Source organism: Candidatus Woesearchaeota archaeon (assembly GCA_003694805.1).
GTDB lineage: Archaea > Nanobdellota > Nanobdellia > Woesearchaeales > J110 > J110.
Genome location: RFJU01000099.1, coordinates 1 through 44,334, shown reverse-complemented (window position 1 = coordinate 44,334; position 44,334 = coordinate 1). Strand labels below are relative to the sequence as shown.

Genomic DNA, 44,334 nt, shown 5'->3' with positions numbered 1-44,334 from the left:
GTTCGATAGCGTTCACCCCAAGGGAATCGAAGTGATCCAGCAGCGTAGCCAGCTCTAAGAAGCCGGCTTCTCGGACTTCGGCTCGTCACAACGTCACGAAAAAAACAAAGAAGGCTTCAAGCAAGAAAACGCAAAGTAAAAAGAAGACTGGAAAGACTGCAAAACAGTCTTCAACGAAGAAGTCATCTACGAAAACATCCAAGAAAAAGCGATCATGGCTTTTTTTTCGCCGCTGAGCCGCAAAGCCCTCGATAAACATAACTGTTCTGCTTTGGGCCGCTCCTACAGTCAATAAGGTTGCTCTCACGAAGCTTTTTGAGCGACATGGTAACAGAACCCAAACTCGCGCCCAGCTGCTCGGCAATCTCTCTTGACGTGAACCACCCGTCAGCCTTGTGCAAGAAGCTAAACACTTCAAATTGGCCGATTGCAACTCACCTCCTTCTCCCCCTGAATCACGGCCGTAAACGCAACCGTGCAACAAGAAGAGAGAGCGAACGAATACTATAAATATTTTATGTCACCCATTCATGGTAGCATCTTCGCATTCTTGAAGATCTCTGTTCTCTGCACCACCCTTCTTGCAAACCTTCGTCACAGGAGGGCAATGCCTATAATCACGAGAACAACACCCACTCCAAGCGCTCCCCACGCTACCTTCTCAGAAAAGAGCAAGGAAGCAAAGTACGCCTTCACCGTATCAAATCCGTTCTGCCACTTCTCCTTGAGCGAAGCGAACAAGACTTGAACATCCATTTTTTTTGTGAACACCCCTCTCTCAATCCATGTTTCTATTACCTAAACCACGAAGACTACTATATAAGTGTTACGCTCGCTGCTACTATCAACCAACGAAGACAACAACGAAGATGAGACGTTCTTCCTTGTTGAAACACTTATCATCGCTACTGGAGATATGCAAGAACGCCGCGAGAACGGTTTAGGAAAGACTTTTTTCAGCAATTTTTCGTTTCAGGCGTTGCAAGAACTCATCAAGATCAACGCCGAATTCAACCTTCCCTTCACGATCTCTCACCGCCAGCTTTTTTTGCTGGACCTCCTTGTCGCCAATGGTTACGATGAAGTTCACCATGTCAAGCCGGGCCTCGCGAACCTTCTTCCCAATAGTCTCGCCCCTCGCGTCAAGCTCAGCACGAATCCCTTCGTTTCTGAGCGCGTCACGAACAGACCTGGCAAAAGACAAAGCACGATCCGTCACTGTCACGATCCGAACAGGCATCGGGCTTAACCACAAAGGAAACTTCCCCCCAAAATGCTCCAGCAAGATGCCGATGAACCGCTCAAGCGAGCCGTAAATTGCTCGGTGAATCATAACCGGTCGGTGCTTCTTTCCATCACTCCCCTCATAGGAAAGATCAAACTTCTCAGGCATGGAAAAGTCCAACTGAATCGTGCCGCACTGCCAACTCCTCCCCATCGCGTCCCTAACGTGAAAGTCAATCTTAGGACCATAAAACGCACCATCCCCTTCGTTGATGGAAAACGGCATGTTCTTGGCTTTCAGCGCGTCCTTCAACGAATTCTCTGCAAGCTCCCAAATCCTAGGATCGCCCATTGCTTTTTCCGGTTTCGTAGAGAGCTCAACAGCGTACTTGAACCCAAACGTCCTGTACACTTTGTCAACAAGCCCGATAAGCTCGATAATCTGCTCTTGAATCTGGTCCTCCGTGCAGAAGATGTGCGCGTCGTCCTGCGTGAAACATCGCACCCGAAACAATCCTGACAACACACCCGACAACTCGTGCCGGTGCACCATGCCGAACTCTCCCTGCTTTATCGGCAAGTCGCGATATGATCGAAGCCGAGTTTTATACATCAAAATATGCCCCGGGCAGTTCATTGGCTTGACAGCGAACTCTTGATTGTCAATCTTCGTGAAATACATGTTCTCGCGGTAATGGTCCCAATGCCCCGAGCGAAGCCACAAAGACTTGTTCAAGATAAGCGGCGTCCTGCTCAGCGTGTAGCCAAGCCGAAACATTTCCTCTTCCATAAATCGCACGAGTGTGTTGTAGAGAAAAATGCCGTTATCGTGGAAGAAGGGCATGCCTGGCGCTTCTTCGTGCATAGAAAAAATTCTCAGCTCCCTCCCCAACCGGCGATGGTCTCTTTGCTCAGCCTCACGCACGCTCTCCTCGTACGCAGCAAGCTCGTCTTTCGATGCAAAACCGACCCAATAGAGCCTGGTAAGCTGCTCATTATTTGCGTTCCCGCGCCAGTACGCGCTTCCAACGTCAACGAGCTTGAACGCCTTCACTTCTCCAACGTCTTTCAAGAAAGGCTGTTTGAGTGTTGGAACAAGGGAAACGCCCAACGCGCTCCAAATGAGAACGTCTTCGCCAGCTCCAAGGTCCTCAATAATCTCTCTTTGCAAAGGGCCAAGCCGTAAACGCTCATCCTGGCCTCTTGATTCTTTTGCTGCACGCCCAGCATGCCCTGACTTCAAAACCGCCGAGGCAGGCGCACGAACAATAGCACCTCCTTTCTTGAGCAAGGCAATGATACGCTTTTCAAGATGGGGAATCTGCTCTTTTTTAATGGTCAACCCTTTCACTTCGAGGAACGCGCGGTCCTGGTGGAGGCCCACCAGTCCGAACTCCGCCTTTGGTTGCATCTCTGCAATCGCCTTAGCAACGGCAAACGCTGCGGAGAGACGGACCTTCTCCTCCTTGCTAACCTTTTTTTCTTCGAGCTTGAACTCTTCACTCCTTGCATGAGCTAGCTTGGTGCTCCCAACAATCTCTCGCGAGAGTTCTGATAAAGGATGGCCTTTGCATTTTAACTCGAACGCTTTGTACCAACCAAACGGCGCCTTCTTCACCGAGAAACCAAGCTCTTTCAAGACCAAAACCGCCTTATTCAACGCTTCTTTGGCAACCTCTGGCCTTGCAAGATCGGAGGAAAGATGAGCATACGGGTAGAGCATGATTCGCTTCGTCTTTACCTGCTCTGCTATCTGCTTCACTTCGGAAGCAAATTTCGAAATAACGCTCTCCAAAACAGCTTCGTCGCGACTCTCTACGGCAATGAATACAACCAAACACTCCTGCTCGTGTATCGCTCCTTTGCCTTCTTGCACCGCATCGGCCAAGGCAACTGCTTTCTTCTTTGGTTCAACCTTCACGTAGTCGGCGTGAATCGCCAGTATTTTCATGCTAAACCACACTCCACGGCAAGAAGCGGTGTAGCTACTCACATAAAAATCTAATGGTTCGGCTTTTTGTGCTTTTTTTCGCAGCCCCCCTTCCTCGCTTCGCCCTCCATGTTCTGATCTTGTCGACCTCTTGTCGACCTTCGCCACCAAGAAGCCCGCCACGAAGGCTCAGTAACAGTACGAGAACAGAACACTCAGCGAATGTGCAACTCCAAAACATCTCCATTCTCTAAGCAGTGGCCCAGCATCACTTTTTGCCCGCCGAACTTGGCAGAGCGCCCCCACACTCTCGCGAATTTGAAATTCTTCACAAAGTCTTTATGAAGCTTTTCACACACGTCGCGAACACTCGCGCCGCGGAACATGATCAATGGCTCCTCCATGTCCGCCGCTTTTCCAGGTTCTTTCAAAAACACGCTGATAAGTCCGAGCTTTTCAAAAATCAACGCTTTCAACTCTTCAACATGTTCATTGTTCTTTGCTGAAATGCAAATATCGGGATGCACTTTCCTCTTCACCGCTTCCAACTCTTTTTTCGAGAGCTCATCAATTTTGTTGAGCACGACCAAACTTGGCATGTACACTCTGTTTCCCTCAATGACGTCGATGAGTTGATCAGCATCAATGTCTTCACGGATGACGACATCAGCGTTGTTTATGCGAAACTCCTTCAAGATTGCCTCAATAGTATCAGGGTCAATTCGCGAAAGCTTCACTGTCGTACCAATGCTAATACCTCCTCTTGTCTTCTTCTTGATTTTCACGTCGGGCCTTGTTTGGTCAAGACGAATGTTCGTCTCAAACACTTCTTTTTTGATGACGGACAAGTGCTCGGGGTGATGCGCGTCAAGCAAGATGAGACAGAGATCTGCACTTCGCATACACGCAAGCACTTCTCTTCCCCTCCCCTTCCCGCTTGCGGCTCCCTTGACGATGCCTGGAACGTCAAGAACCTGAATCTTTGCGTGATTGAAACGAAGAACGCCGGGGACGACGGTGAGCGTCGTGAAAGCATACTCGCCCACCTCGGAGTTGGCACCCGTTAATTGATTGAGAAGCGTGGACTTTCCAACGGAGGGGAAGCCAAGCAAGATAACCGTGCCGTCACCCGTCTTCCTTACTTGGTATCCTTCACCCTTCCCGCTCTTGCCAGACCTCGCTTCCTGCTTCGCCTTTAACTTGGCTAGTTGTGCTTTGTAGAGCCCTATGGCTTTCTGCGTGCGCTTATTGTACTGGCACGTTGCAATAAGATGCTCAAGCTCCTTTATGCGCTCTTCAACACTGCCCACACGAAACAACCTCTCCCAACCAAATGATGCTCAAAACTCTCTTTGAAGACGAAAAGCAAAAAAGCACGCATTTTTTTAAGCTTACCGATAGCGACAGGCCCCCCTCTTAGCCTTCGCCACTGCTCTCACCAGTCAAGAATTTTTTTTAAGCCAACTCTTCTCTTTTCTTCTCTTTTTCCTTGAGCTCACACTCAACTCACAGCCAATCTTTCTGCTTAAAATACGTCCAGAGCACCACCACTGAGGAAATGATTAAGAACCACGCAAACGCATACCCGTACGGCCAGGTAATCTCAGGCATGTACTTGAAATTCATGCCATAAATTCCGGTAATGAGTGTTGGAACAAGGACGAGCGATCCCAAGGCAGTCATGCGCTTCATAACAAGATTCATGTTGTTCGAAGCATTCGTCAAGTAAATATCAATAGCGGAAACCAACACCTCCCTGTACGTCGCAGCGATATCGATGAGCTGGACCGTATCTGCATAGGTGTAGCGGAGGTTTTTCAAATGACGCTCGTTAATCTGCGAGCCAGTCCCCTTCTCTAACTTATTGAGCAACTCTCTGTTGCTTGAAAGTGCACGGTGAAAATAAATCAGCCCTTTCTTGAGCTCAAATATGTGCTTGGTCGTTCCTTCTTTCAAGTTAGAGAGCACCTCATTCTCCACCCTGTCGATCTTGTCCTCTATCAAATCCATCAAATCAAAGTAGCGATGAGTAATTCTTTCCAAGATGATATTGAGTAACGCACTCGAGCCCTTGACAAAAGCGCTCTTCAAATGGTCGTTTCGCTCAGAAAACAAACCTTCAAACAAATCTTTGTCATGCAATCTCAGCGTGATAATCAGATTTGGCGAAGAGATGATGAGCATCGCCTTTGCCCGAAACGAAAAACCCTTGTGAAATGCCTGCTTGAAAAATACACAGCTGAAATGCTCGTACTCATAAACGTCAGAACGAACATCCTTTTGAATGCGCAAAAGATCTTGCAAAGGAATGTTGCAGAGCTTCGCAACTTTTTTGAACTCGTCCATTGATGGCTCAAAAACATCAATCCACTTCACCGCGTGAAAGCGCATCTCCTGGAATGAAACTGGCTTTACCTTGTCTTTTTCAAATTCCAAAACCTGCATCATGACAAGCCATCCCTTGCCCTTGTTCCTTTATAAACTTTCGTCACGAAGAAAGAATGATGAAAAGGATGATGAAAAACACGAGGGGTGGACGGGAACGAATTGAACAAAGACGTAATGACGGTTCGAAGACGAGGACAAGGAATGAGATCGAGCAAAAGACGGTGTTCACTGTTCACGCTTCACGCACGCCAAGGGCACATACAAAAACCAAAGCTTTTAAAAGAGCATTTTTTGAAGAATAAGCATTTTTTGAAGAATACGAAGAAAAAACAGCGAGGCCGCCCGCTCCGACAACGATCAAACCAAAAAACTATGCACGAACAACAACACCTCCAACAAAGCACGCAAGCACGCCAGAATCATCAGCACTATCCCGAGCAAGAAGCGGACCTCAGCATTTTCACCCGCCTCCTCAGCAAGAATTTGTCCTTGCGCAATGAATTCATACTCGTCGTCGGGGACGAGGGAACGCCCACAAGCCAAGCAAGCTTGTTCCTCGCTCGCCGCTTTGCGCAAGCAGCAAAGACACTCGGCAAGAACCACAAACTCATAGTCCTCCGCAAGAGGGACATCGGCGAAGAAGGAGACGAGCTCTTCAGCGAAGAACTCCTCAAACTTCCCCAAGAAAGCATCATCATTCTCACCCTCTCAGGAAAAATAGGGACGCTTCCACAAATAAAGAAGAGCTTTCGTTCATTCTGCGCAGCGCGCCGCCATCGATTCTTGTCAGCCAGCAACCTCCAAAGCCTACCTCCACAAAACCTTCCTGCCTTTATCAAAGCACTTGCAGCGGATTACGACGCGATGGCAAAAGAAGGAGCGTTACTCAAAGAAGCACTAACCCGCGCAAACTCGGTCCAAATAAAAACACCGGCCGGAACCGACCTGACAATGAGTGTTCGCGGCGCGCGAGCAATCCTAGCAAACGCGACCTACCCCGAACCAGGCACAGGCGGAAACATCCCAGGCTCGGAAGTCTACATCGCACCCGTGGAAAACACCGCCAACGGCGTTCTTGTCATTGACGGAAGTCTACGCGTCAGGCGAGGGACCATACTCCCCAAAGCCCCGGTCACGCTCACCATCAAACATGGCAGCGTAACAGCCATCACAGGAGGCAGCGCAGCACAAGAGCTAGAAGAAACACTCCGCTGGGCCGAAAAAAGAGCAAAATACCCAGAGCGAATAAGAAAAGTGGCCGAGCTCGGAATTGGACTCAACCCCCTCGCAAGCATCGTAGGCCTCACTGTCCTCGACGAAAAAGCAAGAAACACCGCACACATCGCCTTCGGGAGCAACAACTGGTTTGGCGGAACTATCAAATCAATTATTCATCTTGACCAAGTCATCAAAAACCCCCGCCTCCTCCTTGACGGAAAACCACTCCCGCGCTTCACAGACTAACAAACCTTACGAACAACCACAACGCAATAACAACTACGACCCAAGCAGCAGCCCGCACCGCGCCGCCAACAAGTTCGTATGTGCCAACTAACAACACCACACACCCGCAGACCTCAACAGTTCTGACCACTCTTAGAACGAACGGCAAGTTATATAAAGAAGGAACGGCAAAAAAAACGCACTATGGGGAAAAAGGGGAGTTACTTCTACGTCATAGACGCATTCATAGCAAGCGCAATCATCATCTTCACCATTTTGTTTATCACTCGCTACGCCCAAACGGATAGTGCAACGCCCCAAAATATCAACGTTGCAGAAGATTTCATGCTCTACCTCCAAGGAACGGACATTCGCGACACGGACAGCGAAACCGTTGCGGACATTCTCAAGAGCTCCGTCGTCAACGAAACGGGGCAAACCCTCCTCACCCTCCTTACGGAACTTCACTACCTCGAAAAGGAAAAAGGGTGCACTCTCTGCGGCGAACAACTCTACAACCTCTCCAAAGAACTCATTGAAGACCTCATCCCTCCTGCCTTCGGCGCCCGTTTTCTCATGAACACCACGCCCTACTACACAAGACAGGGGCAAACCGCATCCGAGAGCATGACGCACTTCACATCCCAGAGGTTGACATTCTACCAAATCAACGATTCAGCGATATTCGGCCCTCTCACTGCACACATCGAGGTTTGGCAATGACTCCGCAAAGAAACCAGCAAGCGCCCACCACGCCACTGCTGAACAAAGGCAAGCGCGGCGTCGTGTTCACCATGATTGCCATAAGCCTCGCGACCCTCCTTCTTGCACTCTTCATCTGGACCTACACGGCAGACGTGCAAAGCGACCTTGACATCATCAACCTTCGTGTCTTCTACCTCAACAACTTCCTCAACGACCTGGATGAATACATCGAATTAGCCCTCACCGTAGGAAGCAGAAACACGCTGGAGGCAATGAGCACCTACATCAAAGACAACGGCTATGTTGCCGATGCACAATTAGCATTCCACACCTGCTTTCTTGAGGGAAACATCACCCCCGGAGGGCCTCCCTGCGGCCTTGCTTATAACAACTCAGCCCAACGATGGCTCGACGAAGTGCAACGTCACGTGGCGGACACGATGAAGATAACGTTCGAATACGAATTTCACAACGTCACCATAACCCAAAAATACCCCTTCCACCTCGATGTAACCCTCAATGCAACAGTCAAGCTCTACGACGTTTTTGCCACTTGGAACTACACCAAAATATACAACATTTCCATGCCTGTTGAAGGCCTCACCGACCCAGGCATCATCAAAGAATTTTCTGAACGACGAATCATCCGGCGCTCCCCCCGAGAAATCACAGGAATATGGGGGGTTCCAGGCCTGACTGAGATGTATCAAAACAAAGAATACCGCTGGTTCGACGAAGCCCCGAGCTTCCTTGAACGCTATGAAGGAAACTTTACCAACTCCTCCTGCTGCGGAATTGAAACGCTCATTAACACATCAACACTCGTCACGAACAAGCACAACCGCTCATTCACGGATTACCAACTCTTCAAAGACCTCAACTTCACCTGCGGAGAAGAAGTATTCTCCATAACCGGGTTTGTCGACCCTTCCTTTCAACTGGACACTGAACACCTCGCAACGTTCCAAATACTTGCCACGAGGTGGAGCAACGCGACCTGCCCGTAACAGCGACGCACACACTTTGCAAGGTTTGCAAGAGGGGCACTCTTCCTCGCCACCCGGTCTCGCGATCAGCCAGCTACCAACCCCCACGTCACCCCTGTTTCCCGTCGAAGCAAGACAAACCCACCACTCCAAAATAATGAACAAAGTTTAAATAACAAGATTTTGCTTTTCATCACGAATGGGAGAGGACACGATAGAGACCGGAGTTGACAAACTGCTCGCACTCTTCAAAGGAAACGAACGCATCTCTGTTTCAGCAGCCGCAAAGCGACTCGGCGTTCCAGAAGACGTGATTCAATCTTGGGTTGACTTCTTAGTCGAAGAAAAGATTCTCGGATTGGAATACAAGTTTACCAAGCCCTATATTTACCTGAACAGAGCATTTGACATCAAGCCGACCGTCGTCAAAGAAGAGCGGCCAACCATCCAAAACTTCAAGGAAGATTTCTTCAACCGGGCAAGAGATCGAAAACTCCCCCAGTCAAAAATCCCGCAGTTCTGGAAAGATCACTTGAGAAGGGAGCTCGAAGCTCAAAAAGACTTCTTCTTCGCAGAAGCCAAAAGAAGAAAGATGAACAACCCAGACATCCTCTGGGAAAAATACGTCAAGCAAACACTCGAAGCCTAAAAAAACTAAGAGGAAAGACACTCCGCAACAAGAATGGAACTCTCAGAATACCTCCATAACGACATCATCGAGTTCTTCGAACGAGAAGAACTGCTCCGCGAATCACAAAGCAGGACAGCGAGCAAGATACGCGCAACGGACGACGAGTTTGGATTGTTCATACAACGCGACTACGCCAGAGAAGTGGATGAAGCACTCTCCCGCAACAACAAAGACCTTGCTAAAAAAATATTCATTGACGCAGAAGAAGCGTTCTCGAAGGCACCAGAAGGGAGCAACGAGCGTGAAGCCCTGCGCAAAATACTAGAAGAGCTCGCTATAAAAATCAGGCTCTATGTTTCCAACGAAAAGTACCAACGAAACCTCAGCGACCTCATCAACGACCTTGAAAAGCGCGGCGTCTTCACCGACGAGTTCTTCCAAGCAACGAAGCAGTACTTGCACCGAAACATCCACCCAGGAACGTTCATGCAGGACCCCTCCCTTCAAGCGCTTCAAGCAATTGTTACAGGCAAGGCTCAAGAGCACCACTACAACCTCCTCGCCAGGCCTGCAAGCGTTTCCTCCAACGATGAGGAGGAAAAGGACGAGAACGAACGAAGGAGGATTCGTGCCATCCTCGAAGCCCAAAAAGAACTTTCTAAGAGCGGCCTCTTTAACCCCAACATCAATGTCTTCGTAGCGCCGCAAACGCCCGCCACCCAAAAAATACAAGCGCCCGCTCCCAGTTCAGCACAGAGCAGCCACGCTGAAAGCGGTGTGCTGTCTGCGAGCAGCACACCTTCTGTGCAAACACCCGAACCGTCTCAAACATCGGCACAAGGGTTGGCACAGGAGGCGGGTCTACGATCAGCTCCCGCTCCAACACCAACGAGTTCCTCGCCGCAACCGTTCCAAACACCCATCTTCGTAGCCCCAACAACTCCTCCCGAAGTCAAGGCAAGCATTGATGTCGACAAACTTAAAGAAGAAGTAAAAAAAGAACTGGAAGAAGAACTAAAAGCGAAGGAAGAAGAAATCAATCGCTTAAAAGAAGAGCGAGACAAACTGGCCCTCTCCAAAGAAGAGCTGCTCGCAGAAGCGAAAAAACAAGCGTTGGCAGCAATGAAGCAAGCAATGCAGGAAGAAGCCAAAAAGAAAAAAGAAAAAGAAGCCAAAGAAAAGAAGGAGCAAGAACGAGCGCAAAAACGCAAAGAAACAATACGGCTCCTCAAGGAAGCGGAAAAGGAACTGCGAAAAAGTCTTGCCGAAGACAAGGTCACGGTAGCAATGAAACAGTACAAAATTCTCAAAAGAGAAGCAAGTGCCCTTGCGGGAACACCACAAGCGCAAGAGTGGCAAGCAACACTCAAACACCTCTACGATGAAATACAAATCAAAAAACAAGAACTCAAACTCAAAGTAGAACAACACAAGCGGGAATTGAAAGAGACCTGCGCAACACTCAGAACCAGCATAAATCGATACCTTGACGACATCAATACGCTCCTCGACAAGCAAAAAGTCCACTCAGCACAAAAAAAATACCGTCGCGTCAAAGAACTCTTCCTCCGCTACCCTCAAGAAGACAGTGACGGCAGAAAGAAACTATTCACCACCATTCTCACTGCATACCACAAAATCAGAACAGCGCAAAGAACACTCTCAACAATGAAATCTCACGCGGACCTCAACCGACAACAGAGGAAGCGTGCGGAGGAACAACCGCGAGCAGCATCTTCTTTCCTAGCAGCAGCGACGGAGCAGTTAGCGCCGCACTCATCAAAAATGTCCTCCGCCACGCAAGAACCATCCTCTGAGCGCTTAGCAAAAGCTGCAACCAATCACAAGGCCAGCGAGGTGCAGTCATGACAAATCCACTAGACAGCATCCCCCACGTTGACTCGCTCAATGAGATCAAACCATTAGACCACGATCAGAAAGAAGAAAAGAAAGAGGACAAAAAAGACAAAGCCGAAGCGAAAACTCATGAAGAAGAAACGCCCCGAGCCGTGCTACCAGCACCAACAAAAGAGCCGACAGAGCTTCAACCACCATCCAGCCCCTCAACCTCAAGCTCTTCAACTCCGCCCTCAAAGGAAGAACCGCAAGAACAAACCACCCACCAAGAAAAGAACGCTGAAAAACAAGAGCCAAACAAAGCCTCTGAACAAGCCACTTCCGAAAGCGGAGCGAAAGGCGACACTCCTTCTGCACAACTCTCCACTCCAGGAGCTCCCCAACGCCCACTCGATGAGCCCCCACAGAAAGAACGAGGCGAACATTCAGCAAAACAACAAACTTCATCCAAACAACAAACAACCCGAACTGGCGCTGACGATCAAGCAACTAATCAACCAACAGACCTTCCCAGCTTCCCCCGCCCAACTAGCGAAACGGAACAAGAAGCTATCGCAAGCCTCAAAAAAATGGAGTCGTCACTCCAAAAACTCAAGACAACACCCACACAGCCCAAACGACACCTTCTTGACCGCTACACACTTGAAATAAATAAAATAATCATTGACATAAAAATCATCTTTGAAGACGAAAAACCGGTCCCTATATACTTCGTCAGCATCAGCAACATCAGCGACACTACAAAAGTTATTCTCGAAAAAATACGCCAAGAATTCGTCTCAAAAATTAACCTGGAAGACATTGAAAACTTCGAGGAGAATGAAGTGGTCAGCATCAGAGACCAGTTCAAAATGGAAATACGCAACCTCATTGAAAAATACTTCCCCCACACCGACTCCGACACGACAAACATGCTTGTCAACTACCTCATCCAAGAAAACCTCGGACTCGGAAAAATAGAAATCCTCCTCAAAGACCCCAACCTCGAAGAAATAGTCATTAACAACCACAAGGAACCTGTCTGGGTGTATCACAGAAAATACGGATGGCTCGAAACAAACATAAAAATCGTGACAGAAGCAAGAATTCGCCACTATGCCACCATGATAGGGCGAGAAGTTGGAAAAGAAATCACGACGCTCAACCCCCTCATGGACGCGCACCTCCATACTGGAGACCGCGTCAACGCGACACTGGCACCCATTAGTTCAGATGGAAACACCATCACTATCAGGAAATTCGCAGCCGACCCGTGGACTATAACCAAATTTCTCAAAGAAGGCACAATATCTTTCGAAGCCGCAGCGCTGATATGGCTCGCCATCCAAAATGAGCTCTCCATACTCATTGCAGGAGGCACCGGCTCGGGAAAAACCTCCATGCTCAACGTCATTAGCAACTTCTTCCCCCCAAACCAACGCATCATCTCAATCGAAGATACACGAGAACTCGTCCTCCCTAAAACACTCCACTGGGTCCCCATGGAAACCCGCCTCCCCAACCCAGAAGGAAAAGGAGGCGTAACCATGCTTGACCTCCTCGTCAACGCCCTGCGTATGCGCCCCGACCGCATCATTGTTGGAGAAATCAGGCGCCAGCGAGAAGCACAAGTCCTTCTTGAGGCAATGCACACCGGCCACTCTGTTTACGGCACCATTCACGCCAACAACGCCGACGAAACCATTACTCGACTCACTAACCCCCCAATTGACATCCCCAAGCCGCTCATCTCAGCAATTAGTATGCTCGTTGTCCAAAACAGAAACCGACGAACAGGCAAGCGCAGAACACTTCAACTTGCAGAAGTCCTCCCCAACGGTGACGTACGCGTTCTCCTCAGACTCAACGTCCAAAAAGACAAAATCGAACAAGTCAACCACAGCACCGTCACGCTCGAGAAGCTCAAACTCTATACTGGCCTTGGCGAAGAAGAAATCTTCAAGGATCTTCAGCAAAAAAAATCAGTCCTTCAATGGATGGTCAACAAAGGCATTGAAGACGTCCACCAAATCGGTATCATAATCTCCAAGTACTACATGGGCAAGCTAAAGTTAGAATGACACCCGCTAAACGACCCTCCAAACTCTTCGAACTACCAGTACGGTTCCTCGCGACAGCAAACCCTGGTCTCAGGAAAAAGCTTCGCATGGCGAGGATAAACAAAAAAGTCGATGAATACCTCGAAGAAAAGATTAAGGCCGCGCTTGTCATGTCGATAGGACTAACGATCATGGCGGCTTTTCTCTACGCACGATTTGAAATCTCGCTCTTTACCTTGCTGCCCACCTTTCTTGTCACGTTTCTCCTCTTCCTCTTCCTCTTCGTCAAGTCAGTAGATGCAGTCATTAGCAGGAGAGCCAAAGAAATAGACAAGGAAGTGCTCTTTGCCGGTCGATTTCTCATCGTCAAACTCAACGCGGGAACGCCCCTTGTCAATTCGCTTGTTGATGCAACCCACTCGTACGGCGTGGCGAACAAATTCTTCAAAGAAATCGTGAGGGACATCGACCTCGGGACACCCGTCGAAGACGCCCTGGAAACTGCTTCTCGCTACACCCCCTCCAAACGATTCAGGGCAATACTCTTCCAAATAACGAATGCCATAAAAATAGGCGTTGACGTCAGCAAATTCTTAGAAGCGACCCTTGACGAAATTGCTAATCAACAGCTCATCGAAATCCAACGCTACGGGAAAAAACTTAACGGCATAACCATGTTCTACATGCTTCTTGCCATTGTCGTTCCCTCTTTAGGCCTCACACTCTTCATCCTCGTCGCCAGTCTCATCAGCCTTGAAGTGAACCTCACCCTGTATTCTCTTCTCATCTTCATCCTCCTCATCATAGAATTTGTTTTTATCAGCATGTTCAAAACAATCCGGCCAAACGTCAACATATAACACCGCCTTTGATCAAAACGCGAACAGAGCAGGGCCTCACCACCAAGAGCCGGAAAAATCAATAAAGAGCACTGCACGGAAGAGAGAAACACCATGGAAGAAACGTTCACCTCAAAACTCCTCAAAAACCTTGTCGACTCATTTGGCAAGGCATTCGTCCCTAAGAAGCTTCGCCCCTACTTGAAAGAATACCTTTTCAAAGCGGGCGTGTACGAAGTCCCCTATCGACTTTTTGGCTCGCTCTTCTGGGTGGCCGTAGCCCTCACGTACTTTGTTTATTTTCTTAAAATTGTAGATTTCGTCCATTGGGAAAACCCGCTCAAAGCGTTCTTAATAGTTTTCTTCTCCTGGCTCTTTCTCATCCCCTTCTTTCTCATCCTTCTCGCTTCAGCGCTATACTTCTACTACAACATGAGAATCTTTCACCGCACGAAGGAGTTAGAGGATAGACTTCCAGACTACCTCACCCTCGTCTCCACCAACCTCAAAGGAGGACTCTCCTTTGAAAAATCACTCTGGGCAGCAATAAAACCCGAATTCGGAGTCCTCGCGAACGAAATAGCGCTCGTGAGCAAGAAAGTCCTCACCGGCAGCGACGTCAACGAAGCAATGATTGAATTCTCCAAAAAATACGATTCTCCCAACCTTCGCCGAGCAATGAACCTCATCGTCAGCGAAGTAGATTCCGGAGGCCGCGTAGTCGATGTCATAGATAAAATCATAGAGAATCTGAAAAAAACAAGGCAGCTCAAAGAAGAAATGGCGGCGAGCACGGTCACCTACATCATCTTCATGGGCGCGCTTGTCATCATCATATGCCCTCTTCTCTTTGCTCTCTCCTACCAACTTGTCAATGTCATGGTCGGATTTGGAAACAAAGTAGCAACATCCATCCCTGCCTCAGGGCAAATACCAATCAGCATATCTTCAAGCGGGATGAAGCCCATCCACTTTCGTATCTTCAGCGTCGCGGCCATATCAGTCATTGCCATCTTTTCAGCAATGATTGTTTCCATTATAGAAACGGGCAACGTCAAAGGCGGGTTGAAATACATTCCCCTCTTCCTCTTCTCCGGCCTTTTCTTCCTCTTTATCTTCAGCGTCCTCTTTGATGTCATTTTTAAGGGACTCATCACCTTCTAAACAGCAACGCATCATAGCAGAGCAGAACCAAACGAGTGTCGCGAATCCCAACAACAACCTTTATAAACTCGCTTGACAAGACCTAACACAATCATCAAAACAACAGCCATCGCGAAGGAACGCCACAGCAACAGCCACTGCGGCGAGACGCAACCACCAATACCATGACCAGGACGCAAGCAACAAAAGAAAAAACCTCCGCCGACGCGCTCACTCTCGCTCAACACAAGACGATCTTCCCAATCATCGTCCTCGTCGTACTCTTTCTCGGCATCGCTCTTGGCTTTCGCATCTCGGCCGTCAGTGAAGAGCCTTCGCTTCTTGCTATACTCAACTTCGGCGTCACCTTTCTCAACACGATTGTCATCATCATCCTCTTCAGCCTCCTTGTTCGAACTCGCGACGACCTCAAAAGCATTCAAGGAAGCCATAACAAGCGAAAGCCGTGACCACAGGCTAGCGAGCGACAAAGTACGAGCTCCGACGGGCCAACGGCGACCCCTGCCAGCACGTGACGCGAAAAAACGAAGGGGGCTGCACCCTTCCTCGCTGAAGAACCGCTCTCCCCGCGAAAGAAATGAAGGAACACGAGAGAAGAATGGAGGAACAAACAATGAAGGAAGACTTGACAAACGCCTCCAAGGTCGTTTTTGATTTTCTCCTCACCTATGGCTGGGCGATTCTCACGCTCCTTCTCATCACAGCAGTCCTCGCCTACGTTGGCATCTTCACCATTCCGCATTTTCCCTTCATGGAATACTGCTCTCTTGAAGCCCCACTCGTATGCCAAGACTTCTCACTCTCCGCCACGAAAGGCCTCTTCCTCCTCCTCAAGAACAGCTACAGCTACCCCATCACGCTCAAACAAGAGCACCTTTTGTTCACACTTGATTCCGGAAGAAAGATTAACTGGGGCAACTGTCGTTTTGACGGCCAGAACAAGCAGGAAGTAGTCGTCAAGCCCGGCAGGTATGTTCAAATAACGTGTGCTGAGCAGCTAGACCTCGAGCCAGGGAGCCGTGCAAAAATACGCGCCAATGTAAAGTACATCAAGCAATCCTACCCAAGACCAGTACAAGGTGTTATCATCGCAAAAGTCGTGCCCTAGAGAACAAGGAACAAGGCCGAAAAAAAGTAAAACCTTAAAAAGACAAGGAGCCAAGAGGTACCAAAGAGCGCAGCTCCCAAAAAAAGCAAATAAAAAATGAAGGCGCAAAGGAAGAAGATCATGAACCCGTCCCAGAAGAAATCCAACGACGCCCTGAGAGGGGCTTCACAACCCCAACACATCCTCACGACAAAGAAGAGCCTGAGGTCACCATCGAGAGCAACAACGCCGAAAAACCTGTGCCCAACCCCTCGCAAAGCACAGGCGGCGATCGAGTTTCTCATGACCTACGGCTGGGCTCTTCTCGCAGTCCTCGTCGCTATCGGCGCCCTGGCTTACTTCGGCGTCCTCGACCCATCCAAAATCCTTCCGGAGCGCTGCAACTTCCAGCAAGAACTCCCCTGCACGGGTTTTCAAATTAACACGACCCACGTCAAGTTCGAGCTCAAAAACGCAGCAGCTCAAGTAGTGAACATCACGAAACTCCAATACAAGGAAGCAACGGCCAACGCGTTCCAAGACTGCAAAACACTCACCCCAAACCCCATCGGCAAGATACTCATCGAACAAAAGAAACTAATAACGTGTGAGTTCCAAACGCCATACGAGTCAGGAAGGCGGCTCAAGCTCAAGTTCAACGTGGAATGGAATAACGACAACCCGAACTTCAGCCATGTCGGCGCGGGGGAAATCTATGGTACTGTCCAATAACGACCGTTGTAGCGCAACGGGCACCATCACTCCTTCCTGCAAGCGAAGCACGCGCACAACGCCTTCGTCACGCTCTTTATGAAGCACCGTACCAGTATCGCTCGAAAAGGCAGTGTGCAAAAACACTGCAGGACGGCAACGTGCACTCCCCCCGGGCAAGCATCGCACGCATCGATGAGGCAAGCAACGACGAAGGGGCAAGCGGCAAGGGGGCAAGCGGCAATCGAGTTTATGATGACGTACGGGTGGGCAATCATCACGCTTCTCGTCATCGTCGCAGCCCTCGCCTATTTCGGCGTCTTCTCCGCCGAACGCTACATTCCCGAAGGATGCGTGACATCATCAGAGGTAATCTGCAAGGATTTTCAAATCTTCAATGACACCGCCACCGGCAGGGCATACCTCTCCCTTCGCCTCGGCCTTGCCATACCAGAACCCGCAAGGGTCAATCTCACCGCGACAATACCCGAAAAAGAATTGACCGCGACTCGCTGCTACCTCGTCTCTCAAGACGGTGCACAGAAAGCAGAAACCATCAAGGTGTTGCCTGGAGAATCATTCTCAACCTACTGTTATTTCCCCCAAGCGTTCACGTACGGGGAACGCATCAAAGCAAACACTGCCTTTACTATCGTCCCTGAGAGAAAATACCCCCTCGCTGCTCACGGCGAAGTCGTGGGAAAAGCCAGCACCGGGACGGCTCCGCCAGAGCCATAAGGCAAAGGCGTAGCTGCCAAGCGGCACAGCACCGCTCCTGCACAAGAAAATCGGTCTGTGACGGCTTCAAAAAGAAAACATTTAAGAAAAACGATATGAAAAAAACGAATATGAGAACAGGCCAAGAAGAAACGGCCAGGCGAAGGACGACGCAAAAAAACACGCAAAAAACGCGGACGTTCTTTCAAAGCCCCCCGCGAAGGCAAGGCCTCATTGTTGAAAACACCACCATTATTGTTCTTGCACTCATTCTCATGACGCTCGCCCTAGGCGCTATGATGTACTCCGGCATCATTGGCGAAAACATCCTCAAAAAAGAAGCATGCAAGGCAGGAAGCGAGTTCAACTGCCAAGAGCACCGCGTCTTCTACGACCCCGACGCTGACGCAACCTTTGTTCAAGTGCAAGTGGCAAGCAACGAAGACAAAGCAGGAACGCTCAACGCCACAGCAACATTGCAAGACGGAACAAAAGCAGAAGAATGCTTCTTTGACAACCTAAACGGAGGCCCTCGAAGCAAAAAAACGTCAATCACAAGCGAGGGAGGCGTCATCGTCACGTGCAGGTTCCCGGGACGGGTGCTTGAAAAAGACGAGCAAGCCGCACTTGACATCGCTGTCCAATTCACCCCGGCCCGCGGCGGCTACCCTCGAGAGACGGACATCCACGTTCAAAGCACAGCAAGCGAGGACAAACTCCCCCCTCCCATTTCTGACGACCCAGAAGATACGAATATCGAATTCTGTCAGGACGGATTTGACAACGACTTTGACGGCAAGGTGGACACGCAAGACAGGGACTGCTGCAACGACGCCGACGGAGACACCTACGTCGAAAACAGGACCGTCTGCGACCCCGCCAACAGCGGATACGCAGGCTATAACCAGCCGGCCTGGTCGTTTGGGGACTGTGACGACAACGACGCTGCAATTAATCCCGCAGCCACGGAAGTGTGCTACAACAACATTGACGATGACTGCGACGGCGCAATCGATGAAGAATGCCCTGGCGGGTCCCCTTGCACTTGTCCTGACGGGTACTCGTACACAGGGTTAGCTACGAGCAATGACTGTATACGACATCACATTTGCTCAGGGTACTGCTGTCCCGGAAGCGGAAGCAGTGGAAGCGGGGGAGGCATTGGAGGATTATTTGGGTAGTGCATACATACTACGACTCCCCCCTGCAGCGTAGAAGAGAGAACACGAAATAACACCTGCGAGTTATTCTTTTTCGCTTCTTTGTTCTTTATTCTTAGCGGAAAACCACTGGCTGGGTGAGGGAAGCGCATTAATTTAAAAAAAACAAAGAAGAAATGAAGCCCATGAGCAAACCGTTGAAGGTACTGTTACAAAAGAACAACACAATATTTATAAAAGAAAGGAGCTCAAGAACGTCCATGACCTCCCTGCGAAAAAAACCCTGCTGTCAACGAAGGAGCAAACAAAACAATCCTCACCAGCGTCTCGAAGCAACCGCCCGTCCGGATGAATACCTGCCCGCCCAGAAGCAAGGGAAACAAGGGCAAGCCGCCCTCGAATTCCTCACCACGTACGGATGGGCCTTCCTCATCATTCTCATCATGATGGCAGCAATCAGCTACTTTGGCTTCATCAACCCAGGCAAGTTCCTTCCCAACAAATGCGTTGTAGGAAGCGAGTTCAGCTGCCAAGACTACCAAGTGACCGACCAAGGAAACGTTCGCTTCAAGCTCACCCAAAACGTCGGAAAATCCATCATAGCAGGAACGGCCAACTGCACCATCGAAGGCACAACCTCCACCGCGGGCGACATGACCCACGATGGGTCAACGTGGAACAACCGAGAAATCAAAGAATTCGTCTGCTCCTTCCCTGCCGGCACGTTTTTAGAAGGGGAGCGCGTCAAAATACTCGTAGAACTTGCCTACCGCCTCGAAGCAGGGGGGTACCCCCACGAAACCGACGGCGAAATCTATGCAAAAGTCGTAAAAGAATAACATCAAGATAACGTTAACTACGCGGTCAGTCCTAAAAGATCCCAAACGAAAAAAAAGAGGTGAGCGATGCCGCAGAAGCAGCCAACAACCCACAAGCACCCGCGCCGCATCGCTGCGGAAGAACAACTCAAAACACGAGCAGGACAAGCAGCCCTCGAATACCTCATCACGTACGGGTGGGGATTTCTCGTCATCCTCGTCGTTGTTGGCTCCCTCGCCTACTACGGCCTTCTCACGCCAAGCCAATACTTTCCTGAACGATGCGAATTCGGCCCCCAACTCGTTTGCGAAGACTTCTACATACAAGAAGCCCCTGCCCAAGTAAAAGTCACCCTCAGGAACAACTTCGGCAAAGCAATAAACATCACCAACGCATACGCCCTCGAAGTCTGCTCTGACAATGTTCTTTCAGGAGGGACGTACGTAACCATCCCCCCCGGCAAGAAAGGAGAAGTCATCCTCGATATTGAAAACCTCTGCAGCACCTTCAACCATCGCTACACGAAAGGGGACAAAGACCTGGCCAGCGTCACCCTCACCTTCCAGAGAAACAAAACAGGCGCTCCCAGACACAACCTCACCGGCGAAATCTTTGCCAAAGTCCATTAAACCAACCAAAACGTTTATAAACCCGTATCCGTTCTCGCTCTTTGTTATGAGTTCTGATCAAGACGTTCTCAAGAAGAGAGGAACGAGAGCTTAGGTGAGCATTACCGTGAATGAATCCATGAAAACAGGAACCACCACTGTAGGCATTATTGCAAAGGACGCTGTCGTCCTCGCGGCAGACATGCGCGCAACAGCGGGCAACTTCATCGCGAATAAGCACGTCAAAAAAGTCCTTCCTGTGACGGACACCATCGCTATAACAACGGCAGGGTCAGTCTCTGATATACAACTCCTCGCAAAATACCTGCGCTCAGAGCTCCAGCTGCAAACCATCCGGACAGGCAGGGCCCCAACCGTCAAGGAAACAGCCAACCTCCTCTCAGGATGGGTGTATGGGATGGTGCGCCGCATGATACCCAGCGTGACGCACTTCCTCCTCGGAGGATACGATAAAAAGCCAGGGCTGTACGACATCTACATGGACGGATCGCTCAGCGAAGCGGAAGACTTCGTCGCAAGCGGTTCAGGAAGCCTCTTTGCCTACGGCGTTCTCGAAACCAACTACAAAAAAGACCTCACCTCGCAGCAAGCAGTCGACCTCGCCGTCAAAGCAATCAACGCAGCCCTGCAAAGAGACTCTGCAAGCGGCGGCGGCGTCATCGTCGCTGTTGTTGACAAGCAAGGCTACCGCGAAGTCCTCAAGAAAACAATCACAACAACAATCTAGGCAGATCTAAGCAGAACGCCGCGAACACCATCTTCCAATCCTCTTCAACGCCGAGCGCGGCACTCTTACCAACAACAACGAACAACCTAACGACAATCGGCAACCACACTTTTTTTTCACAAAACTTTTTTTCACAAAAAAAGAACCTGCAAGAAAACCGCTTTTGCAAACACCTACGAACACCACACTACGTATTCATCACCGTCATCACCGGAACAACGGAACCTCACCATTACTTTTTCAGCCTGAAGGAAACACGATTCTTAGGCTGTTTCACCAATTCCAATCTGAACTGAATGAAACGATTGCTATCTGTGAAACAAGAAAGACAAGAAGCACAACTGAAACAATAACGACACGAAAGGAAAAAAACAACACAAAAGAACAACCGAACAACCATCCAACAAAACACAACACAACAAGAGAGGTTTTAGAGACCCATGACAGATATCATTAAAGAAATAGAAACGAAAATACCCAAAGAAAAAATCAAAGAAGCAATGTTCGAAGGCGCAAACATCGTCCTCTACACCGATGATAAATCCTTTTTTCTCAATGACGGAGGCGCCATCCGCCGAGCAGTCAATCACGTCAAAAAACGCATTGAGCTACGCCCCTCCCCATCCCTCCTCCTCGAAGAGGAACACGCTGAGAAGAAAATCAGGCAAATTCTGGGCGAGGAGTCAAAAATAGGGCAAATCATCTTTGACAAGCCACGAAGCCAAGTCATCATCGAAGTAGAAAAGCCCGGCGTCGCCATTGGAAAGCAAGGAGAAAACCTCCAAAGCATTCGCGAAGAAACCTTATGGGTTCCACTCATCAAGAGAACCCCCGCGATACGCTCAGAACTCATTGAAAACATCAGGTCGGTCCTCTACCAAAACTCGGACTACCGCAGAAAATTCCTGCACAAGACAGGCCAGCGCATCTACAACGGCTGGCTTCGCCAAAAAAAGGAAGAATGGGTCCGCATCACGCACCTCGGCGCGGCAAGACAAGTGGGGCGAAGCTGCATCCTGCTCCAAACGCCGGAATCTCGCGTTCTTCTCGACTGCGGCCTTGACACGACGAGCGAACAGGCGGCCTACCCGTATGTCGAAGTCCCTGAGTTCAACATTCAAGAACTCGACGCCGTTGTCATCACTCACGCCCACCTTGACCACGTCGGCTTTCTCCCCTACCTCTTCAAGTTCGGATACAAAGGACCCGTCTACTGCACAGCACCCACACGAGACATTATGGCCCTCCTCCAGCTAGACCTCGTCAAAATTCAGCGCATGGAAGGCAAAGAACCCATCTACACCTCTGAAGAAATCAAGGAGATGGTTAAACACACCATAACCCTCGACTACGAAGAAGTCACAGACATCACCCCAGATGTGCGCATCACCCTCTACAACGCAGGCCACGTCCTCGGCAGCGCCATCGTCCACATACACATAGGAAACGGACTGCACAACCTCGTCTACACTGGCGACATCAAATACGCAAAAACGGCAATGCTCGCGCCGGCCAACACGTCCTTTCCTCGATGCGAAACCCTCATCCTTGAGAGCACGTACGGTGGCAAGGACAACGTCCTCCCTCCCGTCAAGGAGCAAGATGAAGCGTTCTGCCAAGTCATTGAAGAAACAATCAAACGAGGAGGAAAAGTTCTTATGCCCGTCCTCGGATCCGGAAGGGCCCAAGAAGTTGTTGTCATTCTTGAAAACATGATACGAAGCGGCCGCCTCGATCCAATACCTATCTACATCGACGGCATGGTGTGGGACATCATGGCAATCCATACTGCATATCCTGAATTCCTCAACAGCACCGTGCGCCAACAAATCTTTCATAAAGACAACAACCCCTTCCTCGCAGAAAACATCAAGCGAGTCGGAAGCAACAAAGAGCGCCAACAACTCATCGAAGAAGGAGGCCCCTGCCTCATCCTCGCCACAAGCGGCATGATGGAAGGAGGACCGTCCGTTCAATACTTTAGAAAGCTTGCTGACAACCCCAAAAACAGTCTCATCTTCAGTTGCTTTCTCCCAGAAGGCAGTCTGGGCAAGCGCATCCAACGAGGCGCCACGGAAATCAGCTTTCAAGACGGAGCAAAAATAGAAACCGTTCCTGTACGGCTTGAAGTGCACAAGCTAGAAATCAGTGGCCACGCGGACAGGAGAGAGCTTATGAACTACGTGCGCAGAGTCAACCCCAAACCCAAAAAAATCATTCTCAACCACGGCGAAGCATCCCGCATCTTAGACCTCGCACGAAGCATTCACAAAACGTACCGCATAGAAACCGCGGCGCCTCGCAACATCGACGCGATCCGCCTCTGCTGACAATCTCTACCTGATAATAAACCACCTCATCTGCCGATAAAAAGCGCGCCTGCTTGTTCTCCTCCCAAAACCTTTTTATACCTGTCCGACCAAAACTGCCAGTATGGGCTTTCTCATTCGCTACAAGGGCGTTTTTGATATGGAGGGGCTCTACCGGTTCGTTCGAGACTGGCTTATTAAGCGGCGTTTCGACGTTGACGAGGTGCGCTACAAAGCAAAATGGGACGAAACAGAACTGAAGTGGAAGGCGGAGCTAGACGTTGACGAATACTACACCTACTTTATCACTATCGACTGGCATTTCTGGGACGTTAAAGACGTGCACGTACAAGGAAAAACCCTCCAGCAAGGAAGGTTCGAAATCAACCTCAGCTTCAACGTGTCAGCAGGCAACCCTGAAATCTTTCCAGAAAAGGGAAACAACTTCCACGAGAAACTCGCCGCCTCCCTCGGTAAACTCATGCACAAGCTCAGAGAAAATGAAAAGGACGTTCAGCACATAGACACCCTCCACTACCTCACGTTGCGCCTCCACACAGAAATAAAAAAATTCTTAAACATGCACACGAATGTGAGCTCGTATTAAGACGATAAGAAGCAAAAAAACCAACAACTGAAAATAAAGACGGAATAAAAGACGAGAAGAGAACGACCATGGCGGAAGTATACACGCTTATCGACGGCAAAGAATTCAGCTACGAAGGCATCTTCAACCTGCAAAAACTCTACAAAATCATTGACACTTTCTTCAAAGAACACCACTGGAACAAAAACGAAATAAAAAATTTTGAGCAAGTCGAGCCAAAAGGGCGTCAAGTCGTGCTTGAAATCATGCCGTGGCGAACGTTTAGCGACTATTGCAAGGAAGAAATTCGCGTGTTCATGATTGCCTCAGAACTCAAAGATGTCGACGTCACCATCGACGGCGTCAAGCGAAGGCTCCAGCAAGGAAAGCTCTTCTTCTCCTTCGACGCCTACCTCCATACCGATCGCAAAAAACAATGGGAAGGAAGGCCCCTCCTCTACTTCTTCAGAATCTTCGTGGACAAATTTGTTCGCAAAGGATACGTCGACGCGGCGAAATCAGAAACCATTCGCAGATGCAACGAGCTTCAAGACGTCATCAAATCGTACCTCAACTTGCACCGCTACCTCACGTCACGAGAGCACGCAACCCCCCGCAAAGCGTGAATTCTTTAAAAAAACAGAAGGGAGCAAAGGGGGATGAAGGGATCGTGCGGCGCCGCAAAACCACGCCTCCGGCGCAAACTAGCAACGACAGCAAGCCAAGACGCAAACAACAAGAAAAAGCGTGGACATCACCCGTTGAGAAAAAACGCCGCAGCCCGGATTCGAACCGGGAATCCCGTAAGGGACCTGGTCTCAAGCCAGGCGCAATACCAGGTTATGCGACTGCGGCAACGCGGGAGCCAACGTACCTGGCAGGATGGGGAATGAGGCACACCGCCCTCTTAAAAAACTTTACGAAACAACAACGCACGGCCTCGACGCAGAAACCAACCTCCTCAGCCAAGCAACGGGCCTTCACCCCGAGCCGTTTGCTTCTTGCTTACGCTTTATTCCCTACTCTTTGTTCCCATACACGTTATAATAATACCTTCGCTGAAGCGCCCGGCGAACCCTCTTCTTCGCCTGAGAAATGGCTCGCAGCAATTCCCTCCCGTGATCAATCACGGTATGCGGAAGCACCATGAACAAATCGCTCCCTGACGTGCCAAGATCCCTCGACGCCGCCTCCAAGCCTTGCATGCCCAAGTAGATGAGTTCGGAACAATCAACAGCAAGGGGGCTGACCTAACGTGCGCGAAGGCTTTTTCGAATGAAGGTCTCCACTATCTTCTCACCCCTCCCTTCAAGAAGGACCGCCTCCAAACCCCCAACGTACCGCCTCACCTTCACCCTGCCCGATGACTCAATGGCCTACATGGAAAGTGAAGGATGATTAGTGACGAGAAGGAGCTGCGGCAACGCGTACGCAGGAGTGCCTCTCCTTCGCTGCTCACGTCCAAACTCGCTCATGGGTGCAAACCATCGAGAGCCGCTCTCCTTCTCAAGCTCCCCCGCGAGCAAGTCCCCAACGCGCCTACAGCGGCGCTCAGATGCTCGTCCATTGTACACGCCAAAAACATCCCCTAAAAACGCTCTTTCAAGGTCGAGATCAACATCCCCCTTCAAACCAAAAACGGTTGTGGCGTGGTCCGAAACGAGTTTACGCTCCCGCTTCTTAACGCACGTGCCCCTTTCCGAATACATCTCAACCTGCAGATCTGAACAAGCAAGAATAGCATCTTCACACTTTGCCCGGAGCGCAAACATCGTCGTCATTTTTGGACGGGGAAGCAGCTCATGACTACAAAAATTTAGCGGTTGCACACCTGCTGCCTTGTACGAAGTTCAACCAGCCCCTCTGAAACGCGCCAAACGGGGAAGTTAAGAAGAAGCCTGAAAAACAAGAAGCCTGAAAAACCACAAGATTTAAAAAAACGTTCACGGTTCTCAACCCAGGATCACGCATCCAACCCCGCCAAGCACTCCTTCGGGAGGAGGGAAGAATAATGAAGAAGGAAACGGTTCTTAAAGCGCTTCAAGCACTCAAGAAAGACTCGCCCCAGCGCAACTTTGACCAATCAGTTGATATCATCATCAACCTAAAAAACCTCAATCTCAAAAACCCCTCCGACCAAGTAGACTTCTTCGTCAACCTCCACCACGGCATTGGCAGGAAAATAACGGTTTGCGCCCTTGTCGGCCCAGAACTCTTGGAAGACGCCAAAAAATACTGCGACTTCGCCGTTGAAGCATCCCACTTCGATGAATACGCTGATAAGAAAAAAGCAAAGAAACTCGCGTCAACCTACGACTACTTCATTGCGCAAGCAAACATCATGCAGCGCGTCGCCGCAGTCTTTGGACGAACCCTCGGACCACGAGGAAAAATGCCAAACCCCAAAGCGGGATGCATCATTCCCCCGAAAGGAAACGTGAAGGCGACAGTGGAAAAACTCCAAAAAACCGTGCGCATTATGGCTAAAAAATCACCGCAAATCCAACTCTCCATCGGCAAGGCGAGCCAGCCGGAAGAGGAAGTGGTTGACAACATCCTTTACGTATACGACCAAGTCATCCACCACCTCCCCAAAGAGAAAGAGAACATTAAAAACGTGGCAATCAAGCTCACCATGAGCAAGCCGGTGGTGCTCTCATGAAAGCTGCAAAAATTCAACCGCGGAAAAAGCAGGCAATTGAAGACCTTGTCGCCAAGATAGAGGCCTACCCTATCATTGGCGTCGTCAACCTGCAAAACCTTCCAGCCAAGCAGCTGCAGACCATGAAGGAAAAGCTCAGGGGAACCGTCGAGATGCGCATGAGCAAGAAGACACTCATACGCCTCGCGTTCAAGCAAGCAAAAAAAGAAGGAATCGATCAACTCAGCACGTACCTTCGCGGCATGCCAGCGCTCATCTTCACCAAGGAAAACCCCTTCTCGCTCTTCAGAACACTTAAAAAATCACAATCCAGCGCACCCATAAAAGCAGGCCAAACCGCCCCGGCGGACATCGTCGTCCCAGCAGGACCAACGAGCTTCGCCCCAGGCCCCATCATCGGAGAACTCGGCGCCTTCGGCATCAAAACCGGCGTTGAAAACGGAAAAATAGCAATCAAGGCAGACGCGGTAGTAGCCAAAGAAGGCGAGGAAGTAAGCGAAAAGCTCGCAGGCATCCTTGCACGACTCGGCATTGAACCGATGAAAATAGGCCTCGACCTCATCGCAGTCTATGAGGAAGGAGAAATCATCACCAAAGACACCCTTGACATCGACGAAGAAGCGTACCAACGCGACTTCGCAGCAGCCGCGAGCGAAAGCTTTAACCTGGCAATGTTCATCCACTACCCAACCAAAGAAACAATCCGCCTCTTCCTGACAACCGCGGCGGCGGAGTCCCTCGCGCTTGCAAGAGAGGCAAACATCATCACCAAAGACACGATCAAGGACGTCCTGGCAAAAGCACATCGTCAGGTCGCCGCGATACAAGCAAAGACAGGATAACAAAGATAGGCCAACCAACGAAAGGTAAAAAAGAAGAACTTCAACGAAGGGAGGTTGAAAATGGAATACGTGTATGCGTGCATGTTGTTGCACAAAGCTGGAACGGAAATCAACGAAGCAAATGTCAAGAAAGTCCTTGAAGCAGCAGGCGTCAAAGTTGACGAAGCGAGAGTGAAAGCGCTTCTCGCAGCGCTTGAAGGCGTCGACATAGAAGAAGCGATTAAAACAGCCGCGGCGGCTCCTGCGCCGGCGCAAGCACCCGCGCAAGAGGCGGGAGGAACGCAGGAACCGTCAAAGAAGGAAGAGAAAAAAGAAGAGAAAAAAGAAGTGGACGAGACGCAAGCCGCCGCAGGGCTCGGCGCCCTGTTTGGCTAAAAAACCTCGGCATCCACTTTCTCTTCAAAAACCACAATATTTTTTTTAATTTTTTTTATATGAAAAACTACATAAGGAAAAACGAGCAAGGCAAAAACCGCCTACCTATCAAGTACTCACTGATCGTTTTGTAAAGACTATGAACGATTCGCCAACACCGCCAGGAGATGTTCAAGAGCTGCTGCAAGAGCTCAAACGAGCACGAGAAGAAGTCGAACAGCTCAAGAAAAAGCTCTCAGCAGTCAATAAGGAAAAAGAAGCGTGGTTTCGCGAGCGTGAGGAAGTCGGAAAGAAAATAGCACAGCATATCGAAGCAATAAAGGAAGAAAAACAAGTGAGAAATTCTCTGACAGGAGAAGTTAAAGACCTCAAAAAGCGCCGAGACGAAATCAACGCCATCATCAACAAAGAAGTGGGCGAAATAAAAGCGCTCAAAGCACGATACAAGGCACTTCTAGAAAGAAGCAAGATTAAAGGCGACCCTGCAAAAATGCTCAAGAACATTGAAGCGCTAGAGTACAAACTCCAAACAGTCCCCATGAGCTTCGAGGCAGAACAGCGCCTGATGAAAACCATCAAGGAGCTCAAAAAGAAGCAAGAAGCCCTCAAAGAAGTCAGCGCCCTGCACAAACGCATCCGCGAAAAATCCAAGCAGATTGACACCATAAAAGCAGAGGCCAATGCTATTCACAGAAAAATACAAGATCAAGCAGCAGAGTCCCAATCACACCATGAAGACCTCATCAAGCAATCCAAGGAAATCGACGAACTTCGCAAGAAGGAACGAGAACTCTACGAAAAATTCCTCGCCCAAAAGAACACGTACAACGAACTCAACACGCAACTCAAAGAAAAACTAGCCTTCATAAAAGCCATCAAGGAAAAACTCAAAGAACAAAACGTCCAAGTCGAGAAATCAAGAGCAGAAGAGGAGAAAAAAACCATCAAAGAACGAGCAAAAGAAGTAGAAGAAAAAATGGCTCGCGGCGAGAAACTCACAACAGAAGACTTGCTCATTCTACAAAGAACCCAAGGAGGATGAAGCGTGGCTCAGCCGATGAACGCCTCCAAGCACGACCATCTCAACGAAGCGTTCCAAACCCCCTCCCAATCACCCCCTCCATCAACAGCACCGAGACGGGCAGCCCTTGTTCTCCTCGATACCAACATCCTCCTCCTGCCAGGGCAGTGCGGCATTGACATCTTTACAGAAATACGCCGCCTCCTCGACCAACCCCACGAGATCTGCATCGTCGAGCCAACACTCAAAGAGCTCCAAACCATCCAACAAACAGGAAAAGCCAGAGATCAGCGAGCAGCCAAGCTGGCAGCAGACTTGATAAAACACAAAGCTTTAAAAACGATTTCTTGTTCCACGTCACGTTACGCCGACGACGCATTGGTCGAACTAGCACGGCCCGGCGTGTATGTCGCAACGCAGGACGCCGCCCTCCAGCAACGCGTTAAGGAAAAAGGCGGGAGCGTGATCGGCGTTCGCCAAAGGAAATACCTCTTCCTCAAAAGGTGAAACAAACCATGTATTACTCAGTCACCGTCAGAGACCACATCAGGGTTCCTCCAGACCAGTTCGGCAAGGATCTCAAGCAAGCCATAACAGAACAAGTACGCGAAAAATTCACTGGCTTCATCTCAAAAGAAACCGGCTTGGTCATCGACGTCGGCGACATCCGAGACATACAAGACGGCATCATCATTCCCGGCGACGGCGCTCATTACTACGAAAGCGTCTTTGACTTAATAACCTTCGAGCCTGAAATGCAAGAAGTCCTCCCCACAAGGGTTAAGGACATTGCAGAATTCGGGGTGTTCCTTGACGTAGGCCCCATTGACGGCTTGGTGCACATCTCCCAAGCAATGAATGATTTCGTTTCGTTCACCAAAGACAAGGTTCTCCAAGGAAAAGATACGGGAAGAACACTAAAAATAGGCGACCTCTGCCGAGCCCGCATCGTGGCCATCAGCTACAAAGACGTCGCCAACCCCAAGCTAGGCATGACGATGCGCCAACAAGGCCTTGGAAAAGAAGAATGGATCGAAGCTGACATCTCTGGCGGAGCCGACGAAAAGAAGAAAAAGCAAGGAAAGACCAAAGAAAAATAGAGACGGTAGCGTATCATGAAAAAGAAAGTATGCAAACGTTGCAAAATCTTTGTTGAAGGCGAGCTCTGCCCCATCTGCAAGAAAGACAGCTTCACAACAGTGTTTCAAGGACTCATCCACTTCCTCAATGTGGAAAAAAGCGTTATCGCCCATAAAATGGGAGTAGAGAAAAACGGCGAGTACGCCCTTAAAATACGCTGAAGAGAACAGAGCCGCCTTCATGCTTGGACGTGGGCGAATAGCGCCTCCTCAAGCCAAGACGCACGATCAAGAAACAAAGCCAACCATACACCAAGAACAAAAAAAATGACAGAACAAAAAATTAACCTCGCCATAACTCAGGACGAACGCCAACCACTCCTTGACAGAAGGCTCATCACAGCAACGTGCACCACGGAATCAACAACGCCAAGCAAAGCCTTGCTGCGCAAGGCCCTGGCCAAAGCTGCAGGAGCGCCACAAGACCTTGTCGTCATTCGCTCAGTGCACACCAGCTACGGAACAAACCAAGCACTGATCACAGCATGCGTGTACGAGAAAAAAGAAAGCTTACAACAAATAGAACTAGCGCATCTCCAGAAGCGAAACCAAAAAGAAGAGCCGAAGCAGGAACAAACCCAGGAAAAAACAGAGGAGAAAGCAGAGCAAGCAGAATCGAAAGATCAAGGCGGAGAAGAAACCGCCCAGGGAGAAGACAGCGCAGCAAGTGATGCTAAAACAGAATAAGACGACGCGTTAGCAAAATAAAGAAGGAAGAAGAACAACAAGATATGTTCGTGGAGGCAGTCAAGTGGCAGCGAAAAAAAGCGGTGGAAAAAAAGAAAAAAAAGAACGCTCAAAAAAACCAGCGTATAAGCTCGCAACGCTCTTCGAAATAGAGAACGGCCACGTCAAGCGTAAGAACAAAACCTGCCCCAAGTGCGGACAAGGATTCTTCCTCGCAGCGCATAAAGACCGCCTCACCTGCGGCAAGTGCGGCTACATGGAGAAAAAGAGCTGAAAACAACGAAAACCAGCACGTCCGCCACACCCCTTTCTTCTTGCGTCTTTTTCACACCTAGCAATTCTTCTCAGAACGCTACTCAAGAACGGGCAAAGCGCCCTTCCACTCGCGAACAAGAAAAGCGGCGTGCAGGGCGCGCGAACGCCGACGCTAATTTCTGCACGGCGAGTTCATGCTTCCTGCAAGATGCCGTAACCAATAAGGCGGAATCGATTCCCAACCCGCCGAGAAATAGTAACCCGAGCCCCAACCTCGGCACAAACCGGCTTTTTCAACACGCACACAACGTTGTTTTTATGCACTTGGCGCACCAAACCAACCGTAGCAGCAGAATTAACGTTGAGCATAAGAACCTCCCCCCTAATGAGGGGGTTGACCCGGATCTCTTCAGCACTCCCAACAACTCGCTCAAGCAAATGCGTTTCTAATACCAACTCATTCCACACAGGAGGAAGCTCCCCCGGCAGTCCTACCACGTTCCCCGCCATTGCATCAGTAAAAACCATTGCCGGATCCAAATCAGTCATGATGCCGACAGAACCTCCTGGCCGAACTTCTTCAACAGGAAAGCCCCCCGTCATAATGCTCTTAATCTTTGCGAAAAGGGGCTTGGCAACGACTTTGTTTTGTTCTTCCACAATTCTTCCCGGTCTCAGCTCAACCCGTGTTCCTCGACGCAAAACCCCTTGCTTGAGCGCGCCACCCAAAACACCTCCTTTGAACTGGCGAGGCCGAATGCCTGGCTTGTTCACATCAAAACTACGCGCCACAACGAAAATGGGCGGCTTCGTCTCGTCCCGCTTGGGCGTCGGGATGAACTCCTGAATCGCGGCGATGAGAGCATCAATATTGACTCCTCGCTGAGCAGAAACAGGAATGATAGGAGCATCTGCAAACTTTGTCTCTTTCAAGAACTCCTTAATTTGGTTGTAATTGCGCATGGCCCGTTCAGAGCTCACGACGTCAATCTTGTTCTGGACGACAATAACGTTGTCAATGCCGCAAATTTGCAAAGCCATAAGGTGCTCCTTGGTTTGTGGCTGGGGGCAGGGTTCATTTGCAGCCACGAGAAGGAGCGCGCCGTCGATAATGGTCGTCCCTGCCAACATGGTCGCCATGAGAGATTCGTGCCCCGGCGCGTCAACAAAACTTACCTTACGCAAAAACGTATTCGGCTTCTTTGTCTTCTCATCAAAAGGGGAGGTGGTAAACCGCTCCACCCCGCTCTTTCCAGGAATCTCATAAAACGCACTGTCTGCGTATCCCAAACGGATCGTGATGCCGCGCTTGAGCTCTTCAGAATGCGTGTCCGTCCACTTTCCAGAGAGGCGCTCGGTCAGTGTTGTCTTTCCATGATCAACATGCCCCACCAAGCCAATGTTCACTTCGGGCTGCGCGTGGTCGCTGTTCTTGTCGTGCTTGCTCTTGGCAGGCGTTTCGGGAGAGGCAGTGCCTGGTGATGCACCGGCTTTTTTTGCCCCTTTTTGAGACGATCTCTGCTTTTTTTGCTTCTTCTCTGCAGCCATACGTCGCTCTGGAGCCGAAGACACTTTAAAAAACCTTTCCTTCCCTGCTGGTCGTTTGCAAGCGGGGACAAGGGAACGCGGCGCTCAACAAGGCGACGACCTCAACACTGCAACACTGCTCAATCGTTCTTTCGTTCTTATCTTTCGTTCTTAAACGGGGAGGCTGGTGTTGAAAACCGAACGCCGTGTCAAAGAACCACCATACGATGAGAATATATGGGGAACGTTGGGGAACCTCCTTCCATAACTATAAACAACTATGAATAACTATGCCCCGCGTTTGCCTCGCCTTCCTGTAACGCTGTAAGCGCTCCTTGTTCATTGCATAGCAGGACCAGGTACATAACGTACACGAGCTACATTGGCTAAAGCGCATTGGCTAAATAAACGCTTCCCGTTGGAGTTCTTCAATGGCTTCCCACCTGGCCAAGTCTTCTCCCACGCACTCAAATGAGCAATAGGCGTGGCCATTTTCCAAGATGGGCTCGCCAAATATCTCTTTGAGACAGTTCCTGCACAACAGCACGTCTTCGACGTTTTTCATCTCACCCCCCTCCCTAGCTTGCAAGCTTGCAGCGATTTCCTGTGAAAGCAGGCCTGTTTCGTAGCAAGCTAGCACGTTTGTTGACTACGAAAAGGAAAGCAGGACAAAAATAAATAGTTATTGCAATAATAGTATATAGTGTTTATACATATGTATTTTTAAACTTTATAAATAACTCTCTTGTGAATCCCAACAAATTCGGCACAAATAAATAACAGCACCGCCTCCACAAAATCAAACAGAACCAACGCTTTCAAACAATCACGCCAAAACATCAACACAAACCCTCAAAACAATGGACCTGCGCAAACTCATCGCCTTTGGAAAATCAACCTACAGCATCACCCTCCCTAAACAATGGGTCACCTCCCAAGGACTGGGCAAAGGAGCGCTCCTCTCCGTAGAACAGCTCGTGACCGGCGACCTTCTCATCACACCCCGAACAGGCAAGCGCACCACGCAAAAAACCATCACCATCAATGCAAACGACACGACACTCCAAGGGCTTAAACGCGAGGTCATCGCCGCCTACGTCAAAGACTATGACAAAATAATTATTAAAGGAAACCTTGGCAAAAGACGCAACCAATTCAGAGAACTCCTCCACGAACTCATAGCACTCGAAGTCGTCGAAGAAAACTCAGACCACATCATCGCCAAATGCTTCCTCGACACCTCAAAACCATCCCTGCAGCAAACCATCAGGCGCATCTACTACAACACCAAAACCAACGCACAAAGCCTGCGCTCACTCATAGCACAAGAACGACGAAGGACAGAAACAAAGCAATCCAGCACAGCGAATACGCCGCGGGGTTCGAATGAAACCAACACCTCCACGTATGAATCAGCACAAGAACTCATCCAACGCGACATCGAAATCAACCGCCAAGTCTTCTACCTCGTCAAGCTTGTTGTCAGAGCACTCAACCAGCCCATCTTCACCAAAACACTCGGCGTCTCCCCCGTCACAGCTGTGTTCTTCTGGCATATTGCAGACTGCCTTGAAAAAATAGCAGACAGAACAAAAGATATTGCAAGTATCGTAACGAAGGGTGAAGAAGACGCATCCCTACACCAACAGAACCGAAACGAAGAAGGCCAAAGAAAAAGCAAACAAGGACAAACCCACGAAGAAAGCGCCACAAACAAGAACCAAACGCGAACACCCATACCAAAACAAACATCCGAACGTCTTCTTGAAGTTCACGATATGGTCTTCAACCTCCTTGAAAACGCAATGCAGGCGGTTTTCACAAAAAACGTTGCTGAAGTCAACAACGTCATAGAAAAAACCGCCTCGCTCCGCGAAACCTTGGTCAGCAATGTCCGCAAAGAACACCATCCATACTTCACCCTCGCAACAGCCCACTACAGAGAAATCGTGCTCCACACACGCTCCATAGCGGAGCGGAGCATCGATCTCAGAACAACAGAACGGTGATAGAACAGTGGCCAGAATAGCGGAACAAGCGAACCAAACGCGAGCAACCCCGCAAGCAAGCCGCCCGAGGTTTTTGAGAAAAGCGAGAAACACCAAGAACAAACTATTCTTCCACGACGAAAAACGCGAGCTCTCCAGAACGCCGCGCCCGCCAAGACTCCTCGCAGCGCTTCATCCCACAACTGTTCTTCTCCTTCTCTTCTTCACTACAGCACTCACGTCCTGCACACCAAACACGCCCACGAACACAAAACAAGAAACGGCATTTGCACAAGCCCTCGCTGAACACGCAACGCTCCTCGAACAACAACTCCAAAACAAAGCATATGAAAATGCGTACGAACTCTTCGCCCCCGAACTCAAGGCGAAGCGAAGCGCAAAAGCATTCGCAGCCTATCTGCGAGCCGACCCACGCTGGAAAAACAAAACCCCCCGTATTGTTGCAACAACCCTCGTGAACGAAACAACCGCCTACGTCATCATCAACCTCACTCTACAAACCAACGAGAATGAACCAACAAACAACCAAACCCCAACAAGCAAACACGACGCTTCAGCATCCCTCATCACAATGACCTTTCAACAATACGCCAAGCAACGCACCGACGAAGGACACAAACGCCAAGACACAGGGCAAGACGAACCAAGCACACGAAACGAACAGCATCCCTCTGCACTCACCTATGGCTTTTTCGGGCTCCAGGACGCGTTTCTCTCTTCCTGCCCCGTTCACTGTGCTGACGGAAACCCCTGCACAAAAGACGTCTGCAACGAGTCAACCAACTTCACGTGCACCCACGCCCTTCAAACACCCTGCCTCGGCAACGGCGTCTGCGAACAAGGAGAATACCCGAGCCCGGACTGCCCGCTTTGCCGCGACTTTAACCCGTGCACGAGCGATACCTACAACGTCTTCAGGCAACAATGCGAACACACGCCCCTCACACCCTGTTGCGGCAACCACCTGTGTGAAGAAGGAGAAGACGCCTCCTCCTGCAAAGAGGATTGCACAAGCGTCATTTACACCCTCGCACGAGGCGAAGCAGAAACGCAAACCATGAAAGGCGAGGAATACACCATCAAACTCATCAGCATTTCCCTCCCCCACCAACAAGAACCGCAAGCCACCTTCCTCGTCAATGACGAGCGATACACCCTCCCCCGAGGAAGCCGCACAGCACTCAAGCCAGGCATCTTCCTGAGCTTCGACTTTCTCACCCAAGCAACCACCGGACCAGTCGCGGCACTCTCCCTCTACGAAGATAACAACCCACAAAACAACAACCAATAATGAAAAAGCAACGAACAACAAACAACGACCTCAAAAAGACATGCAAAAAGGGAGCTCCCCGATTGGAATGAAACGAAACCACCTGCCTCTTGCAAACAAGCACCAAACAACACTTGCGGTAGTCCTCACCCTCGCAAGCCTGCTTGTCTTGGCATCTTGCCAAACAACAAAGCAGACACACTGGTGCCCCGACACCGAAACCTTTGTCCAAAACAGAGCAGACTGCCCCTCCCTTCACACGCGCCAAGCAAGCACGAGCGTTCACGTCTGCCCGCCAACCTGCGATGACAAGAATCCCTGCACGCAAGATGCATGCTCAAACCAGACAGGAAACCAATGCGTCCACACACGCATTCCCAACTGTTGCCAGAGCAGCAAGGACTGCAAAACCCCCCGCCCATTCTGCGTCAAAAACAGATGCACGTCCTGCGCCATTGACAACCACTGCCCGAACACACATCCTTTCTGCATCGATGGAGAATGCTTCCAAGAAAAAACCTGCGCCGCCATCAGCGACTGCCCCCCCGACTACACGTGCACGCAGGGAACCTGCACGCTCCTTTCCTGCACAACAAGCAATGAATGCGCCAACCAAACACCGAACACGCCATACTGCCTCAGAGGAAAATGCTCGCCTTTCCAATGCGTAACAGATGATGACTGCCCATACCGCGAAGCCTGCATTGAAGGGAACTGCCTGCGCACGTGCACGCGCGACGAAGACTGCACATCTCCCTTTGAAGTCTGCAAAGAAAACACCTGCACGATCTCCCAGCAACTCAAAAACCTCGCCGCCTGCAAAGACGCGTTCACCGACTGGAAACAAGCAGTGTGCTACGGCGTTGCGCTAGCACGCAACGGGAATACACACGCCGCCTGCAAAGAACTCTTATCGCACCTGACCGGCCAAGAACGCCTCAGACAACAAGGCTGGTGCACCGTTGGCTTCGTCTCCCATACCAATGAAACAAGCGCCTGCAAATCCATCAAAACAAGCAACCTCGAATCAATAGCTTCTCTGCGCCAAGAATGCTACGACAACAACGTCAACTGGACAGCACGTCTCGGCCTCACAACGCTGTTCCAAACAAAAAGCACGTCGTAACCGACTTTACACAGACACTTCTTGCAAGAAAAAAATTATGCGACCTTTCATTTCACAAAAGCCGCATAAGAGAAGCGTGCTTAAACACGCTGTTAGGAATTCTTGCAAGACACGCCAGTGAACGTCCGCACACCACCGTCAACGCCAACCCACGCTGACTTAGGAAACTTGGTAAATCTGTTTCGCTCAAAACGCTCCACGTCAAGAACAGTTCTTATCGTAAAACAATACCCTCCCACGCTCTGCTCTTCACGCACCACAACAGCGCTTTCAACAACCTCTTGTTTGCTGTATCGCAAAGGCGCACCCAGCTCTCGGAGCAAGCTTTGCACCTGCAAAAACTGAGCAGTCCACGCTTCCAAAGCGAGCGAGCGCGCCTCAGACTGGTTAACCTTCTTCGTCCCGTTCAGAAACGCCACAACGCTCTCGCTCCCATTACGAATATCCTGAACGAACTCCTCGGAACTATTCCACACTTCCTGAAACGAAGATTTCTCTTTCAGCGCCTCCCACGCGGTACAAGAACTAAGCACGACCAGCGACAACACCGCCATGCACAGAACAAGCAAGAAACCAGCCCCTCGCGCTGCATTGCTCTTCGTGGCGACGTGTAACCCGCCTAACGCGCCCTGCCAAGCCATAAAAAGAACAACACCTCCTTTCCTTTAAAAAGTTTCTCTCAACCCTCCTTCTCGCTCACCTCAAACAAGACTGCGAATCACTGCTCTGTCGCCCACGTGAATGCCAACAGCCCGCGCAACTCCCCCCTTTACCTCAAGGACAAATCGTGCGGGAACAGGGCTTGTGTAGAGCTGGCACGGATCCTTGCGGCAAGGCTGTGCGTTCTCTTCAAGATGCACTACCACCCCTTCCCGGTCAAGAAAAATCATGTCAAGGGGGAGTAGCGTGTTTTTCATCCAAAACGTCCTGGGCGCATCATCCTCAAAAACAAAGAGCAAACCCTCTCGGTCGCCCAACGACTCCCTCCCCATTAAACCCTTCTGACGCTCTTTCGGCGTTCGTGCAAACTCAACAACGAAGACGTCCTTTCCGAAGCGCACCTCTCCTTCCCTTGCGAGCACGCCGTCTTGCAATCCGTCACGCTCTGAACTGTTCTTGCGAAGACCTGGAGAGGCAGAATCAGGGATGGCGTAGCCTGGCTGCTGCGCCGTCATGCCGTCACCCTCCCCCTGAGGAGCGTTCGAACAAGAAACAAGAGCAATCAAGAGCATGCCAAGAAGCACGAAGAAACACAAGCAAACGAAACGAGAGCAGATGTTTGAACAATACGGCATACACGGACGCAAGGACTGCCAAACTATAAAAGTGTTGTGAAGAAAAGAAACCAAAAGAATTAACAGATAACGCCTGATAGCGCTTGTTTGCGCCCCCTCCACCGTCCACCCCGGAGGAAAAGCTTTATAAACAAACCCGGGTTTTCGCATCGTCAATGACCGAGGTTTTAGCATTCAACAAGTGGGACTGCACCGGGATAACCGTCGATGACCCCGGCCTTGTCAACTACATTCAGACAACGCCGGTTATCGTTCCAAAAACGGGAGCGCGCTACGCAGGCAACAGATTCCACAAGTCAAAGATATTCATTGTCGAACGCCTCATCAACCGCGTGATGGTCACCGGCCACAAAGGAAAAAAACACACCATCAGCAGCGGCCACAACACAGGAAAAGCCGAAAAAGCATTCACCACCGTTGAAAAAGCGTTTTCGCTCATTGAAAAAAAGCTCGGCAAAAACCCCGTAGCCGTCCTCGTCAAAGCAATTGAGAACGCGGCCCCACGAGAAGAAATAATCACTATTGAATATGGCGGGGCGCGCTACCCCAAACCCGTTGAGTGTGCACCGCAGCGTCGCGTCGACCTCGCCCTCAAATTCATGACCCAAGGGGCAGCACAAAAAGCATTCAACACAAAACGCACCATTGCTTCTTGCCTCGCCGATGAAATCATCAACGCATACCAACTCAGCAACCAGTCCGCAGCAATCGCGAAGAAGCTCGAACTTGAACGACAAGCGGACAGCAGCAGGTAACCAGAATCAACACAAGGCAAGCATCACCACATTATGACTTGAGACGTGATACCTGCCCGCACTTTTTTTTTCTAGGATGGTTCTGAACGCCTCATTGCTTGCTTTGGAAACTGGCCCGAAATGAGCAGTACGAAAACGCGGCTCTGGAAAGCACCAGTTCAAAAAAAAAACCTGCGCCTTTGCAATCACCTTCTTAGGTCCGCATGACTGGAACGTCCACGGCGCCGTGCAAAAGCGCAAAGGACCCGCCCGAAATCACCTGCTCTATAACATCAAGAAACGTCTTCTTCTTCTTAAACGTCACAAAGGAAACGTCCTCTCCTAACTCCTCCTCCAAAAACTGTTCAGCCTCCTCAAAACCGCCCAGAGCATCGACTAACCCTGCATCAAGCGCCTCAACACCCAAGTACACCTCGCCCGTAGCGAGGTTCTTCACCTCCTCCAACGAAAGATTCCTGTTCTGCGCAACCTCCTCAATGAAGAACGAGTGAATCCTGTCGAGTTTTTCCTGGAACAAAGCACGCTCTTCATCCGTTAATTCTCTGAACGGGGATCCCATGTCCTTGAACTTCCCCGCAACTAACCTGTTGTACGTCACATTATGATCGCGAAGAAAACCACCAAACCCCAAGTAACTCGAGGTAACGCCAATACTGCCAGTAATGCTCATCCTGTTCGCCACGACGAAATCGGCATTGCTAGCAATCCAATACCCCCCGCTCGCGCCTACTTCTCGAATGACTGCTACGACCGTCTTATTCAAACGACGAACAACCCTTCCAATCTCATCACTCGCCACCGCAGATCCGCCGGGGCTGTTAATATCTAACACCACTGCTTTAATGGACGCGTCCTCATCGGCCTTCTCAAGCAAGGAAACGACATCTTCTGCAATGATGGTGTCAGGACTAAACGTGCCAAGGCCGTCATCAACGGTGATCACGCCATGTAACTTGATGCGAGCAACGTTCCCGCTTCCTTCTACGGAGACATCACTCAGCGAAACAATGCTTGCGAGAATGCTAGCAACGAAGAAAAACGCTAGCAAGAGCAACAAACTCACCCACACCTTCTTACTGAGGGGCAACTCGCCCTTCTCATGCACTTTGCTTGTATACTTCTTGACCATTCTTTCACCTCATATGAGAAACAGGCGGCGAACAAAGCGCCGTCCAGTTCGTGCACTTAGCAACGCCAAAACCCTCACATCCGACGTAACATCCTTCTGTACTCTGGCAAACACTCATAGACAATCCTCACATTCACAGGTTATCACATTCATACGCCACCTCATGCACGGAACACCTCGACCGTCCTGGTCTCAGTCACGACTTCAAGCCACCGAACTTTCTTGAGCAAGAGGTGGACCGGCTCAACAATCCATAATATGAAAAACGGGAACACGGGCAAGATGAACAGGTTGCGCACCGCTGCCTTCACGAGCCCGACGCGGCCACGCACCCACAAGCCTGCAATCATCATACCCGGTGTTTGCTTCAAGACGAACTGGAACATCGTGAAGTACAGCCACACCAGCAAGACGACAATGAACGCACCCGCCATTACAGGAGCAGGGAGCGACTCCTCCATCAACAACGAAGTGGACGCTCGTTGCTCGAACAACGATGAAAAGGGAGCGAGGACAAAGAGGCGGAGGAAAAACAAGTCAAGCAGGAACGCGAGCATTCGCTTCCAAAACCGCGCAGGGACCTCGATGCCCTCTCTCTTCGGAAGATTCAACGATGAACTACTCCTACTCTGCCCCATCACAAGAAAGGGCCAACACCGTAGATATATAAACGTTATGCAAGAGGAGACGCATCCAAGCAGGGCGTGCTAACGCAACAAGCAGACCTACACGGCTACTCACTATAACGGCAGCGTCATAGCTACAACGCCTTCTCCGCCAATCACGTTCCACCAATCAGGTCACGTTTGAGAAGAGGCATTAGATGCGCTCTCGTTAGCACCATACCGAGATCCAAAAAAAGAACTGATGGACGAAAGATCGACAACGTCCACGACGCCATCCGCGTTCGTATCCCCCCGCTTTGCCTTCGCATCCCAGCACTGACTCGCAGCAGCATTGCATCCAAACGTGCTCCCCACCAGCGTCAAATCAAACAAGTCCACCTTGAAATCCTCATTCGGGTCGCCTGGCAAGCAATACGCGCCGCTGCAATCTTCATCAATGGTTTGGTTGTTGCATACCTCGTTCGCGCCAGGATGAATCGAGCTATTCAAATCATCGCAATCCCTCCCTGACGTGCACGTTGCGCTCTTGCCCTCGGTGCCATCTCCGTCAGCGTCGTCACAAAGAAAACAGCCTTCGTCAGTTTCATTGTCGCAATCATTATCAACACCATCACCGCAAACCTCGCTTTGCGGATCGACCCGCCCCTCGCACGCACTCCAAAACCCTGGAGCGAGGCAGCGCTCAACGCCAGGAGTGCACGCACCAACACCCACGCCGCCCCCGCATTCACGCTCGCTTCCCACGTTGCAAGGTGTGTTCTCGACCTGCACGTGCACCCACTCGTGCGCCTCCCCTGCGTTGTCCCACACGGAGAGGCGCAGCGCATACCTTCCGTTCGGAACGCGCGTCGTATCCCACACGCCCAGCTCTCCTTCGGAAACACGAGTCCCGCTGTTGATGGTGGACCACGCACTCGGGTAATCACCAGGCCCCTCTTCGAGCAAAAAACCTTCCCCGCCCGCACGTCCTCTCACCACAACAGAGCCGTTCACGACGCTCTCAGCCACGGGAAAAGAAATCACTGCTTCAGCACTCGTTGCGTTCTCGAAAGAAAGCACTTTGGCAAGGTTCAACCGCCCTTCTCCGATGAAGTGATCCGGGACGCCGAGCGCTTCGCCAAAGCGATCAACACCCCCCTCCAAGACGCGCCGAAGCGCCAACCCTTCCAAGACGGGACGATGCGCTTTCGCGAGCGCAGCAGCCCCCGCAACGAACGGCGCCGCCAGCGACGTCCCCGACGCGTTGACATAAATGCCGCCAGGATACGTGGAAACAATGCCGGTACTCGGCGCGGCGAGGTCAGTGTCAGAACCAAACGAACTTCCCCACCCCGCCTCATTCGCGCGCCCATCCTGACTATTCGTCCCGGCCACTTTAACCACGCGCTCATAACTAGCAGGGTACTGCAGGGTAGGCGTGTTATCATTCCCCGCAGCTGCGACTATGACCACTCCCTTCGCCGCCGCCGCATCGACGGCTTCGCGAAGCACAGAACTCTCCTGCGTTGTCCAGCTCGCTACGATGATATCAGCACCGTTCTCAGTGGCATACCAGATACTCCTCGCCGCGCTGCTCACCGTCCCGACACCTGTCGCGTCCAGGGTTTTCACGACCATGAGCTTGCAAGACCAACACGTCCCCGCAATGCCCTTGTTATTATTCGTCACCGCGGCGACGACACCCGCAACCATGGTGCCGTGCTCGAAGTCATCGTCAACATCGGAGGAATTAACCACGAAGTTCCACCCCTGAACATCGTCTACAAAGCCGTTCGCGTCATCATCAACCCCGTTGCCAGCAACCTCTCCAAGATTTCGCCACAGGAGTGAGGAGAACTCGGGATGGTCGAGGTCAACGCCGCTGTCCAGCACGGCCACGATGACGAGAGGAGAGCCCGTCTCGACATCCCACGCCGCCGTGGCATTCACGCGCCGCAACCCCCACTGCAGAGGAAAATACTCATCGTTCGGCACAACCGCCGCCGTGACGGGGTAGTCCGGCTCTGCAAAAACTACTTCGCCACCCCCCCGTAGCGCGTTAAACGCGGCAACCGCTTCTTCCACCCTGCCGGGATCCTGTACTGAAAATGAAAACGTTGCTGTCTGTGGCGACACGCGCTCTCCTCCGCCTAGGCCGAACCGCTCGCGAAGGGCTTCCAGCGCAGCGCTGGCGAACCGAACAGACCCATCAACGCCCTGCTCAACCAACCCTTCCTCGCTGAATTGAACCAGCACCTGCTTCGCATCAACACTCGCAACGGCGCCACCAACCGCGTTGCGGGGCGCGGCCTTCACGAGGTCAGCACCAAGACCTGCACCAACACTGCCGGGCAGCGGCGCCCCTCCAGCGCTCTGCACCACATCACGCGCAGCACCCTGGATGGCAAGTCCAAACGACCTCTGCGCTCTCCACAATGGCAAAGCGCTCTGCTCTTCCCACGTTGCCAGGCTTATTTGCGTCTCAACACGCGTTTCAATGAAAACAAGAAAGGAGAGAGCGAGAACAGCGGTGAAGATGAACACCCAGAAGGAAGGAGCAGATGTCGAGGCAAACTTCCCAAACGGGCGAGGAACGAACATACCGCCCTTCCAGCCCATACCCCTATATAAACATTTTTCTTAGATGCTCCGGATGATACACTTTGGATACGAGGAGGGGGCGCTCTCCTGTTGCTTTCCTGTTGCAACTGTTTTTCTTTGTGTTCGTTTTGTTGTTGTTTTGTGTTTACCTTTTTGTTGTTCTGTGTTTGTTTTTTTGTTGGCAACCCTTTGTTGTAACTACTTCTTCACGTCTTCACACTCGTTCTCTCTTCTCTTCCAATAGTTTGTTTCAATCGTCTCACGCCGTATGATAAGCGTCTTCAACACCTGGCTGAGGACGCACGCGAAAAAAGACGCTGGAGAAACGCCCCTTCCTAAGAATATCGTCAAGAAACCACCGATACATTTTTAAACAACCCTCCTTTCTGAAAAGGGCTGTCATACCAGCAGCACCGCTGGGGACATCAACAACGAAAGACCCTGACAAAACAAAATCCTTACCACTATGAGCAAAAAAGAAAAACTCGCCCAGGAACGAGCCCAGGCAGAACAAGAAGAAATACGCCGCGCAAAACTCCCACGGGGCAACCAAACCATCGGCGTTTTAGAAAGCCGACTAGGCGGAAGCCGATGCCACGTGCGCTGCTTAGACGGCAAGACACGCGTGTGTCGCATACCTGGCAGGCTCAAGCGCAGACTGTGGGTGCGGGAAGGCGATTTCGTCCTGGTAGAGCCCTGGGAATTTGGAGGGGACGAGCGAGGCGATATCATCTTCAAGTACCGCCCAACACAAGTAAGCTTTCTCAAACAACAAGGCTACTTGGACAAGCTCGAAGACATGGACGAGTTCTAACAAAAACGCTCGGGAAGAGACACAACCTGCTGAAGACAACGCAACGCTCCCGCAGAAGACCGCCCAAAGACATCACAAAACACAAGGCAGACCACAACAAGAAAGCAATACAAGAAAGCGATACAAAACAAACACGACGCCGCAACAACGACAGCGCTGCAACAACCAAGCAAAAACAGTACGAGAACCGCGGGGCGCGACCGAACAAGAACTCGCCTGCGGCAACGTAACAAAAAAAACAAAAAAACATTCATGGAGACGAAACGATGAG

General features: G+C 50.5%; 48 protein-coding genes and 1 tRNA gene. 34 read left to right on the top strand and 15 right to left on the bottom strand.

The window, feature by feature from the left end:
• Positions 1 to 212: 212 nt before the first annotated feature.
• The 4 genes from D6783_03685 to D6783_03670 all read right to left on the bottom strand — a co-directional run bounded on the left by D6783_03685 (position 213) and on the right by D6783_03670 (position 5,602).
• Positions 213 to 428 carry an ArsR family transcriptional regulator gene (locus tag D6783_03685; protein RME52887.1) on the bottom strand — a complete coding sequence of 72 codons (216 nt, stop codon included), beginning with the start codon at positions 426 to 428 and terminating at the stop codon, positions 213 to 215.
• Between the two features lie 512 nt (positions 429 to 940).
• A complete protein-coding gene (thrS, locus tag D6783_03680; GenBank protein ID RME52886.1) occupies positions 941 to 3,337 on the bottom strand; it encodes a threonine--tRNA ligase in 2,397 nt (798 codons plus the stop codon).
• 32 nt (positions 3,338 to 3,369) lie between these two features.
• Positions 3,370 to 4,464, bottom strand: a complete 1,095-nt coding sequence (locus tag D6783_03675; protein ID RME52885.1) for a GTP-binding protein — start codon at positions 4,462 to 4,464, stop codon at positions 3,370 to 3,372.
• 196 nt (positions 4,465 to 4,660) lie between these two features.
• Entirely contained in the window at positions 4,661 to 5,602 is a 942-nt protein-coding gene (locus D6783_03670; GenBank protein RME52884.1) for a hypothetical protein, read from the bottom strand.
• 114 nt (positions 5,603 to 5,716) lie between these two features.
• On the opposite strand from D6783_03670, the gene D6783_03665 reads away from it, so the two are divergent.
• The 16 genes from D6783_03665 (at position 5,717) to D6783_03590 (ending at position 21,056) form a co-directional block, all read left to right on the top strand.
• A complete protein-coding gene (locus D6783_03665; GenBank protein RME52883.1) occupies positions 5,717 to 7,006 on the top strand; it encodes a hypothetical protein in 1,290 nt (429 codons plus the stop codon).
• A 183-nt stretch (positions 7,007 to 7,189) separates the two neighbouring features.
• The gene (locus D6783_03660; protein ID RME52882.1) at positions 7,190 to 7,708 is read left to right on the top strand and encodes a hypothetical protein; all 519 of its coding nucleotides are present in this window, start codon (positions 7,190 to 7,192) and stop codon (positions 7,706 to 7,708) included.
• Positions 7,705 to 8,697, top strand: a complete 993-nt coding sequence (locus D6783_03655) for a hypothetical protein (GenBank protein RME52881.1) — start codon at positions 7,705 to 7,707, stop codon at positions 8,695 to 8,697. Before D6783_03660 ends, D6783_03655 begins: the two co-directional genes overlap by 4 nt.
• A gap of 178 nt (positions 8,698 to 8,875) precedes the next feature.
• Positions 8,876 to 9,325: a hypothetical protein gene (locus D6783_03650; protein ID RME52880.1), complete on the top strand. Its 450-nt coding sequence runs from the start codon at positions 8,876 to 8,878 to the stop codon at positions 9,323 to 9,325.
• 33 nt (positions 9,326 to 9,358) lie between these two features.
• The gene (locus D6783_03645; protein RME52879.1) at positions 9,359 to 11,176 is read left to right on the top strand and encodes a hypothetical protein; all 1,818 of its coding nucleotides are present in this window, start codon (positions 9,359 to 9,361) and stop codon (positions 11,174 to 11,176) included.
• A complete protein-coding gene (locus tag D6783_03640) occupies positions 11,173 to 13,224 on the top strand; it encodes a hypothetical protein (GenBank protein RME52878.1) in 2,052 nt (683 codons plus the stop codon). The genes D6783_03645 and D6783_03640 overlap by 4 nt, the downstream gene beginning before the upstream one ends.
• Complete coding sequence (locus D6783_03635) at positions 13,221 to 14,063, top strand: hypothetical protein (GenBank protein ID RME52877.1); 843 nt, start codon at positions 13,221 to 13,223, stop codon at positions 14,061 to 14,063. Before D6783_03640 ends, D6783_03635 begins: the two co-directional genes overlap by 4 nt.
• A gap of 93 nt (positions 14,064 to 14,156) precedes the next feature.
• Positions 14,157 to 15,206, top strand: coding sequence for a hypothetical protein (locus tag D6783_03630; protein ID RME52876.1), 1,050 nt, complete (start codon positions 14,157 to 14,159; stop codon positions 15,204 to 15,206).
• A gap of 164 nt (positions 15,207 to 15,370) precedes the next feature.
• A complete protein-coding gene (locus D6783_03625) occupies positions 15,371 to 15,655 on the top strand; it encodes a hypothetical protein (GenBank protein RME52875.1) in 285 nt (94 codons plus the stop codon).
• Between the two features lie 128 nt (positions 15,656 to 15,783).
• Positions 15,784 to 16,314, top strand: coding sequence for a hypothetical protein (locus tag D6783_03620; GenBank protein ID RME52874.1), 531 nt, complete (start codon positions 15,784 to 15,786; stop codon positions 16,312 to 16,314).
• A 120-nt stretch (positions 16,315 to 16,434) separates the two neighbouring features.
• A complete protein-coding gene (locus D6783_03615; GenBank protein RME52873.1) occupies positions 16,435 to 17,025 on the top strand; it encodes a hypothetical protein in 591 nt (196 codons plus the stop codon).
• Between the two features lie 78 nt (positions 17,026 to 17,103).
• Positions 17,104 to 17,742, top strand: coding sequence for a hypothetical protein (locus tag D6783_03610; GenBank protein RME52872.1), 639 nt, complete (start codon positions 17,104 to 17,106; stop codon positions 17,740 to 17,742).
• 707 nt (positions 17,743 to 18,449) lie between these two features.
• Positions 18,450 to 18,902, top strand: coding sequence for a hypothetical protein (locus tag D6783_03605; GenBank protein RME52890.1), 453 nt, complete (start codon positions 18,450 to 18,452; stop codon positions 18,900 to 18,902).
• 155 nt (positions 18,903 to 19,057) lie between these two features.
• Complete coding sequence (locus D6783_03600; protein ID RME52871.1) at positions 19,058 to 19,720, top strand: hypothetical protein; 663 nt, start codon at positions 19,058 to 19,060, stop codon at positions 19,718 to 19,720.
• Positions 19,721 to 19,786: 66 nt separating this feature from the next.
• Positions 19,787 to 20,329 (top strand): hypothetical protein, encoded by a 543-nt coding sequence (locus tag D6783_03595; GenBank protein RME52870.1) that lies wholly within the window; start codon positions 19,787 to 19,789, stop codon positions 20,327 to 20,329.
• Between the two features lie 94 nt (positions 20,330 to 20,423).
• Positions 20,424 to 21,056, top strand: coding sequence for a proteasome subunit beta (locus tag D6783_03590; GenBank protein ID RME52869.1), 633 nt, complete (start codon positions 20,424 to 20,426; stop codon positions 21,054 to 21,056).
• On the opposite strand, the gene D6783_03585 is transcribed toward D6783_03590, so the two are convergent.
• A complete protein-coding gene (locus D6783_03585) occupies positions 21,040 to 21,225 on the bottom strand; it encodes a hypothetical protein (protein ID RME52868.1) in 186 nt (61 codons plus the stop codon). The genes D6783_03590 and D6783_03585 overlap by 17 nt on opposite strands.
• Here D6783_03585 and D6783_03580 point away from each other — a divergent pair.
• From D6783_03580 to D6783_03565, 4 genes are all read left to right on the top strand, one after another.
• Entirely contained in the window at positions 21,220 to 21,513 is a 294-nt protein-coding gene (locus D6783_03580) for a hypothetical protein (protein ID RME52867.1), read from the top strand. The genes D6783_03585 and D6783_03580 overlap by 6 nt on opposite strands.
• Positions 21,497 to 23,386, top strand: a complete 1,890-nt coding sequence (locus D6783_03575) for a beta-CASP ribonuclease aCPSF1 (protein RME52866.1) — start codon at positions 21,497 to 21,499, stop codon at positions 23,384 to 23,386. Before D6783_03580 ends, D6783_03575 begins: the two co-directional genes overlap by 17 nt.
• A gap of 103 nt (positions 23,387 to 23,489) precedes the next feature.
• Positions 23,490 to 23,972 (top strand): hypothetical protein, encoded by a 483-nt coding sequence (locus tag D6783_03570; protein RME52865.1) that lies wholly within the window; start codon positions 23,490 to 23,492, stop codon positions 23,970 to 23,972.
• Between the two features lie 68 nt (positions 23,973 to 24,040).
• Positions 24,041 to 24,577 (top strand): hypothetical protein, encoded by a 537-nt coding sequence (locus D6783_03565; protein RME52864.1) that lies wholly within the window; start codon positions 24,041 to 24,043, stop codon positions 24,575 to 24,577.
• Positions 24,578 to 24,723: 146 nt separating this feature from the next.
• Here D6783_03565 and D6783_03560 read toward each other — a convergent pair.
• From D6783_03560 to D6783_03550, 3 genes are all read right to left on the bottom strand, one after another.
• Positions 24,724 to 24,806: transfer RNA gene (locus D6783_03560), tRNA-Ser, on the bottom strand.
• A 164-nt stretch (positions 24,807 to 24,970) separates the two neighbouring features.
• Complete coding sequence (locus tag D6783_03555; protein RME52863.1) at positions 24,971 to 25,156, bottom strand: hypothetical protein; 186 nt, start codon at positions 25,154 to 25,156, stop codon at positions 24,971 to 24,973.
• Between the two features lie 171 nt (positions 25,157 to 25,327).
• Positions 25,328 to 25,660, bottom strand: coding sequence for a hypothetical protein (locus D6783_03550; protein ID RME52862.1), 333 nt, complete (start codon positions 25,658 to 25,660; stop codon positions 25,328 to 25,330).
• 302 nt (positions 25,661 to 25,962) lie between these two features.
• Between D6783_03550 and D6783_03545 the strand changes: the two genes are divergently transcribed.
• The 9 genes from D6783_03545 to D6783_03505 all read left to right on the top strand — a co-directional run bounded on the left by D6783_03545 (position 25,963) and on the right by D6783_03505 (position 30,951).
• Positions 25,963 to 26,613 carry a hypothetical protein gene (locus D6783_03545; GenBank protein ID RME52861.1) on the top strand — a complete coding sequence of 217 codons (651 nt, stop codon included), beginning with the start codon at positions 25,963 to 25,965 and terminating at the stop codon, positions 26,611 to 26,613.
• Positions 26,610 to 27,455: a 50S ribosomal protein L10 gene (rplJ, locus tag D6783_03540; protein RME52860.1), complete on the top strand. Its 846-nt coding sequence runs from the start codon at positions 26,610 to 26,612 to the stop codon at positions 27,453 to 27,455. The genes D6783_03545 and rplJ overlap by 4 nt, the downstream gene beginning before the upstream one ends.
• 60 nt (positions 27,456 to 27,515) lie before the next feature.
• Positions 27,516 to 27,830, top strand: coding sequence for a 50S ribosomal protein P1 (gene rpl12p / locus D6783_03535; GenBank protein ID RME52859.1), 315 nt, complete (start codon positions 27,516 to 27,518; stop codon positions 27,828 to 27,830).
• Between the two features lie 139 nt (positions 27,831 to 27,969).
• Entirely contained in the window at positions 27,970 to 28,872 is a 903-nt protein-coding gene (locus D6783_03530; GenBank protein ID RME52858.1) for a hypothetical protein, read from the top strand.
• 15 nt (positions 28,873 to 28,887) lie between these two features.
• A complete protein-coding gene (locus D6783_03525) occupies positions 28,888 to 29,358 on the top strand; it encodes a hypothetical protein (GenBank protein ID RME52857.1) in 471 nt (156 codons plus the stop codon).
• Positions 29,359 to 29,366: 8 nt separating this feature from the next.
• Positions 29,367 to 29,951 (top strand): DNA-directed RNA polymerase, encoded by a 585-nt coding sequence (locus D6783_03520; GenBank protein RME52889.1) that lies wholly within the window; start codon positions 29,367 to 29,369, stop codon positions 29,949 to 29,951.
• 15 nt (positions 29,952 to 29,966) lie between these two features.
• Entirely contained in the window at positions 29,967 to 30,152 is a 186-nt protein-coding gene (locus D6783_03515) for a DNA-directed RNA polymerase subunit E'' (protein RME52856.1), read from the top strand.
• 105 nt (positions 30,153 to 30,257) lie between these two features.
• Entirely contained in the window at positions 30,258 to 30,677 is a 420-nt protein-coding gene (locus tag D6783_03510; protein ID RME52855.1) for a hypothetical protein, read from the top strand.
• A gap of 64 nt (positions 30,678 to 30,741) precedes the next feature.
• Positions 30,742 to 30,951 (top strand): 30S ribosomal protein S27ae, encoded by a 210-nt coding sequence (locus D6783_03505; protein ID RME52854.1) that lies wholly within the window; start codon positions 30,742 to 30,744, stop codon positions 30,949 to 30,951.
• Positions 30,952 to 31,124: 173 nt separating this feature from the next.
• On the opposite strand, the gene D6783_03500 is transcribed toward D6783_03505, so the two are convergent.
• Together D6783_03500 and D6783_03495 are read right to left on the bottom strand one after the other, a co-directional pair.
• On the bottom strand, positions 31,125 to 32,480 hold the full coding sequence (locus D6783_03500; protein ID RME52853.1) for a translation initiation factor IF-2 subunit gamma: 1,356 nt from the start codon (positions 32,478 to 32,480) through the stop codon (positions 31,125 to 31,127).
• A gap of 379 nt (positions 32,481 to 32,859) precedes the next feature.
• Complete coding sequence (locus D6783_03495; protein ID RME52852.1) at positions 32,860 to 33,099, bottom strand: hypothetical protein; 240 nt, start codon at positions 33,097 to 33,099, stop codon at positions 32,860 to 32,862.
• Between the two features lie 220 nt (positions 33,100 to 33,319).
• Here D6783_03495 and D6783_03490 point away from each other — a divergent pair, with 220 nt between their 5' ends.
• From D6783_03490 to D6783_03480, 3 genes are read left to right on the top strand one after another with little or no spacing between them, the layout of a single operon-like run.
• Positions 33,320 to 34,468, top strand: coding sequence for a phosphate uptake regulator PhoU (locus D6783_03490; GenBank protein RME52851.1), 1,149 nt, complete (start codon positions 33,320 to 33,322; stop codon positions 34,466 to 34,468).
• A gap of 7 nt (positions 34,469 to 34,475) precedes the next feature.
• Entirely contained in the window at positions 34,476 to 35,759 is a 1,284-nt protein-coding gene (locus D6783_03485) for a hypothetical protein (protein RME52850.1), read from the top strand.
• Positions 35,760 to 35,799: 40 nt separating this feature from the next.
• A complete protein-coding gene (locus D6783_03480) occupies positions 35,800 to 36,864 on the top strand; it encodes a hypothetical protein (GenBank protein ID RME52849.1) in 1,065 nt (354 codons plus the stop codon).
• Positions 36,865 to 36,956: 92 nt separating this feature from the next.
• Here the strand turns inward: D6783_03480 and D6783_03475 are convergent, their stop codons facing one another.
• Both D6783_03475 and D6783_03470 read right to left on the bottom strand, forming a co-directional pair.
• A complete protein-coding gene (locus D6783_03475; protein ID RME52848.1) occupies positions 36,957 to 37,505 on the bottom strand; it encodes a hypothetical protein in 549 nt (182 codons plus the stop codon).
• 60 nt (positions 37,506 to 37,565) lie between these two features.
• Positions 37,566 to 38,333 (bottom strand): DUF192 domain-containing protein, encoded by a 768-nt coding sequence (locus D6783_03470; GenBank protein ID RME52888.1) that lies wholly within the window; start codon positions 38,331 to 38,333, stop codon positions 37,566 to 37,568.
• Between D6783_03470 and D6783_03465 the strand changes: the two genes are divergently transcribed.
• Positions 38,315 to 38,914: a 30S ribosomal protein S7 gene (locus tag D6783_03465; GenBank protein RME52847.1), complete on the top strand. Its 600-nt coding sequence runs from the start codon at positions 38,315 to 38,317 to the stop codon at positions 38,912 to 38,914. The genes D6783_03470 and D6783_03465 overlap by 19 nt on opposite strands.
• Positions 38,915 to 39,107: 193 nt before the next feature.
• Here D6783_03465 and sppA read toward each other — a convergent pair whose 3' ends face one another.
• The 3 genes from sppA to D6783_03450 form a co-directional block, all read right to left on the bottom strand.
• Entirely contained in the window at positions 39,108 to 40,043 is a 936-nt protein-coding gene (gene sppA / locus D6783_03460; GenBank protein RME52846.1) for a signal peptide peptidase SppA, read from the bottom strand.
• Between the two features lie 161 nt (positions 40,044 to 40,204).
• Positions 40,205 to 40,681 (bottom strand): hypothetical protein, encoded by a 477-nt coding sequence (locus D6783_03455; protein RME52845.1) that lies wholly within the window; start codon positions 40,679 to 40,681, stop codon positions 40,205 to 40,207.
• 162 nt (positions 40,682 to 40,843) lie between these two features.
• On the bottom strand, positions 40,844 to 43,267 hold the full coding sequence (locus D6783_03450) for a hypothetical protein (protein RME52844.1): 2,424 nt from the start codon (positions 43,265 to 43,267) through the stop codon (positions 40,844 to 40,846).
• A gap of 448 nt (positions 43,268 to 43,715) precedes the next feature.
• Between D6783_03450 and eif1A the strand changes: the two genes are divergently transcribed.
• On the top strand, positions 43,716 to 44,063 hold the full coding sequence (gene eif1A, locus D6783_03445; GenBank protein RME52843.1) for a translation initiation factor eIF-1A: 348 nt from the start codon (positions 43,716 to 43,718) through the stop codon (positions 44,061 to 44,063).
• Positions 44,064 to 44,334: the final 271 nt, after the last annotated feature.

What these genes read in the sequence shown, in the direction of transcription:
- D6783_03670 (RME52884.1), bottom strand. Translation starts at nt 5,602, where the DNA reads ATGATGCAGGTTTTGGAATTTGAAAAAGACAAGGTAAAGCCAGTTTCA.
- D6783_03665 (RME52883.1), top strand. Translation starts at nt 5,717, where the DNA reads ATGACGGTTCGAAGACGAGGACAAGGAATGAGATCGAGCAAAAGACGG.
- D6783_03660 (RME52882.1), top strand. Translation starts at nt 7,190, where the DNA reads ATGGGGAAAAAGGGGAGTTACTTCTACGTCATAGACGCATTCATAGCA.
- D6783_03655 (RME52881.1), top strand. Translation starts at nt 7,705, where the DNA reads ATGACTCCGCAAAGAAACCAGCAAGCGCCCACCACGCCACTGCTGAAC.
- D6783_03650 (RME52880.1), top strand. Translation starts at nt 8,876, where the DNA reads ATGGGAGAGGACACGATAGAGACCGGAGTTGACAAACTGCTCGCACTC.
- D6783_03645 (RME52879.1), top strand. Translation starts at nt 9,359, where the DNA reads ATGGAACTCTCAGAATACCTCCATAACGACATCATCGAGTTCTTCGAA.
- D6783_03640 (RME52878.1), top strand. Translation starts at nt 11,173, where the DNA reads ATGACAAATCCACTAGACAGCATCCCCCACGTTGACTCGCTCAATGAG.
- D6783_03635 (RME52877.1), top strand. Translation starts at nt 13,221, where the DNA reads ATGACACCCGCTAAACGACCCTCCAAACTCTTCGAACTACCAGTACGG.
- D6783_03630 (RME52876.1), top strand. Translation starts at nt 14,157, where the DNA reads ATGGAAGAAACGTTCACCTCAAAACTCCTCAAAAACCTTGTCGACTCA.
- D6783_03625 (RME52875.1), top strand. Translation starts at nt 15,371, where the DNA reads ATGACCAGGACGCAAGCAACAAAAGAAAAAACCTCCGCCGACGCGCTC.
- D6783_03620 (RME52874.1), top strand. Translation starts at nt 15,784, where the DNA reads ATGAAGGAACACGAGAGAAGAATGGAGGAACAAACAATGAAGGAAGAC.
- D6783_03615 (RME52873.1), top strand. Translation starts at nt 16,435, where the DNA reads ATGAACCCGTCCCAGAAGAAATCCAACGACGCCCTGAGAGGGGCTTCA.
- D6783_03610 (RME52872.1), top strand. Translation starts at nt 17,104, where the DNA reads ATGAAGCACCGTACCAGTATCGCTCGAAAAGGCAGTGTGCAAAAACAC.
- D6783_03600 (RME52871.1), top strand. Translation starts at nt 19,058, where the DNA reads ATGAAGCCCATGAGCAAACCGTTGAAGGTACTGTTACAAAAGAACAAC.
- D6783_03595 (RME52870.1), top strand. Translation starts at nt 19,787, where the DNA reads ATGCCGCAGAAGCAGCCAACAACCCACAAGCACCCGCGCCGCATCGCT.
- D6783_03575 (RME52866.1), top strand. Translation starts at nt 21,497, where the DNA reads ATGACAGATATCATTAAAGAAATAGAAACGAAAATACCCAAAGAAAAA.
- D6783_03570 (RME52865.1), top strand. Translation starts at nt 23,490, where the DNA reads ATGGGCTTTCTCATTCGCTACAAGGGCGTTTTTGATATGGAGGGGCTC.
- D6783_03565 (RME52864.1), top strand. Translation starts at nt 24,041, where the DNA reads ATGGCGGAAGTATACACGCTTATCGACGGCAAAGAATTCAGCTACGAA.
- D6783_03555 (RME52863.1), bottom strand. Translation starts at nt 25,156, where the DNA reads ATGCAAGGCTTGGAGGCGGCGTCGAGGGATCTTGGCACGTCAGGGAGC.
- D6783_03550 (RME52862.1), bottom strand. Translation starts at nt 25,660, where the DNA reads ATGTATTCGGAAAGGGGCACGTGCGTTAAGAAGCGGGAGCGTAAACTC.
- D6783_03545 (RME52861.1), top strand. Translation starts at nt 25,963, where the DNA reads ATGAAGAAGGAAACGGTTCTTAAAGCGCTTCAAGCACTCAAGAAAGAC.
- rplJ (RME52860.1), top strand. Translation starts at nt 26,610, where the DNA reads ATGAAAGCTGCAAAAATTCAACCGCGGAAAAAGCAGGCAATTGAAGAC.
- rpl12p (RME52859.1), top strand. Translation starts at nt 27,516, where the DNA reads ATGGAATACGTGTATGCGTGCATGTTGTTGCACAAAGCTGGAACGGAA.
- D6783_03530 (RME52858.1), top strand. Translation starts at nt 27,970, where the DNA reads ATGAACGATTCGCCAACACCGCCAGGAGATGTTCAAGAGCTGCTGCAA.
- D6783_03525 (RME52857.1), top strand. Translation starts at nt 28,888, where the DNA reads ATGAACGCCTCCAAGCACGACCATCTCAACGAAGCGTTCCAAACCCCC.
- D6783_03520 (RME52889.1), top strand. Translation starts at nt 29,367, where the DNA reads ATGTATTACTCAGTCACCGTCAGAGACCACATCAGGGTTCCTCCAGAC.
- D6783_03515 (RME52856.1), top strand. Translation starts at nt 29,967, where the DNA reads ATGAAAAAGAAAGTATGCAAACGTTGCAAAATCTTTGTTGAAGGCGAG.
- D6783_03510 (RME52855.1), top strand. Translation starts at nt 30,258, where the DNA reads ATGACAGAACAAAAAATTAACCTCGCCATAACTCAGGACGAACGCCAA.
- D6783_03500 (RME52853.1), bottom strand. Translation starts at nt 32,480, where the DNA reads ATGGCTGCAGAGAAGAAGCAAAAAAAGCAGAGATCGTCTCAAAAAGGG.
- D6783_03490 (RME52851.1), top strand. Translation starts at nt 33,320, where the DNA reads ATGGACCTGCGCAAACTCATCGCCTTTGGAAAATCAACCTACAGCATC.
- D6783_03480 (RME52849.1), top strand. Translation starts at nt 35,800, where the DNA reads ATGCAAAAAGGGAGCTCCCCGATTGGAATGAAACGAAACCACCTGCCT.
- D6783_03475 (RME52848.1), bottom strand. Translation starts at nt 37,505, where the DNA reads ATGGCTTGGCAGGGCGCGTTAGGCGGGTTACACGTCGCCACGAAGAGC.
- D6783_03465 (RME52847.1), top strand. Translation starts at nt 38,315, where the DNA reads ATGACCGAGGTTTTAGCATTCAACAAGTGGGACTGCACCGGGATAACC.
- D6783_03470 (RME52888.1), bottom strand. Translation starts at nt 38,333, where the DNA reads ATGCTAAAACCTCGGTCATTGACGATGCGAAAACCCGGGTTTGTTTAT.
- sppA (RME52846.1), bottom strand. Translation starts at nt 40,043, where the DNA reads ATGGTCAAGAAGTATACAAGCAAAGTGCATGAGAAGGGCGAGTTGCCC.
- D6783_03455 (RME52845.1), bottom strand. Translation starts at nt 40,681, where the DNA reads ATGGGGCAGAGTAGGAGTAGTTCATCGTTGAATCTTCCGAAGAGAGAG.
- D6783_03450 (RME52844.1), bottom strand. Translation starts at nt 43,267, where the DNA reads ATGGGCTGGAAGGGCGGTATGTTCGTTCCTCGCCCGTTTGGGAAGTTT.
- eif1A (RME52843.1), top strand. Translation starts at nt 43,716, where the DNA reads ATGAGCAAAAAAGAAAAACTCGCCCAGGAACGAGCCCAGGCAGAACAA.